Annotated in this window: 50 protein-coding genes, 1 tRNA gene and 4 pseudogenes (2 of these 55 running past the window's edge); 22 read left to right on the top strand and 33 right to left on the bottom strand. The window is 70.4% G+C overall.

What is annotated here, in order from left to right:
• On the top strand, window positions 1–1518 hold the 3' portion of the coding sequence (locus P0R35_RS10855; protein WP_284012488.1) for a long-chain-fatty-acid--CoA ligase. It extends 93 nt beyond the left edge of the window; 1518 of the gene's 1611 nt are visible here — the last part of the coding sequence; the start codon falls outside the window, past its left edge; it ends in the stop codon at window positions 1516–1518.
• A gap of 88 nt (window positions 1519–1606) precedes the next feature.
• On the opposite strand, the gene P0R35_RS10850 is transcribed toward P0R35_RS10855, so the two are convergent.
• The 3 genes from P0R35_RS10850 to P0R35_RS10840 all read right to left on the bottom strand — a co-directional run bounded on the left by P0R35_RS10850 (window position 1607) and on the right by P0R35_RS10840 (window position 4217).
• Window positions 1607–2458, bottom strand: coding sequence for a fructosamine kinase family protein (locus P0R35_RS10850; protein WP_284012487.1), 852 nt, complete (start codon window positions 2456–2458; stop codon window positions 1607–1609).
• A 64-nt stretch (window positions 2459–2522) separates the two neighbouring features.
• Window positions 2523–3377, bottom strand: coding sequence for a P-loop NTPase (locus P0R35_RS10845; RefSeq protein WP_284012486.1), 855 nt, complete (start codon window positions 3375–3377; stop codon window positions 2523–2525).
• An 87-nt stretch (window positions 3378–3464) separates the two neighbouring features.
• Window positions 3465–4217, bottom strand: coding sequence for a GNAT family N-acetyltransferase (locus tag P0R35_RS10840; RefSeq protein ID WP_284012485.1), 753 nt, complete (start codon window positions 4215–4217; stop codon window positions 3465–3467).
• A gap of 143 nt (window positions 4218–4360) precedes the next feature.
• On the opposite strand from P0R35_RS10840, the gene P0R35_RS10835 reads away from it, so the two are divergent.
• From P0R35_RS10835 to P0R35_RS10805, 7 genes are all read left to right on the top strand, one after another.
• On the top strand, window positions 4361–5041 hold the full coding sequence (locus tag P0R35_RS10835) for a haloacid dehalogenase type II (protein ID WP_284012484.1): 681 nt from the start codon (window positions 4361–4363) through the stop codon (window positions 5039–5041).
• Window positions 5042–5235: 194 nt separating this feature from the next.
• Window positions 5236–6585, top strand: a complete 1350-nt coding sequence (locus P0R35_RS10830) for a substrate-binding protein (protein ID WP_284012483.1) — start codon at window positions 5236–5238, stop codon at window positions 6583–6585.
• 123 nt (window positions 6586–6708) lie between these two features.
• The gene (locus tag P0R35_RS10825) at window positions 6709–7662 is read left to right on the top strand and encodes a branched-chain amino acid ABC transporter permease (protein ID WP_345782772.1); all 954 of its coding nucleotides are present in this window, start codon (window positions 6709–6711) and stop codon (window positions 7660–7662) included.
• Window positions 7659–8846, top strand: coding sequence for a branched-chain amino acid ABC transporter permease (locus tag P0R35_RS10820; RefSeq protein ID WP_284012481.1), 1188 nt, complete (start codon window positions 7659–7661; stop codon window positions 8844–8846). Before P0R35_RS10825 ends, P0R35_RS10820 begins: the two co-directional genes overlap by 4 nt.
• A complete protein-coding gene (locus tag P0R35_RS10815) occupies window positions 8843–9601 on the top strand; it encodes an ABC transporter ATP-binding protein (protein WP_284012480.1) in 759 nt (252 codons plus the stop codon). The genes P0R35_RS10820 and P0R35_RS10815 overlap by 4 nt, the downstream gene beginning before the upstream one ends.
• Before the next feature lie 140 nt (window positions 9602–9741).
• Complete coding sequence (locus P0R35_RS10810; RefSeq protein WP_284014612.1) at window positions 9742–10470, top strand: ABC transporter ATP-binding protein; 729 nt, start codon at window positions 9742–9744, stop codon at window positions 10468–10470.
• A 1-nt stretch (window position 10471) separates the two neighbouring features.
• The gene (locus P0R35_RS10805) at window positions 10472–11179 is read left to right on the top strand and encodes a thioredoxin family protein (protein ID WP_284012479.1); all 708 of its coding nucleotides are present in this window, start codon (window positions 10472–10474) and stop codon (window positions 11177–11179) included.
• Between the two features lie 117 nt (window positions 11180–11296).
• On the opposite strand, the gene P0R35_RS10800 is transcribed toward P0R35_RS10805, so the two are convergent.
• The 6 genes from P0R35_RS10800 to P0R35_RS10775 all read right to left on the bottom strand — a co-directional run bounded on the left by P0R35_RS10800 (window position 11297) and on the right by P0R35_RS10775 (window position 15381).
• Window positions 11297–11698 (bottom strand): universal stress protein, encoded by a 402-nt coding sequence (locus P0R35_RS10800; RefSeq protein ID WP_284012478.1) that lies wholly within the window; start codon window positions 11696–11698, stop codon window positions 11297–11299.
• Window positions 11699–11758: 60 nt separating this feature from the next.
• Complete coding sequence (locus P0R35_RS10795) at window positions 11759–11995, bottom strand: DUF7520 family protein (RefSeq protein WP_432765047.1); 237 nt, start codon at window positions 11993–11995, stop codon at window positions 11759–11761.
• Between the two features lie 353 nt (window positions 11996–12348).
• Window positions 12349–14109, bottom strand: coding sequence for a cbb3-type cytochrome c oxidase subunit I (locus P0R35_RS10790; RefSeq protein ID WP_284014611.1), 1761 nt, complete (start codon window positions 14107–14109; stop codon window positions 12349–12351).
• Between the two features lie 126 nt (window positions 14110–14235).
• The gene (locus P0R35_RS10785; RefSeq protein WP_284012476.1) at window positions 14236–14640 is read right to left on the bottom strand and encodes a DUF6684 family protein; all 405 of its coding nucleotides are present in this window, start codon (window positions 14638–14640) and stop codon (window positions 14236–14238) included.
• Between the two features lie 79 nt (window positions 14641–14719).
• On the bottom strand, window positions 14720–15097 hold the full coding sequence (locus P0R35_RS10780; RefSeq protein WP_284012475.1) for a DUF7541 family protein: 378 nt from the start codon (window positions 15095–15097) through the stop codon (window positions 14720–14722).
• 83 nt (window positions 15098–15180) lie between these two features.
• Window positions 15181–15381, bottom strand: coding sequence for a VNG_1110C family protein (locus tag P0R35_RS10775; protein ID WP_284012474.1), 201 nt, complete (start codon window positions 15379–15381; stop codon window positions 15181–15183).
• A 184-nt stretch (window positions 15382–15565) separates the two neighbouring features.
• Between P0R35_RS10775 and P0R35_RS10770 the strand changes: the two genes are divergently transcribed.
• Together P0R35_RS10770 and P0R35_RS10765 are read left to right on the top strand one after the other, a co-directional pair.
• Window positions 15566–16675 (top strand): OBG GTPase family GTP-binding protein, encoded by a 1110-nt coding sequence (locus tag P0R35_RS10770; RefSeq protein ID WP_284012473.1) that lies wholly within the window; start codon window positions 15566–15568, stop codon window positions 16673–16675.
• A gap of 6 nt (window positions 16676–16681) precedes the next feature.
• Window positions 16682–17131, top strand: coding sequence for a DUF8050 family protein (locus P0R35_RS10765; protein WP_284012472.1), 450 nt, complete (start codon window positions 16682–16684; stop codon window positions 17129–17131).
• Between the two features lie 60 nt (window positions 17132–17191).
• On the opposite strand, the gene P0R35_RS10760 is transcribed toward P0R35_RS10765, so the two are convergent.
• A complete protein-coding gene (locus P0R35_RS10760; RefSeq protein ID WP_284012471.1) occupies window positions 17192–17683 on the bottom strand; it encodes a hypothetical protein in 492 nt (163 codons plus the stop codon).
• A 112-nt stretch (window positions 17684–17795) separates the two neighbouring features.
• Here P0R35_RS10760 and P0R35_RS10755 point away from each other — a divergent pair, with 112 nt between their 5' ends.
• Window positions 17796–18878 carry a hypothetical protein gene (locus tag P0R35_RS10755; RefSeq protein WP_284012470.1) on the top strand — a complete coding sequence of 361 codons (1083 nt, stop codon included), beginning with the start codon at window positions 17796–17798 and terminating at the stop codon, window positions 18876–18878.
• A 21-nt stretch (window positions 18879–18899) separates the two neighbouring features.
• Here the strand turns inward: P0R35_RS10755 and P0R35_RS10750 are convergent, their stop codons facing one another.
• Complete coding sequence (locus P0R35_RS10750) at window positions 18900–19868, bottom strand: hypothetical protein (protein ID WP_284012469.1); 969 nt, start codon at window positions 19866–19868, stop codon at window positions 18900–18902.
• Window positions 19869–20268: 400 nt separating this feature from the next.
• On the opposite strand from P0R35_RS10750, the gene P0R35_RS10745 reads away from it, so the two are divergent.
• The 4 genes from P0R35_RS10745 to P0R35_RS10730 all read left to right on the top strand — a co-directional run bounded on the left by P0R35_RS10745 (window position 20269) and on the right by P0R35_RS10730 (window position 24901).
• Window positions 20269–21021: a VOC family protein gene (locus P0R35_RS10745; RefSeq protein ID WP_284012468.1), complete on the top strand. Its 753-nt coding sequence runs from the start codon at window positions 20269–20271 to the stop codon at window positions 21019–21021.
• Between the two features lie 420 nt (window positions 21022–21441).
• Window positions 21442–22839 carry a hypothetical protein gene (locus tag P0R35_RS10740; RefSeq protein ID WP_284012467.1) on the top strand — a complete coding sequence of 466 codons (1398 nt, stop codon included), beginning with the start codon at window positions 21442–21444 and terminating at the stop codon, window positions 22837–22839.
• 329 nt (window positions 22840–23168) lie between these two features.
• The gene (locus P0R35_RS10735) at window positions 23169–24233 is read left to right on the top strand and encodes an N-acetylneuraminate synthase family protein (protein WP_284012466.1); all 1065 of its coding nucleotides are present in this window, start codon (window positions 23169–23171) and stop codon (window positions 24231–24233) included.
• Window positions 24233–24901 (top strand): PIG-L deacetylase family protein, encoded by a 669-nt coding sequence (locus P0R35_RS10730; protein WP_284012465.1) that lies wholly within the window; start codon window positions 24233–24235, stop codon window positions 24899–24901. The genes P0R35_RS10735 and P0R35_RS10730 overlap by 1 nt, the downstream gene beginning before the upstream one ends.
• Before the next feature lie 17 nt (window positions 24902–24918).
• On the opposite strand, the gene P0R35_RS10725 is transcribed toward P0R35_RS10730, so the two are convergent.
• The 7 genes from P0R35_RS10725 to P0R35_RS10695 all read right to left on the bottom strand — a co-directional run bounded on the left by P0R35_RS10725 (window position 24919) and on the right by P0R35_RS10695 (window position 31621).
• The gene (locus tag P0R35_RS10725) at window positions 24919–25545 is read right to left on the bottom strand and encodes a NeuD/PglB/VioB family sugar acetyltransferase (RefSeq protein ID WP_284014610.1); all 627 of its coding nucleotides are present in this window, start codon (window positions 25543–25545) and stop codon (window positions 24919–24921) included.
• Window positions 25546–25550: 5 nt separating this feature from the next.
• Entirely contained in the window at window positions 25551–26495 is a 945-nt protein-coding gene (locus P0R35_RS10720) for a methionyl-tRNA formyltransferase (protein ID WP_284012464.1), read from the bottom strand.
• 41 nt (window positions 26496–26536) lie between these two features.
• A complete protein-coding gene (neuC, locus tag P0R35_RS10715; RefSeq protein ID WP_284012463.1) occupies window positions 26537–27700 on the bottom strand; it encodes a UDP-N-acetylglucosamine 2-epimerase in 1164 nt (387 codons plus the stop codon).
• A 151-nt stretch (window positions 27701–27851) separates the two neighbouring features.
• Window positions 27852–28550, bottom strand: coding sequence for an acylneuraminate cytidylyltransferase family protein (locus tag P0R35_RS10710; protein WP_284012462.1), 699 nt, complete (start codon window positions 28548–28550; stop codon window positions 27852–27854).
• Window position 28551: 1 nt separating this feature from the next.
• Window positions 28552–29571: an SDR family NAD(P)-dependent oxidoreductase gene (locus P0R35_RS10705; RefSeq protein ID WP_284012461.1), complete on the bottom strand. Its 1020-nt coding sequence runs from the start codon at window positions 29569–29571 to the stop codon at window positions 28552–28554.
• A 32-nt stretch (window positions 29572–29603) separates the two neighbouring features.
• Entirely contained in the window at window positions 29604–30743 is a 1140-nt protein-coding gene (locus tag P0R35_RS10700) for a DegT/DnrJ/EryC1/StrS family aminotransferase (protein WP_284012460.1), read from the bottom strand.
• Between the two features lie 347 nt (window positions 30744–31090).
• Window positions 31091–31621 (bottom strand): acyltransferase, encoded by a 531-nt coding sequence (locus tag P0R35_RS10695; RefSeq protein ID WP_284012459.1) that lies wholly within the window; start codon window positions 31619–31621, stop codon window positions 31091–31093.
• Window positions 31622–32167: 546 nt separating this feature from the next.
• Between P0R35_RS10695 and P0R35_RS10690 the strand changes: the two genes are divergently transcribed.
• From P0R35_RS10690 to artA, 5 genes and pseudogenes are all read left to right on the top strand, one after another.
• Window positions 32168–33343, top strand: coding sequence for a sugar phosphate nucleotidyltransferase (locus tag P0R35_RS10690; protein ID WP_284012458.1), 1176 nt, complete (start codon window positions 32168–32170; stop codon window positions 33341–33343).
• Window positions 33343–35148 (top strand): glutamine--fructose-6-phosphate transaminase (isomerizing), encoded by a 1806-nt coding sequence (glmS, locus tag P0R35_RS10685; protein ID WP_284012457.1) that lies wholly within the window; start codon window positions 33343–33345, stop codon window positions 35146–35148. The genes P0R35_RS10690 and glmS overlap by 1 nt, the downstream gene beginning before the upstream one ends.
• Before the next feature lie 85 nt (window positions 35149–35233).
• Window positions 35234–36393: pseudogene (gene glmU / locus P0R35_RS10680) on the top strand (bifunctional sugar-1-phosphate nucleotidylyltransferase/acetyltransferase); the annotation flags it as partial.
• Between the two features lie 328 nt (window positions 36394–36721).
• Window positions 36722–39922, top strand: coding sequence for a BGTF surface domain-containing protein (locus tag P0R35_RS10675; protein ID WP_284012456.1), 3201 nt, complete (start codon window positions 36722–36724; stop codon window positions 39920–39922).
• A 215-nt stretch (window positions 39923–40137) separates the two neighbouring features.
• On the top strand, window positions 40138–41127 hold the full coding sequence (gene artA, locus P0R35_RS10670; RefSeq protein ID WP_284012455.1) for an archaeosortase A: 990 nt from the start codon (window positions 40138–40140) through the stop codon (window positions 41125–41127).
• 24 nt (window positions 41128–41151) lie between these two features.
• Here artA and dph5 read toward each other — a convergent pair whose 3' ends face one another.
• A complete protein-coding gene (gene dph5, locus P0R35_RS10665; protein ID WP_284012454.1) occupies window positions 41152–41964 on the bottom strand; it encodes a diphthine synthase in 813 nt (270 codons plus the stop codon).
• A gap of 314 nt (window positions 41965–42278) precedes the next feature.
• Between dph5 and P0R35_RS10660 the strand changes: the two genes are divergently transcribed.
• Both P0R35_RS10660 and P0R35_RS10655 read left to right on the top strand, forming a co-directional pair.
• Window positions 42279–43043: a mechanosensitive ion channel family protein gene (locus P0R35_RS10660; RefSeq protein WP_284012453.1), complete on the top strand. Its 765-nt coding sequence runs from the start codon at window positions 42279–42281 to the stop codon at window positions 43041–43043.
• Window positions 43044–43244: 201 nt separating this feature from the next.
• Window positions 43245–44534: a carboxylate--amine ligase gene (locus P0R35_RS10655; protein ID WP_284012452.1), complete on the top strand. Its 1290-nt coding sequence runs from the start codon at window positions 43245–43247 to the stop codon at window positions 44532–44534.
• Between the two features lie 55 nt (window positions 44535–44589).
• Here the strand turns inward: P0R35_RS10655 and P0R35_RS10650 are convergent, their stop codons facing one another.
• From P0R35_RS10650 to btuC, 14 genes and pseudogenes are all read right to left on the bottom strand, one after another.
• Window positions 44590–45537, bottom strand: coding sequence for a M48 family metalloprotease (locus tag P0R35_RS10650; RefSeq protein WP_345782771.1), 948 nt, complete (start codon window positions 45535–45537; stop codon window positions 44590–44592).
• 158 nt (window positions 45538–45695) lie between these two features.
• Window positions 45696–45768 (bottom strand) — tRNA-Thr (locus P0R35_RS10645).
• 77 nt (window positions 45769–45845) lie between these two features.
• Complete coding sequence (locus P0R35_RS10640) at window positions 45846–46835, bottom strand: class I SAM-dependent methyltransferase (RefSeq protein WP_284012450.1); 990 nt, start codon at window positions 46833–46835, stop codon at window positions 45846–45848.
• Between the two features lie 30 nt (window positions 46836–46865).
• Window positions 46866–48461: a cobyric acid synthase gene (locus P0R35_RS10635; RefSeq protein ID WP_284012449.1), complete on the bottom strand. Its 1596-nt coding sequence runs from the start codon at window positions 48459–48461 to the stop codon at window positions 46866–46868.
• Window positions 48461–49186, bottom strand: coding sequence for a cob(I)yrinic acid a,c-diamide adenosyltransferase (locus P0R35_RS10630; RefSeq protein WP_284012448.1), 726 nt, complete (start codon window positions 49184–49186; stop codon window positions 48461–48463). The genes P0R35_RS10635 and P0R35_RS10630 overlap by 1 nt, the downstream gene beginning before the upstream one ends.
• 40 nt (window positions 49187–49226) lie before the next feature.
• The gene (locus P0R35_RS10625) at window positions 49227–49976 is read right to left on the bottom strand and encodes an adenosylcobinamide amidohydrolase (RefSeq protein WP_345782770.1); all 750 of its coding nucleotides are present in this window, start codon (window positions 49974–49976) and stop codon (window positions 49227–49229) included.
• Window positions 49977–49995: 19 nt separating this feature from the next.
• Window positions 49996–51007: pseudogene (locus P0R35_RS10620) on the bottom strand (aminotransferase class I/II-fold pyridoxal phosphate-dependent enzyme).
• Entirely contained in the window at window positions 51004–51558 is a 555-nt protein-coding gene (locus tag P0R35_RS10615; protein ID WP_284014608.1) for an NTP transferase domain-containing protein, read from the bottom strand. Before P0R35_RS10615 ends, P0R35_RS10620 begins: the two are co-directional and overlap by 4 nt.
• Window positions 51558–52355: an adenosylcobinamide-GDP ribazoletransferase gene (locus tag P0R35_RS10610; RefSeq protein WP_284012447.1), complete on the bottom strand. Its 798-nt coding sequence runs from the start codon at window positions 52353–52355 to the stop codon at window positions 51558–51560. Before P0R35_RS10610 ends, P0R35_RS10615 begins: the two co-directional genes overlap by 1 nt.
• Window positions 52352–53280: pseudogene (locus P0R35_RS10605) on the bottom strand (CobD/CbiB family cobalamin biosynthesis protein). The gene P0R35_RS10610 and the pseudogene P0R35_RS10605 overlap by 4 nt, the downstream one beginning before the upstream one ends.
• Window positions 53271–53975: an HAD family hydrolase gene (locus tag P0R35_RS10600; RefSeq protein ID WP_284012446.1), complete on the bottom strand. Its 705-nt coding sequence runs from the start codon at window positions 53973–53975 to the stop codon at window positions 53271–53273. The pseudogene P0R35_RS10605 and the gene P0R35_RS10600 overlap by 10 nt, the downstream one beginning before the upstream one ends.
• Window positions 53976–54071: 96 nt before the next feature.
• Window positions 54072–55142, bottom strand: a pseudogene (locus P0R35_RS10595) (nicotinate-nucleotide--dimethylbenzimidazole phosphoribosyltransferase).
• 188 nt (window positions 55143–55330) lie between these two features.
• The gene (locus P0R35_RS10590; RefSeq protein WP_284012445.1) at window positions 55331–56170 is read right to left on the bottom strand and encodes an ABC transporter ATP-binding protein; all 840 of its coding nucleotides are present in this window, start codon (window positions 56168–56170) and stop codon (window positions 55331–55333) included.
• On the bottom strand, window positions 56167–56533 hold the end of the coding sequence (gene btuC, locus P0R35_RS10585) for a vitamin B12 ABC transporter permease BtuC (RefSeq protein ID WP_284014607.1). The gene runs 767 nt beyond the window's last position; only the last 367 of its 1134 coding nucleotides appear in the window; the start codon falls outside the window, past its right edge — the gene reads right to left on this strand; its stop codon occupies window positions 56167–56169. The genes P0R35_RS10590 and btuC overlap by 4 nt, the downstream gene beginning before the upstream one ends.

Genomic DNA, 56533 nt, shown 5'->3' with positions numbered 1-56533 from the left:
TACACGTACGACGAGTTGGGCGAGCGCGCCGACGGGTTCGCCGCCGCCCTGCAGGCCCGGGGGATCGAGAAGGGCGACCGGGTGGCGGTGCTCGACCCGAACACCCACTACCACCTGGAGGCGGCCTACGGGAGCTTCCAGGCCGGCGCGGTCCACACGCCGCTGAACTACCGGCTCGTCGAGTCCGACTTCGAGTACATCCTCAACGACGCGGGCGTCGACGCCGTCTACGCCGACTACGCGTACGCCGACAAGATCGAGGCGATCCGCGACGACGTGCCGACGGAGACGTTCATCACGAACGACGTCGACGCCGTCGAGGGCGACTGGGAGTCGTTCGACGAGATCGTCGCCGAGTCGACCGACTACGACCGGCCGGAGATGCACGAGGACGAGATCGTGACGATCAACTACACCTCCGGCACCACCGGCGACCCGAAGGGCGTGTGCCGCACCCACCGGACGGAGACGGTCCACGCCTACCAGGTCGCGATCCACCAGGAGATCCGCGACGACGACACCTACCTCTGGACGCTGCCGATGTTCCACGTGAACGGCTGGGGCCACATCTACGCCGTCACGGGGCTGGGCGCGCGCCACGTCTGCACCCGCGGCGTCGACCAGGCGTACGTGTTCGACAAACTCCGCACCGAGGACGTGACGTACTTCTGTGCGGCGCCGACCGTCCTGAAGATGCTCGGCGACTACATCGACGAGCACGGCGGCGAGCCGGACGCCGGGCAGGACGTCCGCGTCGCCACCGCGGGCGCCGCGCCGCCGGAGGCGACGATCCGGACCGTCGAGGACGAGTTCGGCTGGTACCTCAAGCACGTGTACGGCGCGACCGAGACCGGGCCGCTCATCACCACCTCCGACGCCCGCCGCTACTTCGACGACGACTCCGACGACCGCTTCGCGGTGAAGAAGACGCAGGGGTTCGGCTACCTCGGCACGGAGATCCGCGTCGTCGACGACGACGGGAACGACGTCGCCCAGGACGGCGAGACCATCGGCGAGGTGGTCGTCCGCGGCAACGCGGTGATGGAGGGGTACTGGGAGAAGCCCGAAGCGACCGAGGAGGCGTTCTCCGAGCGCGTCGAGGGGTACTACCACATGGGCGACCTCGCGGTCGTCGACGACAACGGGATGATCTCCATCCAGGACCGCAAGAAGGACATCATCATCTCCGGCGGGGAGAACATCTCCTCCATCGAGGTGGAGGACACGCTGTTCAGCCACGAGATGGTCGACGACGTGGCGGTCATCCCCTCGCCCCACGATGACTGGGGCGAGACGCCGAAGGCGTACGTCGTGCCGACGAGCGGCGACCCGGACGACCCGGGCGTCACCCCCGAGGAACTGATCGAGTACGCCCGCGAGCAGATGGCCCACTACAAGGCGCCCACCCGGATCGAGTTCGTCAAACAGCTCCCGAAGACCTCCACCGGCAAGGTCCAGAAGTACGAGCTCCGACAGGAGGAGTGGGCCGACGAGGAGCGGATGGTCGGCGAGGGATAACCCGCGCCGGCGCCGTCGACCGCATCGCCCCTCGACCACCCGCGTTCCCCGTCCCTCCACTCGCCGTCGCGCCCTCCGTCTCCGCGCCTCAGTACCCCAGTTCCGTCAGCGTCGCCCGGACCTCGGCGAGGTACTCGTCGCCGAAGTAGCGCAGGTGCGTGAGCAGCGGGTACAGCCGGTACGCCGGCGCGCGCTCGTCGTGGCCGTCGGCGAGGCCGGCGACCGCCGCGTAGCGCTCGCGGAACGCGTCGCCGCCCGTCTCCGTCCACGCGACGTACGCCAGTTCCACCTCCGGGTCGGCGTAGTAGCACGCCGGGTCGACGAACGCCGCGACGCGGTCGTCGTCGACGAGGACGTTCCCCGCCCACACGTCGCCGTGGACCAGCGCGGGGGTCGGGTCGTGGTCCAACAGCGCGGGCAGGTCTTCGACGAGCGCTCGCACCCGCTCGCGGTCCGCCCCGGGCAACACGCCCTCGTCGCGGGCGCGCTCGGCGGCGTGCGCGAGTCGGTGGTCGGCGAAGAACGCGGGCCACGCGTCGGTCCACGGGTTCGGCTGCGCGTACGGGCCGGTGAGCGTGTCGAACGGGAAGCCGAACGCGTCGGCGGTCGTGGCGTGGAGCGCCGCGAGGCGGTCGGCGAGGTCGCGCTCGACCGCGGGCGTCACCTCGGCGTCGTCGTCCCCGTCGACGTACGCCACCACGAGGACGCCGTCGCCCGCGTGCAACACGTCGGGCACCCGGAGCCCGACCTCGTCGGCGAGGTGGCGGAGCATCCCGGCCTCGACCGCCGGCTCGGTCGGCCCCGTCTTGACGACGACCCGGCGGCCGTCCGCGAGGGTCACGCGGTGGACCGTGCCGACCTCGCCGCCGTCGAGGGGTGTCGCGCCCGCGACGGCACGGCCGGCCCACGCCTCGACGGTCGCTCGCGTCGCCTCGTCCATGCGAACGTGGGGCGGTCGCTCGACGGTAGTCGTTGCGGTCGGCCGGACGGCGCGAGCGCGCGCGTCAGCCGAACGGGTTGGTGAAGCCGTCGGCGCCCGCGCCGTCCGCCCCGCGTCCGCTCCCGCCGTCGGCGAACGCGCCGGCGTCGTCGTCGCCGCCGAAGCGGAACCCGCCGGTGTCGGCGGTGACGGTCATCCCGAGCATGTCCGGGCGCTTGCGCAGGGCCGCCGCGACCTCGCGGTACGCGGTCGCGGCGTCGCTGTGCGGGCGGTAGGAGACGGCCGCCTGGCCGGCGTCCTGTGCCTTCGGGATGGCCTCGTCGTGGGGGACGTGCCCCAACAACTCGGTGTCGAGGAACCCCGCGATGCGGTCCGCCGGCGGCGACCGCCCGGTGCCGGACTTCGTGAGGACGACGCCGCCGACGGGGGCGTCGGCGCGGTCGGCGACGGTCATCGTCTTCGAGGCGTCGCGGATGGAGGCGACCCGCGGGGTCGACACCAACACCGAGGCGTCCGCGCCCGACATCGGCACCACCGTCTCGCGGCTGACGCCGGCGGCGGTGTCGACCAGCACGGCGTCGTAGCGTGCCTTCAGCGCCTCCATGGCCGACGGGAAGCGGTCGAGGTCCGACTGCACGAACCCGTCGAGGTCGACGCCGCTGGGCACCACGTCGAAGCCGCCGGGGGCGGGGTAGGTGGCGTCCGAGACGCCCGCGCCGCCGGCCAGCACGTCGTGGAGGGTCCGGCCGCCGTTGACGCGGATGTCGAGGAAGTCCACCGCGTTCGCCATCGCCAGGTCCGCCTCGACGACCGCGACGGCGCGGCCGTCCTCGGCGAGCGCGGCGGCGAGGTTGAGGCTCGTCGTCGTCTTGCCGACGCCCCCCTTCGCGCCGACGACGGCGAGCACGCGTCCGTCCATGTGTGAGTCACGCCGGGCCCCCGACTTAACTGCGGCCCTCGCAGTATCGCGCGTGAGACCGCCCTCGGGCCGACGGCGGCGCCGTCGTTACAGGTACGCCGCGTCCCAGCGGCTCGCCTTCCGCTTGTTGCCGCAGTCGTTGCACTGCACGCGGTCCATCGTGTCGACCGTGACGTGGACGCCCTCGCAGTTGCCGCAGATGTACCCCATGCGCTCGGTGCGCTCGCGGTCGGCGTACGTCGCGTAGAACGGCGCCAGCGAGGCGCGGTCGGCCTCGTCGTAGGCGACGTACACCTGCTCGCCGTCCTCGGTGACGCGTGCCTCGGTCAACACCTGCTCGCCGCCGGTGGGGAAGCGGGCGAACACCTGCTCGACGAACGGCTCGCCGCCGATCTCGACGGTCCGCTCGCCGATCTTCGAGAACCCCTCCCCCTCGTAGAACTCCGCGCCCGACTCGTTGGCCGCGAGCACGCGCCCCTCGATGCGCTCGGCGCCCCGCTCCAACAGCTCCGTCTCGGCGCGGTGGAGCAGGTCGTCGCCGATCCCCTTGCCGCGGTGGTCCGGGTGGACGTGCAGCCAGTCGAGTTCGCCGACCGGCTCGCGGCGCTCGACCAGGTAACTCTGGACGAAGCCGACCACCTCGCCGTCCTCGACGGCGACCACGAACACCGCGTCGTCGCCCGCGAGGTTCTCGGCCACCTCCTCGGCGTCGTACCACGTCTCGACGGCGCCGGCGATGAGGTCCCCCGAGAGGGCGTGCCCGTACGAGGCGGTCAACGACGCCTGCGCGGTCTCCCGGATGCCGTCCACGTCCTCGGTCGTCGCGTCTCGCAGATCCATGTGACAACGTACCGCGGACAGCCACTTAACCACGCTGGCGCTTACCGACGCCCGCGCCGGTTCGTCGGCGCCTAACCGGGCGGTCGCGTCGCCGGCTCGCCGCCTCCCATGGTACTATCAGCCACGCCGTGGATCGGGCGGGCATGTCCGAGACGGAGACGCTGTGTTTCGACATGTACGGGACGCTGTGTGACACGGGCAGCGTGACCGGCACCCTCGCGGCCGAACTGGACGCCAGCGACGCGCTCGTCTCGCGGATCGACGAGACGTGGCGGGCGAAGCAGCTGCAGTACTCCTACCAGTCGGCGCTGATGGAGGCGTACCGGCCGTTCCGGGAGGTGACCGCCGACGCGCTCGACTACGCGCTCGCCCAGTGGGGCGTCGCGGCCGACGACGCGACCCGCGCGCGGATCCGCGACTCGTACAACCACCTCGACCCGTACCCGGACGCCGTCGAGACGCTGACGCGGCTCTCGGACGCGGGTCACACCGTCACCGTCCTCTCGAACGGCAACCCGGAGATGCTGGAGACGCTCGCCGACAACGCGGGGCTCGCGCCGCACCTCGACGACGTGATCAGCGCCGACGAGGTGTCGACGTTCAAGCCGAACCCGGCGGTGTACGAGAACGCGGCCGCCCGCACCGACACCCCCATCGGCGACTGTCGGCTCGTCTCCGGGAACGCGTGGGACGTCGCGGGCGCGGGGTCGGCGGGGATGGCGACCGCGTGGGTCGACCGCGCCAACGACCCGTTCGAACGGATCGGCGTCGAGCCGACCCTCACCGTCGACGGGCTCGCGCGCGTCGCCGACGAACTGGCGTGAGAACCGCGGCGGGACCTGTCGGCGAAACGGAAGCAAACACGTGGCCCGTTTATTCCCGTAATCGGACGACTGAAACGTCCCAAGTATGATAAACATTATCATGGGGTACATGGGGAGAGCATATTACCAATATTAACACGGTCTAAGGGAATATGGGGGGAACGTTCATTAAGGTCGCTTCCACCGGTTGGAGCATGGCACGGGATACCACCGCACTCAGTAGACGTGACGTGCTCAAGACCTCCGGCGCCGCGGGGGTCGCGGGACTGGCAGGACTGGCCGGCTGTACCGGCGGCGGCGGCGGCGGCGACTCCGAGTACCCGGCGCTCGGCAACTACCCGGTCGAGGGCGACGAGGTCGTCTTCGGGTTCAACGTTCCGCAGTCGGGGTCGTACTCCCAGGAGGGCGCCGACGAGCTCCGCGGGTACAACCTCGCGAAGGAGCACCTGAACAACGGCGGCGGTTGGGTCGACAGCTGGGAGGACCTCTCGGGCGACGGTGTGCTCGGCAAGACCGTCGCGTCCGTGGAGGGGGACACCGCGACCGACCCCGACACGGCCCGACAGTCGGCGACGCGGATGATCAACCGCGACAACGCGATCATGATCACCGGCGGGTCGTCGTCGGCGACGGCCATCGCCATGCAGAAGCTGTGTCAGGAGGAGAAGGTCCAGTTCATGGCCTGTCTGACGCACTCGAACGACACCACCGGTCCCGAGTGTGTCCGCTACTCCTTCCGGGAGATGTTCAACGCGTACATGACCGGGCAGGCGCTCGCGCCGGTGCTCGCCGAGGAGTACGGCGAGGACCTGAACTTCTACCAGCTGTACGCCGACTACTCGTGGGGGCAGACGCAGCAGGACTCGATGAACCAGTTCTTCACCGAGGTCGGCGGCTGGAGCCAGATCGAGTCGGTGCCGACGCCGCTGGGTACCTCCGACTACTCGTCGTACCTCTCGGACGTCCCGCGCGACGAGACGGACGTGCTCGTGCTCAACCACTACGGGCTGGACGCGGCGAACTCCCTCCCGCAGGCGATCGAGGCCGGCCTCGACCAGGACATGGAGATCGTCGTCCCGCTGTACAACCGGCTGATGGCCGAGGCGGCCGCCGGCTCCATCGACGGCATCTTCGGCACGGCCGACTGGAGCTGGCAGCTCGAGGACAGCGCCTCCCAGTCGTTCACCGAGGCGTTCCGCAGCGAGTACGACAAGGTGCCCAGCTACGCGGCGCGACTGGCGTACACCCAGGCGCTCCAGTACGCGGCGGCCTGCGAGCGGGCGGAGACGTTCTACCCGCCGGAGGTCATCCGCGCACTGGAGGGGTACGAGTACGACAACGCCGGGCTCGGCGCCGAGACGATGCGCGCCTGCGACCACCAGGCACAGCGCGACGTGCTCGTCGTGCGCGGGCTGCCGTCGAGCGACCAGACGGAGAGCCGACTGCTGGAAGTCGTCAACCAGACGTCACGCGACCAACTCGGCTACGGCTGTAACGAGGGCCCGGCAGCGGAGTGTGAGCTGGGCGAGTACGGCGACGAGTGATCGGCGACTGATCGCCGTCCCGTATCGGCACCTTCTTGCACGTCACCACGGACCACGCCAACGAATGTCACCACCAATAACTACTCCCATGCGGACCACGCCGCACCTACACGAACGATAATGTTGCTCTTACAGTCCGAAATCGCATCGATACTCCTCAACGGGCTCCAGCAGGGCGCGATCTACGCGCTGTTGGGGATCGGTCTCACCATCATCCTGGGCACGATGGAGTTCCTGAACCTCGCGCACGGCGCGCTCTATCTCGTCGGCGCGTACGTCGGGCTCATCGTCTTCCAAGAGACGACCCTCACCAACGGGTTCCTGTACAGCATCGGGATAACGTCGCTCGGCTTCGACGGCGGCTTCCTCGCGGCGATCGTGCTCGTTCCCGTCATCGGGTTCGGGATCGGTCTGCTGATGGAGCGGTTCGTCGCCGAACCGTTCTACGACAGACCCGAGACGGACCAACTGCTCGTGACGTTCGGGCTCGCGCTCATCGTCGAGGAGACGATCAAGAACGTCATCGGCGGGAACACGTTCCAGTCGATCGCGCCGTCGACGCTGTTCGGCGTGAACGTCTCCCAGCCGGTCAGCCTCCCGTTCGTGGGGCTGTTCCCCTCGTGGCGGCTGCTCATCATCGTCATCACGTTCTTCGTCATCGGCGTGACGTACCTGGCGATCGAGCGGACCGACTTCGGGCTCGTCGTGCAGGCGGGCACGCGCGACTCGGAGATGGTCCGGCTGCTCGGGATCAAGATCAACCGCTCGTACAGCCTCGTGTTCGCGCTCGGGGCGGCGCTGGCGGCGTTCGCGGGGCTCATCGGCGCGTCGATCCAGACGATCAGCCCGCAGATCGGCACCACCCAGGCGCTCGTGCCGGCGTTCCTCACCATCGTCGTCGGCGGCGCCGGCTCCGTCCGCGGGGCCATCGCCGGCGGGATGGTGCTGGGACTGATCATCTCCGCGATGACCCAGACGTACAGCCAGTGGGCGCAGATCGTCCTCTACCTGTTCGTCGCGCTGATGCTGGTGTTCCGGCCGCAGGGGCTGTTCGGCACCGCGGAGGTGGGCGAATGACCGACCGCGAGGTCGCCACCGACGGCGGCGCCGTCGCGGAGTCCGGTGAGCCCGCGTCCGCCTCCGGCGGCTCGGCCCTCTCGCGGCTCCGCGAGCGCGACGACTTCGTCGTCGTCGCCTCGGCGGCGGCGCTGATCGTGTTCCCGTTCCTGCTCGTCGACGTGCTCGGTATCGTCGGCGACGTGATCGGGCTGTCGATCGGCGGCTACACCGGCCTCCCGTCGCTGGTGCTCATCTACGGGATCATCGTCATCGGGTTCAACCTCCTGCTCGGCTACACCGGGCTGTTGTCGTTCGGCCACGCCGCCTTCTTCGGGTCGGCGGCGTACTCGGCGGCGCTGTTCAGCCAGGTCGTCCCCAGCCCCCTGCTGATGGTGGTCGTCGGGACGCTCGTGGCGACGCTGCTGGCGTGGCCGATCGGGTTCGTCTCGATCCGGCGCTCCGGCGTGTACTTCGCCGTGTTGACGCTGACGTTCGGGCAGGCGCTGTACTTCTACGCGCTCGGCCCGGGCTCGTGGCTCACCAACGGCGACAACGGCTTCTCCAACATCGAGGCCGACGGGCTGTTCCTCGGCGCGCTCCCGTTCGACGCGCCGCTCACCCCGCTCCCGTTCCTCGACTCGTACACGGTGATGTACGGGTTCGCGGCCGTCTCGATGCTCGTCGCCGTCTGGGTCGGCAACCGGATCATCAACTCGCCGTACGGCCTCATCTTCGAGGCGCTCGGCGAGAACGAGGAGCGCGTCGAGTTCGTCGGGCTGAACGTCTTCCGCTACAAGCTGATGGCGTTCGTCATCTCGGCCGTGTTCGCCGGGGTCGGGGGTGCGCTGTTCGTCATCCACGAGCAGTACATCCACCCGACGACGGGGCTGTACTGGATCCAGTCGGGCGACTTCGTCATCATGACCGTGCTCGGCGGCACGGGCGGCCTCGTCGGCCCCGTGTTCGGCGCGTTCGTGTTCGAGTACGTCGCCAACGTCGTCTCCGGCGTGAGCCTCCCGGCGATCGGGTCGATCGGGTCGCTGTGGCGGTTCGTCCTCGGCGCGGTGTTCGTGACGATCGTCTGGGTGTTCCCCCGGGGGATCTACGGCGCCGGCGAGGACCTGGTCGCGATGCTCACCGACCGCTCGGGCGGCGAAGGCGGCGGCGACACCGCCGCGGCCGACGGGGGTGAGCGCGAGTGACGCTCCTCCGCACCGACGGCCTCACGAAGCAGTTCGGCGGCCTCGTCGCCGTCGACGACGTGTCGTTCCAGGTCGACCGCGGCGAGACGCGCGCGGTGATCGGCCCGAACGGCGCCGGCAAGTCCACTCTGATCAACTGCATCACGGGCGCGCTGGAGCCGACCGCCGGCAGCGTGGAGTTCGACGAGAACGACATCACGAACCTCTCGCCCCACGAGACGGTCCAGACGGGGATCTCGAAGTCGTTCCAGACGGCGTCGATCTTCCCGGGGATGACCGTCCGCGAGAACGTCGAGATCGCCGCGCTGGCGGCCGAGCACGGCTCCTTCGAGTTCAACTTCCTCAAGCGCCTGTCGGGCTTCTCGGCGGTCCACGAGACGGCCGACCAGATGATGAGCGCGGTGGGGCTGCTCGGCGACGACGACACGGAGGCGGGCAGCCTCCCGTACGGCGACAAACGCCGGCTCGAGATCGCGATCGCGCTCGCCTCGGAGCCGGAGCTGCTGTTGATGGACGAACCGACCGCCGGCATGTCGCCGGACGAGACCGCAGACACCGTGGACCTCGTGGAGCGCCTCCAGGAGGAACTCGGCTTGACCATCCTCATCGTGGAACACGACATGGAGATCATCTTCCGCATCGCCGACCGCATCCTCGTGTTGAACCGCGGCCAAGTCATCGCCGACGGGACGCCCGAGGAGGTCCAGGAGAGCGAACGCGTTCAGGAGGCGTACCTGGGCGGGGTGGAGCTGTGAGCTCCGACGCCCCCGAGCAGAGCGCCGACGCCACGGAGACGGAGGCCCAGTCGACCGCCGCGGAGGCGGCCGCCGAGGCCGCCGCCGCCCACGCCGAGGAGGCGGCCGCGGCGGTAGCCGAGGGGGACCACCTCCTCTCGATGGAGGCGGTCGACGCCTACTACGGCCAGAGCCACATCCTGCGCGACCTCTCGATGCACGTCGAGGAGGGCGAGGTGTGCGCGCTGTTGGGCCGCAACGGCGCCGGCAAGACGACGACGCTGCGCTCCATCGCGGGCGCCCGCCCGCCGGACGTGCGCGACGGGACGGTGTCGTTCAAGGGCGAGAACATCACCGAGCGCTCCACCGAGGACATCTCCTCGCTGGGCATCTCGTTGGTGCCGGAGGAGCGGCGCGTCTTCCCGAACCTCACGGTCGAGGAGAACCTCCACCTCTCGGACGTGGCGCGCAACTGGTCGAACACGTTCGGCCGCGACGTCTCGATGGACCACCCCGGGATGACGACCGCGGAGGTGTACGAGGTGTTCCCGCGGCTGGAGGAGCGCGCCTCCCAGAAAGCCGGGACGCTGTCGGGGGGCGAGCAGCAGATGCTCGCCATCGCCCGCGCGCTCAAGCAGGACACGGACCTGTTGATGCTCGACGAGCCCTACGAGGGGCTCGCCCCGCAGATCATCGAGACGGTCGAGGACGCCATCGAACAGATCGCCGAGAAGGGGACGACGATCCTGTTGGTCGAGCAGAACGCCGTGGCGGCGATGAACATCGCCGACCGCGCGTACGTCGTCGACCAGGGGAGCATCGTGTTCGCCGGCGACTCCGAGGAACTGCGCGCCGACGAACGGACGCGCGAGCGCTACCTGGGTGTCTGAGATGGCGGCCGACCCTACCCCCGGCCCGTCGGAGACGCCGGACACGGAGGCGCTGCTCGACCGGCTGATCGAGGTCGGCGCCGTCCGCGAGGACGACGACGGGACGCTGCGGATCTCGGCGGCGCTGCACGACATCGTCGACCTGTACGAACAGAGCTACGGCGACCTCCCCGAACAGGAGTTCACCGAGGCCGTCGCCGACGCGTTCGGGCTGGAGTACAGCGAGGCGGTGCGCCGCATCGACGAACAGGGCGTCACCCGCGAGGAGTTCGTGGCGTACCTCTCCTTGCGCGCGCACTTCGAGGACGAGGACGAGCCCGTCCCCGGCCCCGTCGAGCGGGCGACGATGGCGAGCATCGTCGCCGAGATCGCCCCGGCGACGCCCGTCCCGCCGGAGATGGACGAACTCGAGGACGACGACGTCGAGGCGTTCCTCGCCGAGCACGACCGCGCGGTCGTGTTCGTCTGGCGGCTCCGCTGTGACCCGTGCGAGAGCATGAAAGCCGAGATCGCGGCGACGCTGGAGGCGCTCCCCGACGACGCCGCCGTCGCGGGGATCGACGGCGAGGCGGCGCCGACCTTCCGGCGCCGGTTCGAGGTCGACACGGCGCCGGCGGTCGTCTGTGTCGCCGACGGCGAGGCGGCGGCCGTCGAGACCGGCTACCGGTCGCCCGAGGCGGTCGCGGCGCTGGTCGACGACGCGTTCTGAGGTCCCGTCGCGGGGGCGTCCGTCCCCGCCTCCGTCCGCGGCTTCCCGACCCCGAGCGGCCGCGCCGCTGGCGGTCGAGGCATCGAAAGAACGCGGGTCCCGCCGCCGGGCGGTCGCCTACCGCTTCGCGACGTCGCCGGTCACCATCACCGGCCGGCCGCCGTTGAGGATCACCGTCTGCGTGACCGACCCGAACAGCGCCTTCCCGGCGGGCGAGCGCTTGCGCCCGCCGACGACGATGAGGTCGGCGTCGGCCTCGTCGCCCGTCTCGATGATCGCGTCGGCGGGGTCGCCGCTCGACTCGGTGATGTCGACCGTGATGCCGGCCTCCTCGAGCACCTCCTGTGCCTCGCGGACGGACGCCACCTGCGTCGCGGAGGCGCCGCTGGGGTTGTCCTGGAACACGTGGACGATCGTCACTTCGGTGTCGCTCCCGTCGCCGGGGAGCTTCGCGATCTCCGCGGCCGACGCGCGGGCGCGGTCCTCGTCCTCGTCGACGCCGAGTACTACGTGGTACATACCGCACGCCACTCCCGCACGGGGATTAGTCCTTTCGCCGGGACGACCGTTCGAGCCGCGCTACTCGACGGCGTCGGGGTCGTCGATGCGCCGCGACACGTAGATCACGAGCGCGAGCGGCACGCCCAGCACCGTCGCGATGGTGACGCCGCCGTAGACGGAGAAGCCGAGCGCGGTCGCCGGCAGCTCGATCACGCCGTACAGCGCGGGCGCGCTCAGGCCGTCGACGAACGTCGCGACGAGGACGCCGGCGGCGAACCCGACGCCGGTGAGGAGCACGTACAGCGTGAGGACGATCCGCGGGCCGTCGAGGCGCCGCTGGCGTTCGGCCCCGGTCGCGTCGTCCCCGTCGTCGTTCGGAACGCTCACGCTCCATGCTCGGGGCGGGGCGCGAATATGGGTTCCGCTCGGGGTCGCCGCCCCGGCGTGTCGGCGCCGTCGGCCGCCGGCGCTACTGCAGGACGAGCACGAGGCCGGTCGCGAACATCAGCAGGGCGATGCCGCCGAGCACGAGTCCGAGGAGGTCCTTGTCGCTCATACCACCGCTCCGGGCCGCACGAGTAAAAGCCCCGCCGTCGCGGAGGCGGGAGCCGCGGCCGCGGCTGGCGGACGTGGCGAACGGAGAACCCGAACGGAACGCGGGCGGGGGGTTACTCGTCGTCGGCCGCGTCGTCGGCGGGGGCCCCGTCGACGACCTCGCCCCCGTCGGCCTTCACTTCCTCGCCGCCGTCGGTCGCCGCCAGCGAGGTCTCGCGCTTGGCGTCGAACCAGTCCCACTCGGCGGTGTTGAGGCTCGTCTCGTCGAGGCGCCACGGGTCGCCCGACTGGACGTGCGGCCCCTCGATCCACGAGACGTAGATGTTGTACACCCAGATGACGCCGCCGACGAGGAGCATGAACGCCCCGAGCGTCGCGATCTGGTGGAGCGTGGCGAACTGCGGCAGGAACGTCGCGTACCGCCGCGGCATGCCGCCGTAGCCCAGCAGCACCATCGCGAAGAACGTCACGTTCGTGCCGATCATCCACAGCCAGAAGTGCGCCTTCGCGAGCGTGCGCTGGTACCAGCGCCCGGTGACGAGCGGGAACCAGTAGTAGATGCCCGCCATCCCGGCGAAGGTGATGGCGCCCATGACGATGTAGTGGAAGTGGCCGACGACGTAGTAGGTGTCGTGGAGCACGAGGTCGACGGGGATGGACGCGAGGAACACGCCCGTCACGCCGCCGATGATGAAGTTGCTCACGAAGCCGATACAGAACAGCATCGGCGCCGTGAGGCGGAGTTTCCCGTTCCACATCGTCGTGATCCAGTTGAACGTCTTCACCGCCGACGGTATCGCAATCGCGAGTGACACCGCCATGAAGCTCGCGCGGAGGCGCGGGTCGATCCCCGTCGCGAACATGTGGTGCGCCCAGACGCCGAAGGAGAGCACGCCGATGGCGAGCGTGGAGTAGACGACGAACTTGAACCCGAACAGCTTCCGGCCGGAGAACCGCGGGAGCACGTAGCTCACGATGCCCATCGGGGGCAGGACGAGGATGTACACCTCGGGGTGGCCGAAGAACCAGAACAGGTGTTGCCAGAGGATCGGACCGCCGCCCTCGACGGCGAAGAACGTCGTCGCGAAGTTGCGGTCGAGCAGGAGCATGACGAGCGCCGAGCCCAGCAGCGGGAACGCGAACAGGATGAGGCCCGACTGCGTGAGGATCGTCCACGAGAAGATGTCGAGGTTGGCCCAGGTGACCTCCTCGGCGCGCTCGGTGAAGATGGTCGCGATGAAGTTGATCGCGCCCATCGTCGCCGAGACCCCCGAGAGGTGCAGGCCCAGCAGCATCAGGTCGACCCCGACGTTCATCTGGTTCCCGTTCCCGACGCCCGCAGAGAGGGGCGTGTACATCGTCCACGCCGTCTGGGCGGGGATGACCTCCGGGATCGGGAAGAAGCCCGCCCAGATGAGCAGCGCCGCCGGCGGCAGCAGCCAGAACGCGATGGCGTTGATGCGGGGGAACGCCATGTCGTCGGCGCCGATGATGAGCGGGACGAGGTAGTTCGCGAACGCCGCGATGATCGGCGTCCCGAACAGGAACAGCATGGTGATGCCGTGACTGGTGAGCAGCGAGTTGTAGAACGTCGCCGAGCCGAGCACGTCCGTCGCGGGCGTGGTCAACTCCGCGCGCATCAGCATCACCATCAGGCCGCCGACGACGAAGGCGATGGTCGCGTACAGCCCGTACAGCAGTCCGATGTCCTTGTGGTCGACCGTCGTGAACCAGCGGATGAGCCCGGCGGGCTTCTCCGCGTGCCCGTAGCCGGACTCACCGACTGCGCCGCCGCCGGCGCCCAGTGGCGTGTACGACCGCCAGTCCTCGACCCGCGCGAGGAAGGCCGCCACGCCCAGGAGGAACGCCCCCATGAGCACCGTCAGCAGCAGTTGGCCGGTAGTCTCCATGGACACGCATCAGCGTCGGACGCACAAGAAAGATTCGGGTTCCCCGCCCCGGCGGGTCCCGATTCTGCGGTCGTTCGGAGGTCGGAACGGCTACTCCTCGTCGGTCGTGTCCGGGTCCGCGTCGTCGTCGGTCGCGTCCGCCTCCGCTTCCGCCTCGGCCTCGGCCGTCGCGGCGGCCGCGGCCTCGTCCGCGGCTTCGATATCGGCTTCCGCCTCGTGGCGGGTCTGCGCGCCCTCCATGGTGGCCTGTCCCTGGAAGAAGACGGGCGAGCGCTTCTCGTCGCCGGCGATCGCCTTGCCCGACACGTACGTGAGGATCGCGAGCGCGACGAACGGGAACACGAGCAGCCCCATCTGGAGCACGCGCCCGTAGAAGTCGAGCCCACCGAACGGGTCGACGAGGACGAACGCGACGACGAAGAACAGGATGATGCCCAGCGGGATGACGTTCACCGTCAGATCCAGCAGGGTGTCCCTGTCGAAGATGCGTGCCATGGGCGGATCTTACACAGCGCGACCTAATACCTTGTCCATTTCCGCGGTCGTCACCGGCGGCGTACCGGGCGGACGACCCTCACAGCGTCGGCTCGGCGTCCTGGGCGAACAGCTCGCCGCCGACGCCGGCCAGCAGCATGAGGACGCCCGTGCCGAGGACCGAGTACGCGCGCACGAGCAGGTCCGACTGCGTCGTCCCGTCCCAGTACCAGATCGCGAGTCCCAGCGCGACGACGACCAGCGACAGCGCCGCCAGCCCGCGCCACGTCGAGGAGACGTAGCTGTTCTCCCGGAGGATGCCGGCGATGGAGCCGAAGAACAGGAGCAGTCCGCCGACCGCCAGCGGCACCAGCCCGAACAGGATGCCCAGCTCCGCGATGGGGAGCCCCAGCGCGACGAACAGCGGCCACGGGCTGGCGCGCCGGTACTCCTCGCTCAGTCCCGGGTTCTCGTCCATACCCGCCCAACGGGCTTGGCGGTTCAAAGCCTGTCGGTCCGGTCGGTCCGGTCGGTCGGTTCCGGCGGGGCCGAACGGCTCCGTCAGGGAAGGCTGATGCCGTGGCGGGCGAGGTACTCGGAGACGGCCTTGATCTCGACGGGACTGCCGATGATGCGGCAGTGCCCGTCCTTGGCGAACACGGAGACGGTGAACTCGGACTCGACGGGGGGTTGGACGTCCTCCAGTTCCCCGCAGGGGAGGACGATCTGCGTGCTGTCGCGGAGGCGGGAGGGATCCGGCATGCCGTCCTTGGATCGGTATCCTAGCTACCGGGATATAGTCGTACCGAAGTACGTACACGGGCGGACGGCGCCGATCCGACCGGTTTCGCGCCGGGTCGCCGGACGCACGTCGGATCGCCGCGCCGGGGTGACGCCGTCGGCCGAAGGGAAGCGTTTAGGCGCGCGGACGGTCCACCGTCTAGCGATGGGACTGGAGGAAGAGATCGAGGACCTCCGCGAGGAGATCGCCGAGACGCCGTACAACAAGTCGACCGAGGCGCACATCGGTCGGCTGAAGGCGAAGCTCGCGGAGAAGAAGGAGAAACTGGAGAACCAGTCCTCCTCCGGCGGCGGACAGGGGTACGCCGTCGAGAAGACCGGCGACGCGACGGTCGCGCTCGTCGGCTTCCCCTCGGTCGGCAAGTCCACGCTGATCAACGCCCTCACCAACGCCGAGAGCGAGACCGGCGAGTACGAGTTCACCACGCTGAACGTCAACCCGGGGATGCTGAAGTACCGCGGCGCGAACATCCAGATCCTCGACGTGCCCGGCCTCATCGAGGGCGCCGCGGGCGGCCGCGGCGGGGGGAAGGAGGTGCTGTCGGTCGTCCGCACCGCCGACCTCGTGGTGTTCGTCCTCTCGGTGTTCGAGATCGACCAGTACGAGCGACTCCGCCACGAACTGTACGAGAACAAGGTGCGCCTCGACACCGAGCCGCCGAACATCTCCGTCCGCAAGACGCACAAGGACGGCATCCAGGTGACGATGCGCGACACCGTGTCGCTCGACGAGAGCACGGTCGAGGACGTGCTCCGGACCCACGGCTTCGTCAACGCCGACGTGACGATCCCGCACGACCTCACGATCGACGAGCTCATCGACGGCGTGATGGACAACCGCGAGTACCTCCCCTCTATCGTCGCCGTCAACAAGGCCGACCTCATCGACGAGGACTACCTCCCCACGGTGTACGACGACCTCCGCTCGCACGACATCGACCCCGAGGAGGCGATCTTCATCTCGGCGGTCGAGGAGAAGGGACTCGACGGGCTCAAAGAGCGCGTGTTCGACGCGCTCGGGCTCATCCGCATCTACATGGACAAGCCCGGCCGCGGCGTCGACTACGAGGAGCCGCTCGTGCTCCGCGAGGGCGACACCGTCGGCGACGCCTGCGCGAAACTCGGCGGGAGTTTCGACGAGCGGTTCAAGTTCGCGCGCGTGTCGGGCCCCTCCGCGAAACACGACGAACAGCAGGTCGGCAAGGGCCACGAACTCGCCGACGAGGACGTGCTCCGCATCGTCGCCCGCAAGTGAGGTAGCGTGGCGTCCCCTCTCGACCGGCTGCCGCGGCCGACGCCGCGGCGCCTCCTCCTCGCGGTCCTGCTGTGCGGCGTCGTCCCGTGGTCGGTCCAGACGTTCACCGACAGCAGCGTCCCGTTCCTGCGGTTCGCGTGGGGCGGCCTCTCGTTCGCGCCGGTGGTGTACGCGCGGACGCTCGTCGAGTACCTCTCGCTGTCCGGGTCGCCGCTGGTCGTCCCGTGGGTGATCGCGACCGGCTGTTGGCTCCTCGCGGTCGCCTCGGCCGCCCTCGCGTTCGTCGGCCGCGAGGACCCGCGCGTGACCGCCGGCCTGCTCGTGCTCGCGGGGGCGGTGAACGCGTCCGTCGCGCTCCGCTTCGGCATCCAGCCGCTGCGCACGGGCTACCCGGTCGGGACGCTCGCGCTGTGGGCGGTCGCCGCGTGGCGGTATCGCGACTGGACCCGCGCGTGACCGCCCCGGGACGACCCCACTGCGCCGGCCTCCGGGGACGAGCGACGTGCTTCGTGGGAGTCACGGCCGTCGCGTGCCGTCCGGGGCGCCGAGGCGCCGGACCTGCTCGTGGTACCCCTCCTGGCGCCACACGTCCCAGATCAGGTCCGTGAGAAGGTGAACGTAGAGGACGACCGCCATCGCGACCGCGGCCGCTGCCGGGGTGACGCCCGCCCCCGCGAGGCCGCCGGCTCCCCACGCCGCGAGCACGGCGACGGGCACGAGGACGACGTGGCTGAGGAGCCGCTGGAGCGGCCACAGGTCGCCGGGGTCGAACAGCTCGGACTGGTCGAGGACGGCCGCGCGGGGGTTCGCCAGCGCGCGCCGGGCGTTCGCCCAGTCGCCGCGGACGACCCGCGCCATCACGAAGTGGTCGAGGTCGATCAACACGCCGGCGGCGGTGAGCACGGCCCACCAGCCCGCCGCGACGGCGAGGCGGTCGCCCAGCGGGAGCGCCCACACGAGGCCGGCGGCGACGACCGCCGAGACGGCGGCGTGGTGTCGGGAGTACACGGGAGCCGACCACGGAGGCCGGGGTCAAAACCCCACGGCCGCGCCGGCCGAGAATCACGCGTGACATTCAGCGCCGAAGCGTTATGCCCGGGCGGCCGGCTCGATGGGATCGATGGACTCGGACGCGCTCGTGTGTTTCCAACAGACCCGCCGCGGCACCGGGGAGCGGTGGTACAAGGTGTACCGTGTGGGGGTCGACTCGCCCGACCGGTTCGTCGACCGGCTGGACGAGTACGTCCGGCGGACCCACTTCGACGGCCCCGTGACGCCGCCGCACTGGTTCGACACCGCCGACGGCCCCGTGCTGAAGTGCCGCCTCGCCGAACTGGGGGAGAAGCTGGTGCCGTTCTCGACGGCCGAAGTGTTCGTCGTCGCCCACAAGTCGGTGGAGTCGTTCCTCGCCGTGCCGATGGCGGTCGACCTCGTCCCCGTGTTGGCGGACGCGGTTCGCACCCGCGAGTACCGCGGCGCCGACTGTGACCTCGCGGGCGAGGAGCCGACGCTCGCGCCCGCGCCGGACGCGACGCCCACCCGCGTCCTCGACGGGGACGCGTTCGCCGCGCCGCTGTCCGGGGAGGCGGCGACGGGCGGCCGCGTCGAGTGGTTCCACCTGTTCGCGCTCCGCGCGGCGTACCGCCTCGCGGCGGGCCCCCGGACGGGCGTCGTCGACACCGACGGCGACCACCCGACGATGCGCGTCCGCGACGGCGACGGCGTCCTCTGTGTCGACCTGCTCGACACGGGCGCGCTCAAACGGATCCACCGTGACCTCGTGTTCCTCGACTTCGCGCCCGGCGAGGAGTCGGCCCGGTCGGTCGACGAGGCGCTGACGCTCGCGCTGCGCGACACCGCGCGGCTCCGGTGGCGCTACGCGAGCCACCTGTGGCACGTGCGCCACGGCGAGACGGACCGCCGGTTCGCGGCGGTCGCACGCAACAAGTCGGAGCCGCAGTACGCCGACGAGCGTGCGGCCACCCGCGGCGAGTTCCTCGAGGCGCTGTGTGCGGAGTACGGCGCGTCGCTGGCCCCGTTCTCCGGCGGCGTCTCCGGGGCGGCGCTCCGCTGGGAGACGGGCACGCGCGCGGACACCTTCCTGTTGAACGAGGAGCCCGCCTTCGCGCACGACTCGGCGGCCGACGTCATGGACCGCGTCGACCCGAGCTACGTCCCCGAGAAGCGCAAGAAGCGGTTCTGAACGCGGCGGCTCCCCGCCCGGTCACCGCCAGCCGACCCACGACGTCGGTGCCGAGGTGTCCGAGTCGTCGGACCCGGTTCGGCCGTGACAGACGAGCCGCCCGTCGACGACGCTGGCGAGCGCCTGCAGGCGCTCGTCCGCACGGAATCGGTGGTAGCCCGCCCACCGGACGGCGCCGTCGGGGTCGGTCGCGCCCAGCCAGACGCGCTCGCGGGTGTGGCCGGCCAGCCGCGCGCCGCCGTCGTCGACGACGGCGGCGGGGAACAGGTCGCCCGGCTTCCGCCCGTCGGCGTTCGGGTCGAACACGCGCGTCCACTCGACGGCGCCCTCGCGCCCCGGGTCGAGCGACAACAGCAGGACGTGGTTGTCGCCGGTCGCGTACTGTTCGGTCCTCGCGGCGGCGTACGTTCCGGTGTCGCCGACGGCGAGTCCCTCGACGATGTACGACTCGGTGCCGCGGCGGACCCGCCGCTCCCACCGCCGCTCACCCTCGGGGTCGACGGCGACGACCCACACGTCGTCGTTCCGGGACCCGCCCGCGAGGTAGCCGTCCGCGGTGGGTGTGACGGCCCAGAACCGCTCGTCGGCGTCCGGCGTGTCGAACGCGACCCGACGGGCGACGGTACCGTCGGCCTCGACCCACAGGAGGACGGCCGCGCGGTCCCCGTCGGAGTCGTCCGAGGCCTGCGCCACCCCGGCCGCCACGAGCGTGTCGTCGACGACAGCGACGTCGGAGACGACCGTGTGCTCGCCGAGGTCCGTCTCGAAGACGCGCGCCCCGGCTTCGATCCCGCGGAGCCACGTGCGGAACGTGCCCTCGTCGCGCCGGTACCCCCCGACAACCGTGGTGTCGCCGAGATGCCGGTGGAACAGGATCTCGCCGGTGGGCAGGTCCTCGACGACGACGCGCTCGACGGGCCGCCCGCCGGCGGTCACGTCGACGAGCGTGGCGGTCGTCGTGTCTCCGCCCCACCGGCCCGTGAGCAACACGGAGGCGCCGTCGCCGCGGGGCGCGACGCCGGTCGCGTTCGAGCGCGGGTCGTCGAAGGTGCGCTCGTCGGCGAACGCCGGCGGCGACGCCGCCCCTCGGGGACGGCGTCGCGACCCAGCGGCGGCGGGCCGTCGAACGGCTCCGCGGTCGCCTCGCTGTCGGTCGTCGGGCTGGTCGGCCCGGCCGTGGCGGTCGTCTCGCTCTCGGTCGCGGTGCCGCCGCCGAGACAGCCGCCCAGGAGGGTCGCGCCGGCCGCCGCCAGCACGGAGCGTCTGCTGCGGGGACGCATACGCCGGCGGTACGACGGGCCGCGAGGAAAACCCTGTGCAGGAGGCGTCGTCGCCGCGGGCCGGCTCCCCGTTCGGTACGCTTTTCGACGCCGCGGGAGTTGTCACACGTATGGCGTACACGCTCGACCACGTGATGATGCGGGTGGAAGACGACGAGGCGGCGCTCGACTGGTACACGACGCACCTCGACTACGAGGTGAAAGGCGAGATGGACGGCGGCGACTTCACGAACTACTTCCTCGGCCCGGAGGACATGCACGAGGACGGCGCCATCCTCGAACTCACGTACAACCACGGCGACCACAGCTACGACATGGGCGACGCGTGGGGGCACATCGCCGTCCGCGTCGAGGACGTCGAGGCGGCGTACGCGGAGCTGATGGACGAGGGCGTCGAGGACTACCGCCCGCCCGAGGAGAACCCCGGCTACGCGTTCGTCAAGGACCCCGACGGCCACGAGATCGAGATCGTCGAGCGCGACCACGGCGCGCGCTGGTCAATCGACCACACGATGATCCGCGTCGAGGACGCCACCGAGGCGCTCGGCTACTGGACGCGCACGTTCGAGTACGAGCACACCGGTCGCTGGGAGGCCGACTCCTTCGCGAACTACTTCATGAAGCCCGAGGGTGCCGCCGACGAGGAGATGGCGGTCGAACTCACGTACAACTACGACGGCCGCACCTACGACATGGGCGACGCGTGGGGCCACCTCTGCGTGCGCGTGGACGACCTCGACGACGCGTGGGACGACGTCATGACCCGCGAGTCCGAGGACTACCGCGACCCCGAGTCGTGCGACCACAACTACGCGTTCACGAAGGACCAGGACGGCCACGAGATCGAACTGATCGAGCGATAGCGTCGGTCGTTCGGCTGGCCGGACAGGAACGGTCCGCAACTTCGGAGTCGTCGCGTCGGTGACCGTTTCGTCCGTTGCGGGTTCGCTGGCGGCGGCTGGAACGGTTCGCAACCGTCGGCGGGAGTTATGTGGAACGTATTCTGTGTCCTCGATGGGGATGAATACGACCGTCTCATCTGGGGGGGAAGGGATCGACCACTACGAGTGTCGCCACTGCGGGTTGACTGTCACCGCGCGCGTGCACGGGTGCCCGATGTGCGGGCGGTCGATCGTGCACTACTCGTTGTAAGGCCCGAACCGTACACGGGTCAGTTCTGCGCGGTTCCCGCCCGTCTCGTGATTCACACACGGGTCGGAGTACGCCGAACCCGTGTGCAAGGGGTATATGTGACTGGGCGTGACTCTCCCTGCCGATAGAGAATGAGTTCGCTGGCATCGGAGTTCGAATCGTTCGAACTACAACACGATCTCTTCGATATCGTCATTGACGATGTCCCCATCTGGGAGCGCCTTCGATTCAACGTGTTTCGAAAGATCGAGCAGGAGCACGGGTCGGGCCAGGCGCACACCGGCATCGAGAGGACTCCCCGGAACTATCTCCGTGTCGGAGAACTCCTGGTGAAAAACGTCTTCCGGAGGAATCCGTTTCTTAGCGACGAGGCCGACGTGCTGTACTTGGGCCATCAGCGACGAAAGAAGCGAGCGGATGGGCTGTGGTGGGACATCTACTGCGATCCGATACACCGAGCCTGTGACCACGAGTACATCCACTTGGAACGACCACATCTCCTCACCCACTTCGGGCCAACACCCACATCGGGTCTCAAATACCTCGATCTGATCGAGTTCGGGGGGGCGCTTCAACGATCACTCGGTGTCCGTGAACCGAGGATCGAGGCAGCCGAACGAGCGAAACTCGAGGCAGCCGGGAGCGACCTTCATGACCAGTTCGGCGCGACTGTCGATCTGGTTTCGATGGCGAACGAAGCGCTACACACACGTCGAACGACACTCGGGCTCTACCGCAGATTGCTCCGACGGATCGAACCTGAACTGGTTGTCGTCGTGGTTAGCTACTTCCGAGACACGTTCATCGAGGCGTGCCAGCGAGAGTCGATCCCGGTGGCTGAACTCCAACACGGTCTCATCTTCGACCATCACTTCGGGTACTCGTACAGGGGTTCCCGAACGAAACGCGTCTTCCCAGACTACGTTCTCACGTTCGGCGACTACTGGAGTCAGGGGATCGAGTACCCGATCCCGGACGACCACGTGATATCGGTCGGCTATCCGTATCTGGAGGAGGCAATACGGGAGTACGAGACGGGTGCGTCGACGAACCAGATCCTATTCATCTCACAGGGGACGATCGGCGAAGACCTCTCCAGGCTCGCGGTCGAGGTCGCGTCCCATCCCGACATGGGCTACGACGTCGTGTACAAACTCCACCCGGGAGAGTACGAGCGGTGGACCGAAGAGTACCCATGGTTGGCCGACGCCGATCTGGAGGTGATCGACAGCTCCGAGCCGCAACTATACTCGTTGTTCGCCGAGTCGGCCGCCCAGGTCGGGGTCGGATCGACGGCTGTGTTCGAGGGACTGGCGTTCGATCTCGAGACCTATATCTACGACCGTCCTGGGTCCGAGGCGCTGGCGCCGCTCGCACAGAACGGCGCCGCTCGGATGGTCTCCTCCGCCGACGAACTGGTGTCCTCGCTGGGTGAGGAAACCGAACCGTTCGACCGGGAGTACTATTTCGAGCCGGGAGCGGCCGAAAACGTGTGTGCGGTCATCGATCGGCTCCGAACGGGAGAGTAGGCACCCACCGTGTGAGCGCCCGGCTCGGGACTGCTATCGGTGCTCCCGACGATGGACAGGCCCCACTGACCTCGCGTGGTGAATCCCGGCACACCAGATCGAGTGGAAACTGACCGGTTGCTCTCCCCTTCGGGATCCGGGATCGCTCGACAGGTCGACCGACGGACGACCTTCGGACTCGGTCTGTTCAGCTGGAATCGTCGGACGCGACGTCTGACCCAACCGCGTTTCGTCCGGTGCCGATCGTCTCGGTGGAGGGAAACGGTATCAGGCTCCTGCCGGCCCCAGTGAAGGTCAGACATATATCGGGGCCGATCCAATCGAGTCGCATGCAGATCAACGGTCGCGACATCGGTCCCTCCCACCCGCCGTACTTCATCGCGGAGGCAGGGGTCAACCACAACGGCGACCTGTCTCGAGCAAAATCGCTTGTCGAGGCGGCCGCGGATGCTGGCGCCGACGCTGTGAAGTTTCAGACTTTCAGCGCTGACCGGCTGGTGACTAAGCAAGCGGCCAAGCCATCATACCAGACAGAAACCACGGGTGAGGGGACCCAGTACGACCTCCTCCGTCGGTACGAACTCGATGAGGGGGCCCATGAGCAGTTGATGGACCACTGTGCCGCCAACGACATCACGTTCCTCTCGACACCGTTCGACGCGGAGAGCGCGTCGATGCTGGTCGACCTGGGCGTCCCGGCGATCAAACTCGGCTCCGGCGAACTCGACAACTACCCGCTAATCGAGCACGTCGCCACTCTTGGTGTTCCGATGATCGTGAGCACGGGGATGGGAACGATGGACGAGGTCCACGCGGCGCGGGAGACGATCCGGTCCGTGTCGACCGATCTCGACTTGGCGTTCCTCCACTGCACGTCGTCGTACCCTTGCTCCATCGACGACGTGAACCTCCGCGCGATGGCGACGATGGACGCCGAACTCCCGGACCTGGTCGGCTACTCCGACCACACGACACTGGTAGAGACGCCCGCGTTCGCCGTCGCGGCGGGAGCGACGATTCTCGAGAAACACTTCACGCTCGACCGGTCGCTGCCCGGTCCCGACCACGAGGCGTCGCTCGAACCCGACGAACTCGCCTCGGCGGTCGAGTTGGCGGAGACCGCGTGGCGGACCCGTGGGACCGACGAGAAACGGCCAACCGACGCAGAGCGAGACACGCTCGTCTCGTCCAGAAAGAGCCTCCACGCCGCGACCGACATCCCCGCCGGGACCACCCTCGAAGCCGACCACATCCGGATCCTCCGGCCGTCTGAGGGACTCTCGCCGCGGTGGTTCGACGCGGTGGTCGGCACCGAGACGACGAGAGCCATCGCTTCGGACGACCCGATCTCGGCGGCAGATCTGGCAGTCGATCCGACCACGGGGGACCGCTGATGTTCGACGGAGACGACGTCGTACTCGTCGTCGGCGCGCACCCAGACGACGAGGTCCTCGGTGCTGGCGGCGCGATAGCGAAACACGCCGCCGCCGGCGACGACGTCCACGCGCTCATCGTCACTGAGGGGACGACGCACCAGTACGACGACCGAGACCTGATCGAGCAGAAGCGCGAACACGCTCGGACGTGCGCCGACCGCCTCGGGGCCGAGCGAGTCCACTTCGGGGACCTCCCCGACATGCGACTCGATGACGTCGCGCACGTGGAGGTCAACGCGGTGATAGAGGGCGTCTGCGAGGAGGTCTCACCCGACGTCGTGTACACCCACGCTCGTCGCGAGGTGAACCGGGATCACGTCGCAGTCCACGACTCGACGCTCGTCGCGACACGACCCGGGTCGGGCGTGTCGACGGTGTTGGCGTACGAGACGCCGTCCTCGACGAACTGGACGCCCGGCGGCGACGGCTTCGCACCGTCGCTGTTCGTGGACATCACGGGGCACGTCGAGACGAAGATTGAGGCGTTCCAGGCGTACGAGTCGGAGACGCGCGCGTACCCACACCCTCGATCGGCGGAGGCGCTCGAATCGATCGCCCGATCACGCGGGACCGACTGCGGTGCGGCGGCTGCGGAGGCGTTCGAGGTGCTCCGCATGTACCGGTAGTCTCCGCTCCGCCAGCGCTACCGGTCGATCGGCTCCGCCGGGACGCCGACCACGGTCCTCCCCGGTTCGACGTCGTCGGTCACGACCGCCCCAGCGCCGACGACGGCCCCAGCACCGACCGTCGCGTCCTCCACGACCGTCGACCCCGGCCCGACGTACGCGTCCGACTCGACGGTGACGCCGCCTGCGAGGGTACACCCAGGGGTGAGCGTCGCCCCCATTCCGATCACCGAGTCGTGGGACACGTTCACGGAACTGTCCACGAGTGCGTGGTCGCCGACCTCGACTCCGACGCCGAGGTACGAGTTGGCGTTCACGGTCACCCCGTCGCTTAGCGAGACCGCCGTCGAGATGGTCGCATCGGGGTGGATGGCAGAGAAGAAGCCGACGCCGACGTCCGCGACTCGTTCTGCGATCGTCAGGCGAACGCGCTGGCTGTCGCCGAACGCGACCAGACTCCGCACATCGTCGTCTGCACGGTCTGCCAGGGCGTCGAATCCACCGATCACCTCGACACCGTCGACGTCCGTCCCGTGTCGGGACTCGTCGTCGTCGACGAACACGACGTCGCCGGCGTCGCCGCCCGCACGGAGGATGTCGAGGACGACTCGTCCCTGCTCGCCAGCGCAGTAGATGGCTCGCATCCGTGTCACCCGAGCAGGTCCCGTGCGTTCTCGAACGTGTCCCCTAGGTCGACACCGTAGCGGTCGACGAGTGCGCCGGCGGGGATCGGTTCGTCGTCGGCCACCTGGACCTCGGTGAGTTCGACGACCCCCTCCCAAGCGCCGACGCCGAGCGCGTCGCCGTCGCGGTAGACGACTTCACCGGGCTTTACGAACGCCGTCGTCTCCGCCGGCGGGTTCGCCGCCCACACGGTCACCCGTCGACCGTCCAGTCGAGAGTAGGCACCGGGGTACGGGCGGGTCTGCCCGCGAATCCAGTCGTACACCTCACGCGGCGGCCGGGTCCAGTCGATCAGGCCGTGGTGTGGTTCGCGCTTGGGCCACCACGTCGCTTCCGCGTCTTCTTGTGGTGTTCGGGGGACGTCTCCGGCTTCGAACATCGGGTAGTAGCGGCGGATCAGGCGTCGGGCGGCGTCGACGACCTTCTCGTACAGCGACGTCGCGTCGTCGGCGTCGTCGATCGGGATCGGCCGTTGTCCGACGAGATCTCCGGCGTCGGCTTCCTCGACGAGGTGGAACATGCTCAGTGCAGTCTCGTCGAGTCCCTTGATGATCGACCAGGCGAGCGGCGCCCGGCCACGACCACGAGGCAGGGGTGCGGGGTGCATCCCGAGCGCCGCGGTGTCCGCGAGGTCGACGACCTCCCTGTCGACGAGCCTCGACCAGCCGACGGCGAACAACAGATCCGGCTGTTGCGCAGCGATCTGCGCCTTCACTTCGTCGGTGTTCACCGTGTCCACCCGTTCGAGCGGGATCCCGTGCTGTTCGGCGAAGCCGTCGAGATCCACTTGGTCCACGATCCCCGTCCGCTCGGGTCTGGTGTACACACCGCGGACGTCGGCGCCCAACTCGACGAGTTCCTCGAGGCACGCCTGGCCGACCTCGTTGTGGGTGATAAATACGACGCGCATTGTCGGTGGGAGAGCGACCCCGCTGATAGCAGTTGTGGTCGTCAGTACGTGAGTCGCTTCCTGATCAGCGACTCGCCGAGTTCGACCTCGAGGAGTCGCTCGCGGATCCGTACACCGGCGCCCCCGTAGTCGTACGGATTCTCGCACGACTCGGCCCGCTCCCGGAAGGCCTCGTCGTCGAGGCACCGCCCGAGCGCGTCGGCGATGGCGTCGGTGTCGTGCGGCACCGAGACGGTGTTGTCGGCGCGTTCGCGCCCCTCTTGGCGCGGGCCGACGTCGACGACCGGGAGACCGAAGGACGGCGACTCGATGATCCCGCTGGACGAGTTCCCCACCATCGCGTCCGCGGCCGCCATGAGTCCGAGGTACTCCCCCCGCGGGAGACTCCGGAACGTCCACCGGCCCTCGCCGCTGGTTCGCGACTCGATCTCGTCGATCATCTGGTCCCCACCGGCGTCGGAGTTGGGGTAGATGACGACCGTCTGCGCCTCGACCGACTCGACGGCGTCCAACGTCTGTGCCATCTGCTCGCCGGCACGCGCTTGCTGTGTCGTCACGGGGTGTTGGACGACCAGCACGAGCGGTTCCGCCGGGTCGATCCCGTGGCGGTCTACCACGCGTTCTGGTGGCTCGTACTCCTCCGCGAGGACGTCGTCGAGACCGGGTGCCCCAACCGTGGTGATCCGCCACGGCTCCTCGCCGAGTCGCTCGATCCGTCCTGCACTCCGTCCCGAGGCGGAGAAGTGGATGTGCGCGAACTTGGTGATCGCGTGGCGGATGCTGTCGTCGATGACGGCCCCGTGCATCGAGTCGCCACCGTGAACGTGGGCGACTGGGACGTTCATGTGCGCGGCGGCGAGCGCCCCGGCGAGCGCCTCGTCGCGGTCGCCGAGGAGCAACACGACGTCCGGGTCGAGGCTGTCGAACGCCTCCGCGAGACCCGTGGTTCCGACCCCCAGCGAGGTCGCCATGGACTTGCCGGTGTCGCCGTCCATCTGCATCAACACCTCCCGGTCGACGGTGAAGCCGTCGTCTCTGATGTCCTCGACGGTCATGCCGTGTCGGGGAGAGAGGTGCATCCCGGTCGCGACGACCTGCAGTTCAAGCCCCTCGGCCGCCCGAATCTCCTCCATCGAGGACTTCAACAGCCCGTACTCGGCTCTGGTGCCGGTCAGCACGAGGATCCGACGTGCGTCGCCGTTCATGCAGACCGACTCGAGCGGCGGCGTATCAACGTACTGGAGATCGCCGGACTGCAGCGCCCGTGAGCGCCGATATCAGGCCACCGTCGCCGACGCCGACTGGGGCAGCGTTCACCGTGAAGGTCTGGTCGTTCGGCCTGTGACGCGCTGCCCGTCACAGGAGGGCACGCACGAATTCGAGTTCCCACGGCTCGTCCACGTCGAAAGACCGCTCGGGGGGCATCTCGAAGCCGACCGTTCGGTCCGTGTAGAACCCCTCGTACTCGTGCCACGCGTCGATGGTCGCTGCGAACACGGCTCCGTTCGGGTGGAGTTGCTCGGGCAGGTCTTGGCTTCGCTCGGGGGACCCGCTCCAGAGCGCGCCGGTGTCGAACGTCTCCGAGAGGAATCCGTCTTCGTCGGCGGTGACTGCCCACTGGGGTGGAGTCACGTACTTCGAGACCGAGACGACCGACTCCGCGCCCGAGTCGGCGAGCCGCTCGAGCGCACCATCGACATCTGCGGCCGCTCGAAGTGGGGACGTGGGCTGGACGAGACAGACCACGTCGTACTGTTCGCCGGCTTCGTCGGCCAACCACTCGAGGGCGTGTGTGATCGTGTCGGCGATCGACGCCGTGTCCGAGGCCAACTCGGCGGGCCGTGTGAACGGCACGTCGCCGCCGTGTTCACGGGCCACATCGGCGATCTCGGCGTCGTCCGTGGAGACGATGCACCTATGGACGCGGGCGGCCTCACGTGCGTCTTCGATGGCGTGCGCGATCATCGGACGCCCCCCCACGTCCTGGAGGTTCTTTCGCGGGACGCGTTTCGACCCCCCGCGTGCGGGGACGACGGCGAGCGTCCGCTCACTCATCCTACGCGAACCTCTCGTCGGACTCGATGAGGTCGATCAGTTCTTCCTCGTCGAGGAGGGTCGCGTCGGCAGAGGTGTACTCGCCGTCGACGGGGTCGGCGTCGTCGTAGTTGACGGCGCGGTAGCCGGGGGAGTCGATCTCCGGGAGGATCGCGTACATGTTGTCCAACTCACGGGCTTGAGCGCTCTCGTCGACGGAGATGAGCTTCTCGTGGACGCGCTCTCCCGGGCGGGCACCGATGATCTCCTGGTCGATCTCTTCGGGGTCGTAGCCGGCGTCCGCGGCGTACGCGTCGATCATCGCGTCCGCGAGCGTCCCCACGCGAAACGCGGGCATCTTCAGCACGAACACCTCCCCGCTGGTGAGTCGGCGGTGCGCCTCGAGCATCAGGTGGACGGCCTCGGTGATCGGCATGATGAACCGAGTCATCTCGGGGTCGGTGACCGTCACCGGACCGCCGTCGCGGATCTGCTCTTTAAACAGCGGGACGACGGAACCGCTGGACGCGAGGACGTTGCCGAACCGGACACAGCCGAACCGGGTGTCGCGGTCCCCTTTGTACGTGTTCGCCGCCGTCACCAGTCGCTCGGATAGCAGTTTCGTCGCACCCATGACGGACGTAGGGTTCGACGCCTTGTCGGTACTGACGGCGACAAACGACTCGACTTCTTCCTCAAGCGCCGCCTGAATCGCGTTCTGCGTCCCGATCACATTCGTCTGGACCGTCTCGAACGGGTTGTACTCGTTGAGCGTGACGTGTTTGAGCGCCGCGACGTGGAACACGACGTCGACGTTCTCCATCGCTAATTGCAGTCGAGACTTGTCGCGTACGTTCCCGAGCAGGTAGCGGACGTTGTCGCGGTCGCTGTACTTCTCCTGCAACTCGAACAACGCTTCCTCGTTGGCATCGAAGATACGAACGACGGCGGGGTCCCGGGCGACGATCTCGTCGACAAGGGCCGATCCGATCGACCCGGCACCTCCCGTGACGAGAACCTGCTTGCCCTCCAAAGAGGTCATGCAATCTGATTGCCGCAGTAGTATGTAAACCGTTACGGACCCGTCTCCCACGCCTCGCCGACGGTGGCCGCCACCGCGTCGACGATACGTGTCGTCTCCTCGCTCGAGAGGTCGGGGTGGATCGGCAACGAGAGCACTCGCCCGGCCACGTCCTCCGTCACCGGGAGGTCAGGCGTGCTGTCGCCGTCGTACACCTCGGTCCGGTGGACGGCGGGGTCCCAGTAGACCTTCGATGCGACCTTCCGGTCAGCCAACCCCTCGACGACGGCCGAGCGGTCTATAAGGGGGTCCAAAGTCACGGTGAACAGTTGGTACACGTGGGTGTTGTCAACTGCTGGCTTGTGCGGCTCCACTCCTTCAACGTCCGCAAACGCCTCCGACATCCGTGTCGCTGCTGCGCGACGCCTCTCGATGATATCGTCTATCCGATCAAGTTGCGCACAGCCGAGGGCAGCGTTGATGTCGGCCATTCGAATGTTCGTCCCGACGGAGACGTACTCTCCGCTGTCGGCGCTGTCGAAGTAGTTCGCGGAGGCTCGGCCGTGCGACCGATACAGCCGGACAGTTTCCGCGATATCGTCGTCGTCGGTGACGACCGCGCCGCCCTCGCCCGTGCTGATGATCTTGTTCTGACAGAAACTCAGCGCGCCGACATCGCCGAGCGTTCCGAGATGCTGACCGCGGTGGGTGGCGCCGAGTGCCTCCGCGGCGTCCTCGATCACCACGAGGTCGTGCTCGTCGGCGACGTCGTTGAGCGCCGAGATTCGGCAACTCGTCCCGTAGCAGTGGACGGGCAAGACCGCCGCCGTGTCCTCGCTGATCCGATTGCGCACGTCGTCGGGGTCCAGTCCGTACGTCTCGGTCTCTATGTCCGCGAACACCGGCTCGGCGCCGACCAGTCGGACGGCGTTCGCGGTCGCGATGAACGTGAACGCGGGGACGATGACCTCGTCACCCTCGCCGATGCCGGCGCCCTCGAGCGCAGCGACCAGCGCGGTCGTCCCCGAGTTGACTACCAAGGCGTGTTCCACTCCGAGGTACGATTCGAGTCGGGACTCGAACTCGTCGACGTACGGCCCCTTCGCCCAGTGGCTCCCTCGGCCGACCGAGTCAACTACATTGAGGATATCCTCCCGATCCCAATTGATTTCGAAGAGCGGTATATCGGTCATCCGTACACCCGTCGATTATGGGTACGGACTAATAGTGGTACCGCGAAGGGCCCGCTCCCGGCTTGTAGCTCGCAGCCGTCGTACGGAGCGGTGTGTGGATCGGGCCCGCCGACACGCCGAGCCCCCGCATCGGCTCCGCGACTCCCGGCGACCCGGGGGCGGTCTCGATATCGCCCGACTACGTCCGGTCGGCCGCACACGTTCGACTTGCTCGGCTCCGCCCCGAAGAAGGGCTGGACACGGAGCGCACGCCGTTCGAGGTGTGCCCGGAAGCGGCCGGACTCGCCCCGGGCGGACCGACGCCCGGGAGTGGGCGTCGCGGAGACGCAAGACGAGTTTGTCGGGAGTCAGTGGAACCGGCCCTGTTCTTTCAGCCGGTTGTAGTGGTCCATGTCGCGCTCGGCGAACTGCTCGGCGGGATGCCCGCCGACGATGGCTCCGGATGGAACGTCGTCGACAACTGTCGACCCAGCCTGGACGATCGCACCCTCCCCGATCTCGACGCCGGGAAGCACGGTCGTGTCTACACCCAACCAGACGTTGTCGCCGGTCCGAACCGGGTTCCGAACGTAAGTATCGTCGTACGGGATCGCGGTCCCCGCATCGTGGTTGTGGTTCCGGGTGAGTATCCTAACACCCGGGCCGGAGTGGGAGTTGTCGCCGATCGTGAGTCGCCCATCGCACATGACCTGCAGTCCGTTGAAGTTGACGTTGTCATCGAGAACCGTGTTCGAGTTCACCCTGCTGGGCCCGTTCACTCGTAACGGCTCGCCGGTCTCCTCCGCCACCTCCCTCACTTTGAGGGTAAACCATCGCCGCTCGATGGCGTTCTTCCTCCGCATGACCGAGACGTACAGGGCTTTCAACAGACGGCTCATGGCGCTTCCAGATGCGATGTCCGATCTTAATTTCGGTGGTCGTGTCCCCCCTCGGTGGCGTGTCGCTCCGGGGATGCTCGCCTCCGCCGTCGTCGACAGGGGCCGCCAGTACTCCCTCGGTGCCGGCGCCCGGACGATCATCTCGGGAGAGTGGCCCACGCGACCGGTCGTGGCGTCTGGATAGAAGCGACCGCCCCGACAGTCGTTCTCTCCATCCGACACATCCGCTCCGACGGTCCCGCTGAGCGACACCCTCTCTCGGCGGAACGCACCCTCTACCGCGCGAGAACGGTGTCACTCGGTGGGACAGTGTGGGGGTTTGGCGCCCATCGTCGTTCACGCAGGGGAGGTCATCGGTGGCTTCGGAGCCTTAGGACGGGTCGTCGTAGCGGCATCGAAGCTCAATCCCGTCCACTGCACGACCCCAACTAGCCCACCCGTCGATATCGAAGCTCCCTGCCGTCGCTGTCCGATCTTAGAACGGGAGGCTGTCACCGGACGCACAGCATCCGACAGACACAGTAGGCACCCCGTATACCACTACCCATGCCGCTCGACTCCGCCGTCGTCCTCGCGGCCGGAGAGGGACGACGCCTCCGCCCACTCACGAGATACCGCCCGAAGCCGATGCTACCGGCTGCCAACCGCCCGATCCTCGAACACGTCCTCGACGCGCTGGTCGACGCCGGTATCGACGACATCCACGTGGTCGTCGGCTACAGGGGCGACCGGGTGCGCGACCACTTCGGACCCACGTACCGCGACCGCCCGCTCACGTACCACACCCAAAAGAAACAGCTCGGGAGCGGACACGCCCTGCTCCGTGCCCGAGACGCACTCAAGGGTGACTTCCTCGTGGTCAACGGGGACGAAATCGTCGGCAGCGACACCGTCCGCGCGGTCGTCGACGTGCACTCCCCGGCGGACACGTGCACGCTCGCGGTGGCCGAGTCCGACGACGCGCCGCTGTACGGTGCCGTTCGGCTCGAAGACTCGACCGTGACGGAACTAATCGAGAAGCCAGGGAGTGGTTCGTACCGTCTACTTAACGTAGGCGCGTACGCCTTCAGCCCCACCTTCCTTGCCACGATCGACGACGTTGAGCGTGAGGAGGGAGAACTGGCGCTTACCGACGGAATCTCGCGGGTGATGGAGCGCGGGGGCCACGTTCGGGGCGTCCGTACCGACGGAATGCACTCGGAGGTGACCTACCCGTGGGACCTGCTCGAACTCGCTGCAACACTGTTGTCGGTCGACGCGTCCAACGGCGTTGAGGTCTCTGACTCGGCGTCAGTTGCAGAGGGGGCCGCCCTCTATCCGCCGGTCGTGATCGGCGCCGACGCGGTCGTCGAACCCGGCGCTATCGTCGGGCCGGGAACCGCAGTTGGCCGGAACGCCACGATCGAGGCAGGGGCAGTCGTCCGTCGGTCGGTTGTCGACACCGATACGCGTGTGGGCATGAACGCGACGGTCGTCGACTCGATCACCGGTCAGTCGGTCCAGATCGGCGTTGGGGCAACCGCGCCGGGTGCTCCCGCGGATGTCCGGATCGGAAACCGGGTCCACGAGGGCGTGAATCTCGGCTGCGTGCTGGCCGACCGAGTTCGAATCGGCGGCGGGGCGACGGTCGCGCCCGGCGTCCTCGTTGGCCCGGGGGCCGACGTCGGTGCAGGAGTTACCCTCCGTGATAACGTCGACGAGGACGCGGAGGTTCGCGGCTGATGTGCGGGATCGTCGGTTGTGTCGGACACGGCGACGATACCCTCGACGTGCTGCTCGACGGACTGGAAACGTTGGAGTACCGCGGCTACGACTCTGCGGGCGTCGCGCTCGTCGGGGACAGTCTCATTGTGAAGAAGCGCGAGGGCCGGCTTGAGCGGCTCCGTGAGGCGATCGAAACCAGTGATCGTCCGGGCGGTACCCTCGGTATCGGCCACACGCGGTGGAGCACGCACGGCCCCCCCACGGACGCGAACGCACACCCACACACGGACGAGTCCGGACGGGTCGCGGTCGTCCACAACGGGATCATCGAGAACTACCAACCACTGCGTGACAAACTCGAGGCCGACGGCGTCACGTTCACCAGCGACACCGACACGGAGGTCGTGCCACACCTTATTGCCGCGTTCCTCCAAGACGGGCTCGACCCGGAGGCGGCGTTCCGACGCGCGCTCGACCGGATCGAGGGGAGCTACGCGATCGCTGCGGTCGTCGCCGGTGACGACCGGATCTACGCCGCGCGCAACGACTCACCGCTCGTGGTCGGTGTCGGTGACGGCAGGTTCTACCTCGGGAGCGACGTGCCGGCGTTCCTTGAGCACACTCGCGACGTCGTCTTCCTCGACGACGGGGACCTGGTCGTCGTCGACGCCGACGGCTGGCAGGTGACCGACGCGGACGGCGCACCCGCGGAGAAGGAGGTCACGACGGTGACGTGGAGCGCCGAACAGACCGGCAAGAGCGGGTACGACCACTATATGCTCAAGGAGATCCATGAGCAGCCGACGGCGCTCCGACAGGGGCTCAGCGGCCGGCTGGACGAACTCGCCGGCACAGTCTCCGTTGAGGAGTTGTCGGGGATCGAGGCCCCCGGAGCGGTCCAACTCGTCGCGTGCGGCACTTCCTATCACGCCGCGCTGTACGGCGTGGAACTGTTCCGCCAGGCCGGGATCCCCGCGCAGGCGTTCCTCGCGAGCGAGTATGCGACCGGACCCGCTCCGGTACTCGAGGACGGAATCGTCGTCGGAGTCACGCAGAGCGGCGAGACCGCGGACACGCTCTCGGCGTTGCGTGAGGCGCAGGCGCGAGGGATCGAGACGCTCGCGGTGACGAACGGCGTCGGGAGCACGGCCGCCCGCGAGTGCGACCACGCGCTGTTCATCCGGTCCGGCCCGGAGATCGGTGTCGCCGCGACGAAGACATTCTCCTCTCAGCTCATCGCGCTCAATCTCCTCGTCGAGACGCTCGCACCCGGGGACCGAGGAGACACCCGGACCCTCGTGAGCGCACTGCGCGACCTCCCGGGTGACATCCAAGAGGTACTCGACGAGACGGCCGCAGAGACGGTCGTCGAAGAGAACGCCGGCCGAGACGCCTTCTTCTTCATCGGAAGGGGGGAGAACTTCCCGGTTGCACTAGAGGGGGCACTGAAGTTCAAGGAGATCACTTATGAACACGCCGAGGGGTTCGCGGCGGGCGAGTTGAAACACGGACCGCTCGCGCTCGTCACCGACCGAACGCCCGTGTTCGCGGTCGTGACGGGCAACGACGAGCGCGCCCGCAAGACCATCGGGAACGTGAAGGAAGTCGAGGCTCGCGACGCGCCCGTGGTCGCGGTTACGGACGGCGCGTCCGACGTTGAGCGCTACGCCGACCACGTGTTGTCGATCCCCGAGACGCATCCACGGACCGCGCCGGTGCTCGCAAACGTCCAACTCCAGTTGGTCGCGTACCACATGGCCAACCAACTCGGTCGCGAAATCGACAAACCGCGGAACCTCGCGAAGAGCGTCACCGTGGAGTAGCCGACCAGGATCCACGTTCGGCGTCGTCGCTCCGGTTTCGTACTGCGTTACGACCGCCCGCGCTCGCACGTGCCTGTGAACGTACATACAGACGGTGCTTCTCGCCGCGGGCCAAGGAACCCAAATCCGGCCGCTGACCGACGGACGGCCGAAGCCGATACTCCCAGTCGCCGGCAAGCCGGTGGTCGCGCACACGGCCGTTGCGTCGGGTGTGTCCCAACTGGTGATCGTATTCGGGTACGAGGCGAGCGCGGTGCGGGAGTACTTCGGCGACCACTACCAGGGCGTCCCGGTCGAGTTCGCAGCGCAGACCGCCCAGCACGGGACCGCTGACGCGGTGCGGGCGGCCACTCTAGCGCTCGACGAAGGGCCGTTCGCCGTGCTCAATGGCGACGCGGTGTACGACCACGACTCGCTGTCGACGCTGTACGACACCGTACCGGCGGTCGGGTCGTTCGAGGTTGACAATCCTTGCGCGTGTGGCGTCCTCCACACCGACACGACAGGGTCCGGCACGTGGACCACGGGCGTCACCGAGAAGCCCGTCGACCCACCGTCGAACCTGATCTACGCGGGCGCGTACGCCTTCTCGGCTGCCACACAGGAGTGGCTCGCGGTCGAGGAGAGCGAACGCGGGGAGCTGGAGCTCACGGACGTCTTCTCGTGGCCGTGTCGCGAGCCGATGGTGCGCATGATTCCATCCGAGCGGTGGCTCGACGTGGGTCGCCCGTAGGAACTCCTCGCCGCCAACGAGTGGAAACTGGCCGACCTCAGCGCGCGCGTGGACGGCGAGGTGCACGAGGACGCCGACCTCCGCGGCACCGTCGTCGTCGAGGAGGGAGCGACGGTCGACGCCGGCGTCGTGATCGAGGGGCCGGTACTCGTCAGTTCGGGGGCCACCGTCGGACCGAACGCGTACGTGCGCGGCGCGACACTGATCGGACCCGGCGCCTCGGTCGGCCACGCCGTCGAGGTGAAGAACAGCGTCCTCATGGCCGACGCGACCGTCGGTCACCTCCCCTACGTCGGCGACAGCGTGCTCGATCGCGACGTGAACTCCGGCGCGGGGACGACTGTCGCGACCCTCCGACACGACGACGAGCCCGTTCGGACGCTCGTGGAGGGCGAGGCCGTCTCGACGGGCCGGCGGAAGTACGGTGTCGTCTGCGGGGACGGCGGCAAGACGGGGATCCAGACGAGCCTGAACGCCGGGGTAAACTCCCGACGGGCGTTCGAATCGCTCCCCCGAGTGGATCCTGCACGAGAGCCCAAGCCGCGGCGACAACTGACGCGCACGGTCGGGAATCACGACTCGCCGCGACTCCGACTCCCACAAAGTACTTATTCTCGATTTCGATGAGCGGCCCCCTACCCCCCGATATCGGGTGCGTCAAGCGTTCACACGCCCGACGAGTTACCACAAGACATTTATAAGCACCGCTGTTGGTACCCGTTGTACCCCTACCCATGGTGACAGCAGCAAGTACCCCTCGCCGAGTCCGCCTCGCGGGCGTTCTGGAGCAGGCTCGGGAGAACGGTGTCGTCGCCGCTTGCAGTGCGACTCAGACAAACCATGACAGACTATAACGACAAGATCCGCGCCCTGATCCTGGCGGCGCTGATGGTGTTCTCCGTCTTCGCGGGCACCGTCGCGTTCACCGGGACAGCGGCTGCGGCTGTTTCAGGCGTTACCGGCAATAGTGCCGATGACGTCGTCGTCGGGCAAGGCTCGGCGACACAGACAGTATCGTTCAACGTGACTGTAGACGGAAGTACTGCTTCGGAGTCGGTCACGATTGACCTCTCCAGCGCTGCTAGCGCTGGTGTGACTCCGTCCGTCTCGTCGGTCAGCGTGGCTGACGACGGCGGCTCCGGTATCACCGCCTCTGACGGCGGGATTTCCTCCGGAACTCACACTGTCAACCTTGCGGGCGCCGACACCGGCAGCTCGACTGAGGTTGAGGTTGAGGTTGTCTACAGTCACGACACGACTGGTGTCACCGCATCGTCGGGCGTTTCCTTCCCGATCGCGGCGGGTGGCACTGGTAGTGGCAGTGGCTCCGTGTCGTTCGACCTGGTCAACCCGACCGACGGGACGGCCATCAGCGTGGACGACATCAACCGGACGGACGGCCAGACGCAGCTGCTCGGTAGCAGCAACGACCTGGAAGTCCGGACCGGTGGCAACGACCAGGCCTTCGTCTACTTCAACGTCACCTCGCTCACCGACGAGGGTGTCGACGAGGGCGGTCTGAGCGCCGGTACGGTCTCCGTTACCGACACTGCGGACTCGGCCGGCTCCACGAGCACCTTCTCGTCCAACAGTGGCGTGACGGTGTTCTACTTCAGCGTTACCGACGGTGACGACGACGGTATCGTCACTGTCGACACCGCGAGCATCACCGGCGTCAACGCTGGTAGTGCGAGCGAGGCGTCCAGCCTCACCTACGACTACGCTGCGACGGTCGGTTCCTCGCCCAGCAGCGACTTCGACTCCTCGAACGGCAACGCGCCGGGTTCGAGCGACCAGCAGACCGGCTCCTTCGCGATCGCGTCGGACGCCGGCTCCCCGAACCCCTCGGGTGACGACACGAACTTCGACAACGGCGGCATCGTCTTCGTTGGCCAAACGGCCTCCTACGACGCTGCCGACGCTGACGATAACTCCGCCGACGGCGGATACCAGCTCTTCGAGCGCGAAGACTCGGATACGGGTACGCCGGTTCGCTCCCTGAGCGTTGATAGCAACGGGTTCGTCAACGTCAGTACGTCCGGCCTCGACACTGGCACGACGTACTACATCTCGAACAACAACGAACCGACTACCCCGTCCAACGCGGACATCCGGTTCACGCTCCGCGCGATGGACTTCTCGGCTGACTTCGCCGAGGACACCGTCGACAACACGGGCGAGACCGAGGTCGACCTCGAACTCGCCTCCACGAACCGCCAGAGCGACTTCAACGTCACCGTTGAGTCCGACGACCTCGACGACGAGGAACTCGTCCAGATCTTCTCCGAGTTCGGCGCCTTCGACGCTGACGTCGACGCCGACGGCGAGACCGACGACGAGGACGGTGTCGAGCTCACCGTCGACAACGGTGAGCAGGAGCTCCTGACCGACTTCGCCGACATCGATGGTGGCGAGTACAACTTCACCTTCTCGGTGACCGACACCGACGCCGAGGCTGACGCGTCGATCACGGTCAACGACGTTGGTGAGGGTGAACTCGACCTCCAGAACAGCACCACGACCGTCACCCAGGGTGGCGTCGCGCTCATCACGGTTGAGCTGAGCGACGCTGCGACCTCGGGCACGCTCGTCATCGGTGACGAGGCTGAGGACGGTTACCAGGCGAACGTCTCCATCGTCGACGACGACGACGACGGTGAGGTCACCGTCGCCTTCAACACCTACCGCGCCGGTAACGGCTCGCTGGGTTCGCCTGTCGCGCTCGCTGGCGACAGTGCGGGCGAGGACAGCCTCACCTTCGACGAGCAGGACGACCAGACCAACCTGACCAACCTGCTCGACTCCGGTGACTACATCGTCTCCGTGAGTACCTCGAACGCTTCGAACACCCTCGACAGCCCGGACAACGTCGGCACGCTCGTGCTGACGGAGCCCGAGGCGCCCAACCAGGTTCTCTGGCGCACGAGTGGCGCCGTCCTGGAGGACGTCGAGGACGCTGACGACGAGGACCGCGCTGCGGCCATCGTCAGCGCCGTCGAGAACGAGCAGGTCACGCAGACCGACACGCTCGCTGTCGACCCCGACGGGACCAACAGCGACGTGCTGGTTCACCAGCTCTCCGCCGCGTCCGTGACCGGCATCCTCGGCAACAACGCCGAGTCCGGTGACGTGACGGCTGAGTTCGCTGCCGCGGTGCAGGAGAACAACACGTTCGGTGACGCCAAGATCAACGCCGTGTTCACCGAGCAGGATCCGGGTGCGAACCAGGATCCCGCCACGCTCGACCTTGCTGACGCGCTTAACAGCAACACGGGCGTTGAGAACGCGCTGACCGTCATCTACGACGGCCAGGGCACGTACTACATCTTCGTCGAGTACGACCAGATCCCGAGCGCGGCCGTGACGGACGGTCCGTTCGAGGCTGGTGACGACATCGACGTCGACATCTCCGCGCAGGACGACCGTCTGCTGGGCCTCGATGACGACCTCACCGAGGACGAGCAGGACGAGGCGTACCTGACGACGTCGGCGAACTTCTCGGTCGAGGAGGCCGAGGGTAGCTTCGACCTGAACGACGACGACCTCGTGGCCACGACGGCCTCCGAGGACGCGCAGATCACGGGTACGACGAACGTCGCGCCCGGGACCGAGTTCACCGTGCGTGTGCAGTCGACCGGCGACACGCAGCCGCGGTTCTTCAACTCCCAGACCGTGACCGTCCAGGCGGACGGCACGTTCAACGCTTCGTTCGACCTGAGCGAGCAGTCGACCGGTGACGAGTTCACCGCGAGTGTTCGCCAGGCCGCCTTCACGCTGAGTGAGGACGGCGTCATTGTCGACTCCACTGGCACGACGACGGAGCCGCCGGAGACGACGGAGCCGCCGGAGGAGACGACGGAGCCGCCGGAGACGACGGAGCCGCCGGAGGAGACGACCGAGCCGCCGGCTGAGACGACGGAGCCCATGGAAACCACCGAGGAGCCCACGGAGACCTCCACGTCGACGCCCGGCTTCGGCGCTGTCCTCGCAGTCATCGCCCTGATCGGCGCTGCGCTGCTGGCAGTCCGTCGCGACAACTAAGCACCACGACTGACCGGGCGTAACCCGGTCGCTTTCCGCTTCACGCGGACCCTTTCTTTCGACGCGCCACACCCGCCAGCGGCGGCGCCGTCGCCCGGACGGCAGCGCACGCGTTCGCTGCACACATCGCCCACCGCCCGTTCTCGCGGTCTCGCCCCGTTCGAGGACGCACGAGACGACAAGGGCTTTACCCGCCAGCGCCGTTTCCCGAACGAATGGCGAGCATCTACACCGACCTGCTGGGGTGGGTGGTGATCGCGACGTTCCTCGCGGCCGCCGGCGTCGAGTACCTCCACCGGCGCCGCGGCGCCGACGGGCGCCTCGCGGCGGTCGGTCGTCGGCTGGACGGGCCGGCGGTCGCGCCCGAGCGCGTCCTCGCGGTCGCCGGCTGGGGGCTGTTCGCGCTGTTCTGGCTCCTCCTGTTCCCGCACTTCGCGTTCACCCAGCAGAGCTACGTCGAGGGGGTGCTCTCGCTGGCGGCGGTGCCGGCGTGTCTGTACGCCGGCTGGCTGCTGTGGGGCGGGCGCGACTCGCTGTACGTCCTCTCGCGGGCGGTCGCCGCGATGGGTGTCGTCTACTTCCCGTTCGAGACGGTCGAGCCGCTCAAGCGCACCCTCATCCTCGTCGTCACCGGGCAGACCGGCTGGCTGATGGCGCGGTTCGGCTACGAGCCGGCGCTGACCGAGGGGCCGATCCTCGGCTACCAGAACGCGTACGTGTTCACGACGCCGGAGGGACACCGGCTCCTGTTCGAGATCGTCCTCGCGTGCACCGGCCTCGGCAGCATGGCGATCTTCGTCGGGCTGATCGCCGCGGTCCGGGCGCCCTTGGGGCGGAAGCTCCGCGGGCTCGCGGTCTCCATCCCGATCATCTGGCTGTTGAACGTGCTGCGTACGACGTTCATCGGGATCACCTTCGGCAACCAGTACCTCCAGCTGTTCGTCGACGAGGTGCTGTTCCTGTTCGGGTCGTCGGACCCGTACATGGTGTCGTTCTTCCTCTCGGACCGGGTGATCTCACAGGTGCTGGCGGTCGTCGCGCTCGTCGGCATCACCTACCTCGTAGTGCGCCAACTCCCCGAACTCGTCACCGTCATCGAGGACGTCCTCTACATGGTCACGAAGGAGGAGTACGACCTGCTGGAGTCGCTGGACCTGCCGCGCGACCCCGTCCACACCGACGGCGGGCGCCCCGGCAGCGAGTAAGCCGCCCCTGACGCGGGCGCTCGGTCAGTCGACGGCGGGCAGAACCGCCCGCGGACAGCCCGCCAACTCGGCGAGCGCCTCCGCCTCGAGGTGGTGCAACTCGCCCGGGACCACGAGCATGTGGAGCGGGTCGCCGAAGTCGCGCTCGCCCAGCGCCGCGAGCGTGTCGGCGGCGACGACCGGGTCGGGACTGCCGGCGCGGGCGACCGCGACGCCGACGGCCTCGGGATCCCAGTCGCGTGCCAGCGCGGCGGCGGCGTGGTCGGCGGTCATGTACTCGTCGGGCTCCCCAGCCGCGGGCCCGGCGGGGGAGGAGCCGGCGACCTTGATGTCGAGGTACACGAGCGTGTGGAGGCCGCGCTCGCGGTTCGCCTCGATCCCGTCGATCACGCTCCGCGGCGTGCCGTCGGCGCCGTGGGCGTACTCGAACGGGAGCGTGACGGCCTTGCCGAAGCGGTAGTTCTGCAGCCCCGTCAGCGAGGAGGCGGCCGACTGGGCGGTGACGCCGTGGATCACCCGGGTGTCGATGCCGCGCTCGGCGGCGCGCACCCGGAGGTCGACGTGGGTGGTCGAGATCATCGTGTCCCCCGCGGTGCAGAAGGCCACGTCGCCCTCGGCGGCGGCCTCGAGGACCGGCTCGGGGTCACGCTCGACGCCCGCGCGGTCGCGGACCTCGACGTCGACGCCGTGGTGGGTTTCGAGCGCCTCGACGGTGGTGCCGGCGAGGCGGCTGGTGTAGAACTCCGCGAACACCCGGTCGGCCGCCCGGAGCGCGTCGCGCCCCTCGACGGTGACCGACCGTTCGTCCCACAGGCCGAGGCCGACGAATGTGAGCATGGGCGCGTCGTCGCGGCGGGCGTGCTTCGGGGTTTCGTTCCGCGTCGGCCGACGACACGCCCGACCCCCCGGCCCGCTCGTCCCCGACACGGTCCCGCCCGGCGCGCGGCGTGCTCGCCGGCGGAGCCGACACTCCGACGGCCGGACGGCGGCGACACGCTCGCCTTACCGATCGACGGGCGCGCCCGGGCGTGGTCCGGTCGCCCCGGACGGGGCGATTTCGCGTCGCTCCGGTAAGGACGGATTTGGGCCGGCCCCGCCGTGACGGGTGGTGTCGCTAACTAAACAGGTACGCGGCGTCGGTTCGAACCGCAATGATCGTCGAAACCGGACAGACAGTCGTCCTGCAGACCGGAATCGCGGAGTTCTTCAACCAGACGGTCGGGGGCCTGATCACGTTCCTGCCGCGCCTCGCGGGCGCCGTCGTGATCCTCCTGATCGGGTGGCTCGTGGGCATCGGCGTCGCGCGCGTCGTCAGGGTGCTCGCCGACCGAGTCCAGGTGGACCGGGCGGTGTTGGCGACGCCGCTCGGGAGCATCCTCGGCGGGACCGAAGCGGCGGTGTCGAAGGCGTTCGGCACCATCGGCAAGTGGTTCGTGTACGCCGTCGCGATCCTCGCGGCCGCGGACGTCCTCGCCATCCCGCTGTTGTCGGAGTGGATCCAGACCGCCGTGTCGTACCTGCCGGCGTTCGTCGCGGGCCTGCTGGTGATCGTGCTCGGCTTCGTCGTCGCGGACTTCATCGGCGACGCGATCACCCGGACGGAGGCGGCGACCGAGAACGCCTACACCTCGTGGTTCGCCACCGGCGTCCGCCTGTTCCTCTACTTCACCGTCGTCGTGATCGGCCTCTCGACGATGGGCGTCGACACGGGCATCCTCACGGTGTTCGCGCAGGCCATCGCGTGGGGCCTCGCGGCCGCCATCGCCATCGGCGTCGGCGTCGCGGTCGGGTGGGGCGGCCACACCTACGTGCAGGACAACATCGCCCGCTGGGCGCGCCGCGCGTCCTCGGCCACCCCGCGCCCGCGCAACGAGCGCATGGAGGGCGAAGGGACGCCCGCGGCCGACGACGACTGAGACCGCTCGCCGCGTTCCCGCGGCCGCGAGTCGGCGGTCGCCGTCGCGACCGTCTGGCGACGCCCCCGACACTCGGGGTTCGGTCCCGCGCCCGGGCCCCCGCCGCGAGGTTATCCCCGGCGTCGGGCGACGAACGGTCGCCCTACGCGCCGCGGCGACTCGTATAACAATACCCGCGGAGGCCCTCGGAGGGACCTACCGATGACTCTCGACGACGGCTCCGCGCTCGTGCTCGACGCCGGCGGCCAGGCCGGCCTCTCGCTCGTCCGGTCGCTCGGCCGCAAAGGCGTCGCCGTCACCGCCGGCAGCACCGAGCGGTTCTCGCTCGGACGCCTGTCGCGCCACAGCACCGGCGGCTATCGGTACCCCGAGCCGGAGGCCGACGGCCGGCGGTTCCTCGACCACCTCGTCGAGTACCTGGAGACGCACGACCGCTCGGTGGTGTTCCCGACCCGCGACTCCACCTCCGCGCTGTGTGCGCGACACAAGCCCGAACTGGAGGCGACGGGGACGACGGTCGCCGTCGAGGACTGGGACACCTTCGAGCGGGCCTACGACAAGGGGGCGCTGTTCGAGCTCGCGGCGACGCTCCCGGTCGACACACCGACGACGGTCGCGCCCACGTCGCCCGCGGCGGTGGCCGACCTCGCCGACGAGGTGCCGTACCCGGCGGTGGTGAAACCCCGGAGCAAGACGCTGTGGGACGACGACGGCCGCTGTCACGTCACGCTGGTCGACGACGCCCACTACGTCGCGTCGCCCGAGGAGCTCGTCCCCGCCTACGAGGCGCTGCTGGCGCGCAACCCGGCGCTGGAGCGGGAGGCGCACTACCCGCTGGTCCAGGAGTACGTCCCGGGGACGACCACGACGACGGTGGTGTTGGCCGACGCCGGCGAGGTGCTGCTCCACTTCCAGGAGGAGCGCGTCCGCACGTACCCGGACTCCGGCGGCTCCTCGACGCTCCTGCGGCCGCTGCGCGACGACGACATGCTGGCGGCCGCCGAGACGGTGATCGGGGCCCTGGAGTGGACCGGCCCGGCGATGGTCGAGTTCATGCGCCGCCCCGACGGCTCACACGCGCTCATCGAGGTGAACGGCCGCTACTGGGGGTCGGTGCCGTTCGCCATCCAGAGCGGCGTCGACGTGCCGTGGCAACACTACCGGCTGCTGCGCGGGCTCGACGTCGACGCGACCGACTACACCCGGCCCGTGCCGCTGTTCCATCGCCTGCTGTACGGCGACCTCAAGTGGCTCGCCGAGCAGGTGCGCGCGGGCAACCCCGCCGCCGTCGCGACGGTCGCGTGGACCTGCCTCGTCGCGAAGCAGGCGTTCGTCTCCACGGAGGACCCCGTGCCGACGCTGGCGGCGGTCGCGGAGGGGCAGGATGGCGCGCGCGCGGCCGCACGGGTCGGGCGCCGGGTGGCCGGCGACACGTCGGCGTCGGTGAGCACGCGGCTGTTCGGCGAGTCCATCGGCGCGCGGACGCGGTGAACCGGGCCGGCACCACGCCCACAGCGTCGGCGGCGACGCGGCCGCCGTGGCGGCCTCACCGACGGTCGCGCTCGAGGGCCCTCAGCGACGCGATCCGCTCGGCCGTCGGCGGATGCGTCCGGAAGAGCCACCGCTCCAGCGCGTGCAGTCGCTTCCGCAGCCACCAGTAGGACGGCTCCCTGTCGCCGTCGGGGCCGAGCATCACCTTCCGTAGCTCCGCGGGTTCCAGCGGCAGGATCGACAGCGACGACACGCCCGACGCCGCCCGCAGGTCGCGCCCCGGCGTCGCCGCGATGTCCCGGTCCAGCCGTTCGAGCGCGCTCGCGAGCGCCGCCGGCGATCCGGTCACCTCGGCCGCGACGCGGTCGGCGGCGCGTTCCCGCACGCGCGACAGGCGGGCGGTGATCGCCCGCCCGACGGTCCACACGACCGTCGAGACCACCCCGAGCAGGAACGGGACGACGAGGGTCGTGTCCGACCCCTCGGCGGCCGCGACGCGCGACCGGAGCCCCTCGGCGAGGACGACGGGGAGCGAGACGACCGTCATCACCATCGCGTCCCGGTTCGCCACGTGGGCGAGTTCGTGTGCGACCACGGCCTCCACCTCCGCGGGGTCGTCGAGCGCGTCGAGCGTCCCGCGCGACACGACGAGGTGGACGGTGCTCGGTCGGAACCCGACCGCGAGCGCCTCGGGGGCTCGCCGTTCGGAGACCGCGACCGTCGGGACCGGGACGTCGAGTTGCGTCGCCACGCGCGTCACGAGGCCGTACAGCTCCGGTTCGGTCTCCCGACGCACGCGCTCGGCGTCGGCGACGCGTTCGATCGTCTCGATCTGTCGGTACTCGAGGTACCCGACGAGCAGGAGGGTCACGGCGGCGGCCACCGCCGCGACGGACGCCGCGTGGCCGACGCCGACGACCGACAACACCCCGTAGAACACGAGCCAGACCCCGGCGAGCAGCCCGACGGTGGCGACCGCCAGCCCGAGTAGGGCCGCGGCCATCCCGACGAGGAGCGAGGCGTCTTTGGAGGGCACGTCGTGTCGGTTCGGAGACGGCTGTATAAGGGTTGCCGCTGCGGCTCACGGCCGCGCGACCGACGGTGTGGCGACGCCGCGACTACCGGTGTGACCGTATTCCCGCGAGAACGGAGGGCGGAGAGAGCCGGTGGAGGGATTTGAACCCTCGGCCTATTCCTTACGAAGGAATCGCTCTGCCAGCTGAGCTACACCGGCGCGTGCGATCAGTCGTACTGCCATGACGGGAATAAGGGTTGCGAATGACCGCGGCCGTGCGGCCGACTCGCACGCGCCTACGGCCGGGTGAGCCGCACGTCCAGACAGACGTTCAGTTCGTGGGGCGCGTACGACCGCACCTCCCGGCGCGTCACCACCTCGACGGCGTAGCCGGCGGGCTCGGCGGCCGCGCGGACCGCGCGCTCGCTCGGGCCGAACGGGTCGTCCTCGTGGGCCATGTCGTACAGGTGGAGCACGCAGTCGTCGCCCGCGAGCCGGACCGCCGTCTCGAGGAACTCGTCGGCGCTGTGCGGGAGGTTCATCACGACGCGGTCGGCCCAGCCGTCGTACTCGCCGGTGGTCTCGCGCACGTCCCCCTCCACGGCGGTGATCCGGTCGGTGACCCCGTTGCGGGCGGCGTTCTCCCGGAGGTAGCGGATCGCGGCGGGGTTGACGTCGCACGCGAGCACGTCGGCGCCGCGGGCGGCCATCGGCACCGCGAACGGGCCGACGCCCGCGAACATGTCGACGACGCGCTCGCCCTCGCGGACCTGCTCGACGACGCGGTGGCGCTCGGTCGCGAGCCGCGGCGAGAAGTACACCGCGGCGATGTCGAGGGCGAACTCGTGGCCGTACTCCCGGTGGACGGTCTCGGTGTCGTCGCCGTGGAGCACGTCCCACTCGCGGACGCGGTACTCGCCGGCCACCTTCGAGGCGCGGTTCACCACCGTCTCGCAGGGGACGTCCGACTCGACGACGGCGTCGGCGACCTCGCGGGCGCGCTCTGGGTCGTCCTCGTCGAGGATCACGACGTCGCCGAGGCGCTCGTAGGAGGGCTCGACCCCCAGCAGGTCGGCGGGCGAGACGGTCCCCTCGCGGGCGCTCGTCTCGCGGAGGACCACCTCGTAGCCGGCCGCGCGGGCGGCGTCGCCGTCGACCACGGGGAGGAAGATGTCGCCGTCGGCCACGTCGATCTCGCGGTCGCCGTCGAGGAGGTCGCGCTCGGCGAGCGCCTGTCTCGTCGTCTCGCCCTCCGTGACGGGGGCGCGGACGCACGGCGTGGACATACCCGGGGTCGGCCGGCCGCGCGAAAAGGGCTACCGGTCCGGGGCGACGCCCCGGTCGAGCAGCGCCGCGGGGTCCAGCTCCGACACCAGCGCCGCCGCCGCGTCGTACGGGTCGTGCGCGTCGGCGTCGGCACCGGCGTCCGCGGCGGTCGGCCGTTCGCGCCCCGCCCGGTCGTACACGGCGTCGACGAACGCCGCCCGGACGGCGTCGTTCTCGAACAGCCCGTGGAGGTACGTGCCGGCGACGTCGCCGACGGCGACGCTCCCGGCCTCCAGCGGGGTCGCGAGCGGCGTCGCGTCGTCCGTCGGCTCGGTCCGGCCCATGTGGATCTCGTACCCCGAGACGGTGCCCGCGACGCCCGCGAACGGCCCCGCGCCGTCGACGTCGACGGTCACCGCCTCGACGCGCTTCGCCTCGTCGAACCGCGTCTCGACGGGCAACAGCCCGACGCCCGCCACCTCGTCGGCGTCGCCGGTGCCCTCGACGGCGGCGTTCGTGATCCGCTCGCCGAGCAGCTGGTAGCCGCCACAGATCCCGACGACCGGCCCGTCGAACGCCCGCAGCGCCGCGTCGAAGCCGGCCTCGCGGAGCGCGAGCAGGTCGTCGACGGTGTTCTTCGTCCCCGGGATCACGACCGCGTCGACGCCCGCGAGGTCGGCCTCCGGCGGGAGGTACGCCACCCGGACGCCCGGCGTGCGCGCGAGCGGCTCCAGGTCCGTGGCGTTCGAGACGCGCGGGAGCCGCGGCACCCCGACGGTGACCGCGGCCGCGACGCCGTCGTCGTCGCCGACGACGCCCCGCTCGCCGACGGGCGGGAGCGACACGCTGTCCTCCGCGGGGAGGCCGGGGTCGTCGTACGGGAGCACCGCGGCGACCGGGACGCCCGTGCGCCGTTCGAGGTCGGCGACCCCCGGCTCCAGCAGGCTCGCGTCGCCGCGGAACTTCGTGATCGCCGTCGCCGCGACGCGCTCGCGGAGGTCGTCGGGCACGAGTTCGAGCGTGCCGTAGAGGCTGGCGAACACGCCGCCGCGCTCGATGTCGCCCAGCAGGAGGATCGTCGCGTCGGCGAACCGCGCCGTCTCGACGTTCGCGAGGTCGCGGTCGTGGAGATTGATCTCGGCGATCGAGCCGGCGCCCTCGGCGACGACGACGTCGTGCTCGGCCGCGAGCCGACGGTACGCCCGTTCGGCGGCGTCGCGGGCCCGCTCCCAGTGGTCGTCGTAGTAGCTACCCGCCTCGAAGTGGCCGACAGCTTGGCCGTCGATCACCAGTTGGCTCTCGCCGTCGCCGCGCGGCTTCAACAGGACGGGGTTGCAGTCGGTGGTCGGGGGGACCCGCGCGGCCCGCGCCTGCACGTACTGCGAGACGCCGATCTCGCCCCACTCGCCGTCGGGCGTGGCCACGGCGCGGGCGTTGTTGCTCATGTTCTGTGCCTTGAACGGCGCGACCGACACGCCGGCGTCCGCGAGGCGCCTGCACAGCCCCGCGACGACGGTGCTCTTGCCGACGTGGCTCGCGGTGCCCGCGACGAGCAGGGTCGCCGCCGAGTCGGACGCCCCGCCTCCGGCCGGCCGCTCGTCCGTCGCCCCGTCCGTCGCCCCGTCCGCGCCGGTGTCGTCGCCCATCAGAACTCGGTGCCCTTGCGGGCGCGGTGGCCCTCGTCGAACGGGTGTTTCACCTTCCGGACGTTCGTGATCAGGTCCGACACCTCGTCGAGGTAGGCGGGTTCCTCGTGGCCCCCCGTGAGCACGAGTTCGAGCGCGTCGGGCTTGGCCGCCGCGAGCGCGACGAGGTCGTCGGGGTCGACGAGCCCGCGGTTGGCGGCGTACACCACCTCGTCGAGGACGAGCATGTGGGCGCCGGCCGCGGGGTCGCCGTCGAGCGCCAGCGGCGCCGTCAGGTCGGCGTCGGCCCAGCCGTCGACCAGCTCGCGGGCGCGCTCGAAGCCGTCGGCCGCGCGGGCGGCGTGGTCGACCTCGTCGGTGCCGTCGGCCATCCCGTGCCAGCCGTAGTGGCCCGAGTGCTCGTAGCTGATCCCCGGCACCGCCGCGATGGCGTTGTACTCGCCGCGGACGTCCTCGACGCTGGCGGCGCCGCCCTTCATGAACTGGAGCAGGTGGACGCGGTAGCCGTGGCCGGCGGCGCGAAACGCCATCCCCAGCGCCGCGGTCGTCTTCCCCTTCCCGTCGCCCCACCACGTCTGCACGAGGCCGAACTCGTCGGGGGCGCTCGGTTCGATCGTGCGCGCCGCGGGAGCGACGCCCTTGCCGGGCGTGTTCGCGTGGCGGTCGGCCGGCGCGTCGTCGTCGGGAGCGGTGCCGTCGGTCGTGTCGGCTGTGTCGTCGGTCATGGTCGTGTCTCGTGGGTGTGGGTGGCCGTCTCGGTCGCGCTCACGGGCGGAACACCTCGGTGTCGCGGTCGGTGACGACGCCGTACTCGGCGTCGGCGACGCTGTCCGGCAGGGGGCGGTCGCCGGCGGCGTAGCGGGCGTCGAGGCTCGCGCGCACGGCGTCGCGGACGCACGCGCGGGCCGCCCCGCCCACCGCGGTCGCGCTCCCCGAGAACGGCGCCGGGTCGCCGTCGCGCGCGCTCCCGACGACCACCGCGTCGCTCGTCGTTCCGGGGAAGCCCGTCGCCGCGAGCAGGGTCGCCGCCTTCGCCTCGGCGGCGACGGCGACGAGGTTCGCGAGCGCGCCGTCGTCGAGGCGGCGCTCGGTCCACGCGAGGACGTTCACCGTCCCGCGGCCGGCCGACTCCGTCCCGTCGCGCGCGGGCGGGTCGGCGACGGCTTCCGGGACGTCCGGGTCGCCGTCCGCGACCGCGTCGGCCTCGACGCCGACCGGCCGCTCGGTCCCCGTGGGGAGTGCCGCGGGGTTGGAGACGCCGGCGGTCGCGACGACCGTCACCGGGCCGGCGCGCGCGGCCCGCGCGTGGCGCATGTCGACGCCGGTGAGCAGCGCCGGCCCCGTCGGCGGCGCCTCGAAGCCGGCGCCCCCGACGCGCTCGGCGACGTACGCGTCGAGGTCGGTGCGCGCGAACCCCTCGGGCACCGAGACGTTGTACGCGGCGGCCGCGTCGGCGAACCCGCCGGCCCACCCCGTCGACAGCCAGCGCGTCCCCGGCCGCCGGAGTTCGAGCACGCCGTCGGCGACCCGCAGGTCAGGCGTCACGCAGCACCTCCAGCAGGCGGTCGTTCTCCGCCGGCAGGCGGACGGCGACGCGGACGTGGCTGTCCAGCCCGCGGAACGTCGTCGCGTCGCGCACCGCGATCCCCGGGCGGCCGCGTGGGCGACGACGGCGTCGGCGCCGCGCTCGCCGACGTCGAGCAGGAGGAACGGCGCCTCCGAGGGGGCCACGCCGTAGCCGGCGTCGGCGAGCCCGGCCCGCAGTCGCTCGCGCTCGCTCGCCACCCGGGCGCGCGTCTCGCGGACGAACGCCTCCCGTCGCATACAGTGGGCGCCCGTCGCCAGCGCGGGCGCGCCGAGGTTCCACGTCCGCCGGGCGTTCGCCAGCGCCTCGCCCCACGCGCCGGTCGCGACGGCGAACCCCGCCCGGATCCCCGGCAGCCCGAACAGCTTCGTCAGCGAGCGCGCGACGACCACCCCCTCCTCGCCCGCCAGCGACGGACGGTCGGTGAAGCCGAGGAACGCCTCGTCGGCGAGCAGCGGGGTGTCGGCCTCGCGACACCGCGCCGCCAGCGCCTCCAGCGCCGTGCGGTCGTACCCCGTCCCGGTCGGGTTGTTCGGGGTGCAGACGACGACGAGCGCGTGGGCCGCGGGGTCGACGTCGACCACCGCGTCGTGGGGGACGAACACCGGCTCGCCGCCCTGCAGGCGCACCTCGCGGGCGTACTCGCCGAAGCTCGGCGCCGGCACCGCGACCGTGTCGCCGGGGTCGACCGCCAGCGCGACGGTCAGTCGGATCGCCGCCAGCCCGCCCGGCGTCGGCACCACGTCGGCCGGCTCGCAGCCGACGTAGTCGGCGGCCGCCCGGCGGTAGTCGGCCGGGGCTCCGCGGGGTACGTCCGCGCGGCGTCGAACGCCTCGCGGTACACCCGCCCGACGCCGTCGGGGATCAGCGGGTTGCAGTTCGCGCTGAAGTCCAGCACGTCGGGGTCGTCGCTGCTCCCGTGGGGCGTACGCGGCTCGTCGCGCGCGGCGTCGAGGTTCACGGCGCCCCCGCCAGCGCCGCGGCGACCCGGTGGTCGCGCGGTCGGTTCACGTTCACGGCCAGCCGGTCGTCCGCGCAGACGATAGGCTCGTCGGCGGCGTCGGCGACGACGTTCAGCCCCGTCGGCGCGACCGCGCGGCCGTCGACGGTCGCCGTCGCGTCGACGCTGACGCCCAGCCGTCGCTTCCGGTCGACGGAGACGTACGCCGCCAGCGACGCCCCCGCGAACCGGTCGAGGACGCGGTCGACGCAGTCGCCCGCGAGCAGCGGGAGGTCGCTCGCGACGGTGACGACGGGGCGCTCGACCCGCGCCAGCGCGTGGCCGAGGTCCGCCACGTAGCCGTCGCCGGGCGCGTCGATTACGGCGACGCCGTCGCGCTCGCGGAGGCGCTCGCGGGTCGCCGGCGTGTGCGGGGAGACCACCGCGTGGACGTCGTCGACCCGGCTCTCGGCGAGCGCGCGGACGACCCGCTCCACCATCGGCGTGCCGGCGACCGGCACGAGCGGCTTCTCGACGTCGCCGCCGAGGCGGGTGCCGCGCCCGCCGCACATCACGAGAGCGTCCACGCGACCACCCCCGCGTGCAGTCCGGCCACCCGGGCCAGTTCGTTCGTCGCGCCGAGCACGTCGCCGCTGACGCCGCCGAGGCGTGCGGTCGACCACCACAGCGCCGCGCCGGCGACGGCGCCGGCGGCGCCGAGGACGGCGAGGCCGGGCGCGAGCGCGGGCCACCCGAGGAGCGCGACGGGCGCGGCGACGGCGGCGACCCCGAGCAGCGAGCGCGGGCCGGACTCGGCGGTCAGCGCGGAGCCGAGCCCCTCGTGGGCGGCGTCCCCGAGACACACGACGGTCGCCGTCGCCGCCTTCGCGGCCACCTCGGCGGCGACCACGAGGCCGACGGCGGCGACCGGGAGCACGGGGGCGAGCCGCGCCAGGTCGACCACCAGCAGGGCCGCCGCGGCGTGTCCGAGGACGACCAGCCCGAGCGCCAGCGCGCCGCCGACGCCGAGGGCGCTGTCCGCCAGCACCTCGCGGCGCCGGTCGGCGTCGCCGTGGACGACCGCCGCGTCGCCCAGGTCGGCCACGCCGTCGAGGTGGGTGATCCCGGTGACCGCGTACAGCCACGCGACGACCGCCACCGCGGCCGTCTCGGGCGGAACGGCGACGCCGCGGCCGGCGGCGACGGCGACCGCCGCCACCGGGAGCGCGACGAGCGCGCCGACGAGGTAGCCGGCGGCCGGCATCGCCGCCGGCGTGCGGCGGAACGCCTCCCAGCCCGCCTCCGTGTTGCCGACCGGGATCCGAGAGAGGAACCCCACGGCGCCGCGAACCGCCGCCAGCGCCCTCACAGCCACGCCACCACCCCCGCACAGCAGAACGACAGCCACCCGGCGACGGCGACGGTCCGCACGCCGGCCCGGGCGCGCTCGACCGACGGGAGCGGCGCGTCGGGGTTGAGGTCGTAGTGGCCCCGCTTGGCGAGGCGACTGCCAACCACCGCGGCGGTCGTCGCCATCGGCCACCCGGAGTTGGGCGAGGACGGCAGCCGCGCCCACCGGCGAGCCGTCGCGAGCGCGGCGGGCGAGCGCCCGGCGACGGCGAGTGCGACCGCCGACACGCGCGCGGGGAGCCACATCACGGCGTCGTCGAGGCGCGCGCTCGCTGTGCCGTGGGGCTTCCCCGGATAGCCGAGCATCGAGTCGAGCGTGTTGACGCCCTTCACCCAGCAAGCGGCGGCGACGCCGACGGCGACCGACGCCTGCGCGCCGACGGCGAACGCCAGCAGGGGGCCACGAGGCCGTCGGCGAGGTTCTCGGCGGCGCTCTCGACGGCGGCGCTGCGGAGTTCGGCCGGCGACAGCGACGCCGTGTCGCGGCCGACGAGCGCGAGCGCCGCCGTCCGCGCGGCCGCGGGGTCCGCCTCGCTGTGGGCGACCACGTCGCGGGCGGCCCCCACGAGCATCCGCAGGCTCGTCGTCGCGAACAGCGCGAGCCCCGCGACGGCCGCGACGAGCACCGACGCGTCGACGGGGACGCCGCCGGCCGCGACGACGCGCGGGACGGCGGCGACCGTCGCCCAGCCGACGGCCCCGGCGGCGAGCGGGAGCGCGACCGCGACCGCGACGCCGGCGGCCCGCGGGCGCGCCCACTCCCGGTCGGCGCGGGCGACGACGCGGCCGAACAGCGCGACCGGGTGGACCCGGCCGGGGAACTCCTCGACGGTCGCGTCGAGCGCGGCCGCCACGGCGACCGCCGCGAGCGCGGTCAGCCCCATCGCGCCTCCGCGTGGGCGGGAAGGTCGGCCAGCGGGACGTCGTCGACGGCGACGAAGCGACCGCCGTAGCGCTCGACCCCGCCGTCGGTCGCGGGGTCGTCGCCGACGTGCACCAGCCGGTCGACCGGCACCCCGAGCCCCGCGGCGACGTCCGCGAACGCGCCGCGGGCGGGCTTGCGGCGCCCGCAGCCGACGCTCGTCGTGACGGCGTCGAACGCCGCGCGGTCCAGCGCCGAGCGGTCGAGGCTGCGCGCGACGAGTCCCGGGACGCTGCAGTTCGAGCAGACGCCGACGGGCCCCCGCTCGGCGAGCGCGGCGACCGCGGCGACGGCGCCCGGGCGGGTCCGGACCGGCCGGTCGAACGCCGCGCGGACGGCGGCGACGGCGTCGTCGACGAACGCGCGGGCGGGGCGGTCGGCGCGGCTCGCGAGCGCCGCGGCGACGTGGTGGTGGAGCGGCCGCTCGACGCCGGGCGCGTACTCGAACTGCGGCTCGGCGTACGCGGCGGCCCAGTCGTCCGGGACGGCGACCCCGCGCTCGGCGAGCGCCGCCGCGACGGCCGCGGCCGGGTCGTCGGGGCGGTCGACGCCGACGAGCGTGCCGAACAGGTCGAACGAGACCGCGGCGACGCCGCGGTCGCCGGCGCCGCCGTCGCTCGCGGCCGCCCCGCCCGGGTGTCCGTCGGCGCCCGCCATCTCAGATCCCCTCCACGAACCCGCCGAAGGCGAAGCGGGCGTCGCCGACGACGGTCTCGCCGACACCGGAGGCGGTGCCGCCGAGGACGACCCCCTTCATCGGTCGGCCCCCGCGCGGTCGGCTCCTCCGGGTTCGGGTCCGGCCCCATCCACGGTCTCGGTGTCGGTGTCCGGAGCGTCCTCGTCGGCGAGCAGGCGGTCGTACACCGTCACGACCCGCTCGCGCAGGGCGGCCATCCCGACGTCGGCGTCGTCGACGAGCGCGAGCGCGCCGCCCATCCCGACGCCCTCCTTCGCCTCGCCGGCGACGTAGGCGTCGGCCGCCGGGTGGTCGAGGCGGTCGAACCCCGGGTCGGTCGCGCGGAACGCGAGCCGAGGTCGGCGGCGAGCGCGGCGACACCCGCGGTGTCGTCGTCGGCGACGAACGAGGTGGTCGCGAGCGTCAGGGGGTCGTGGACGCCCGCGTGGCGGACGAGCGCCGCGGCGGCGGCCAACTGCGTCCCGCCCGCGAGGGTCACCGCGGTGCCGCTCCCGACGGCGCCGACGGTCAGCCCCGCGACCGCGGCGAGCACCGGGTCGCCGACGGCCGCGACCGCCCGGTGCGGGTCGCCGGCCGCGTCGCCCGGGGCGAGGCCGCTGGCGTCCAGCCCCTCGGCGACGACCCGCCGCTTCAACTCCAGCGGGTTCGCCGGCAGCGACGAGGAGACGGTCGGCGACTCCCCGAGCGCGGTCAACACGCCGAGGGCGGTCGTCGTACCCCCGGGATCGTCTCGCCGACGACGAGCCGGTCGTCGGGGAGCGCCGCCCCGAGTTCGCGGGCGGCGGCGAACGTCTCCTCGGCGCGCGGGACGGCGACGGCCTCGCGCACGTCGTTCCCCGGCCCGGCGCCCACGTCGACCGTCGGCGCGCCGGTGGTGCCGCCGACGCCGGCGTCGACGGCGAGCACGTCGACCCCCAACAGCTCGCGGGCCGCGCGCGTCACGACGGCGGGGTGGGACAGCCCGTCGGGCTGACGGGGACGACCGGCGCGAGCGTCGGCTCGCCGTGCACCACCACGTCGAGATCCGCGCCCGGCGTGTGCGGGAGCAGGTCCGGGGCGGCCCCGGCGGCGCTGATCCCGTCGATCCGCGCGGTCGCGGTCGACCCGGCGACGACGACGAGTCTCACGGTCCGGTCACCGCCGGCGGCTGGGCCCGTTGCATGCGCCTACACCCCCGCCGGCCGAGCATAACAATTGTGGATGCGTTAGGACAAATCCGATTGTCCACGGGCGGGCCGGGTCGGCGGGACCGCCTCGGTCCGGCCCGGCGCGCGTCACTCCGAGCGCGGCCGCGGGTCGCCGTCGCGCAGCGCCGTCACCATCGGCGACCCCACCGTGGGGTCGTCCTCGACGGCCGTCTCGACGCCGAAGGCGGCGTCGAGCGCGTCGGCGGCCAGCACCTCCCGCGGCGTCCCGGCGGCGCGCACCCGGCCGCCGGCGAGGAGCACCAGCCGGTCGCACACGCGCGCGGCGAGGTTGAGGTCGTGGATGGCCGCCAGCGCGGCCTTCCCGTCGTCGACGACGCCGCGCACGAGGTCGAGCGTCCCGGCTGGTGGTTGATGTCGAGGTTGGCGGTCGGCTCGTCGAGCAGGAGCGCGGGCGTCTCGGCGGCCAGCGCCCGCGCGAACAGGACGCGCTGGCGCTCCCCGCCCGACAGCGTCGTCACCGGGCGGTCGGCGAACGCGGCGACGTCCGCCCGCTCCATCGCCCGCTCGACGGCCGCGCGGTCGGCCGCCGTCGTCGTCCCGAACCGCGAGACGTACGCGGTGCGGCCCATCTCGACGACCGTCTCGACGGGGAACTCGAACGCCGTGTTCGTCTCCTGTGGCACCGTCGCGACGAGGCGGGCGACCTCCCGCTGGGAGAGGCCGGCGCGGTCGCGCCCGTCGAGTTCGACGGTGCCGTCGTCGGGGGCGAGCGTCCCGTTGACCGCCGCGACGAGCGTCGTCTTCCCCGCGCCGTTCGGGCCGACGAGGCCGACGAGCTCGCCGCGCCCGACCGTCAGGGAGACGCCGTTGAGGACGCGCTCGCCGCCCCGGTCGACGACGAGGTCCCGGACGGCGATCAACGGGGACCCGTCCCTGTCGTCGGCGGCGGCGTCGCCGTCTTCGTCGCCGCCGTCGGCCGCGGCGGACCCGTCGCGGTCGCGGCTCACAGGTCGTACACCTCCCGCGTCCGCAGCAGGTACAGGAAGAACGGCGCGCCGGCGGCGGCGGTGACGATGCCGACCGGGAGTTCGGCGACGCCCGAGCGCGCGACGGTGTCGGCGACGACGAGGAAGCTCCCGCCCGCGAGCGCGCTCGTCGGGAGGAGGATCCGGTGGTCCGGGCCGACGACGAGGCGGACGGCGTGGGGGACGATGAGGCCGACGAAGCCGATGACGCCGGAGACGGCGACGGCCGTCCCCGTCAACACCGACGAGATGGCCAACAGGGCGCGTTTGCTCCGCTCGGCCTCGACGCCGAGCGCGCGGGCATCCGTCTCGCCCAGCAGCAGGACGTTGAGGTCGCGGGCGTAC

This window comes from Halobaculum litoreum (genome assembly GCF_030127125.1).
Lineage (GTDB): Archaea > Halobacteriota > Halobacteria > Halobacteriales > Haloferacaceae > Halobaculum > Halobaculum litoreum.
The sequence above is the reverse complement of the archived record's forward strand: the minus strand, read 5'-3'. Positions and strand labels throughout refer to the sequence as shown.

Excerpts from the sequence above, each read along its gene's own strand:
- P0R35_RS10850 (WP_284012487.1), bottom strand. The coding sequence starts at position 2,458 with ATGGACGAGGCGACGCGAGCGACCGTCGAGGCGTGGGCCGGCCGTGCC.
- P0R35_RS10845 (WP_284012486.1), bottom strand. The coding sequence starts at position 3,377 with ATGGACGGACGCGTGCTCGCCGTCGTCGGCGCGAAGGGGGGCGTCGGC.
- P0R35_RS10840 (WP_284012485.1), bottom strand. The coding sequence starts at position 4,217 with ATGGATCTGCGAGACGCGACGACCGAGGACGTGGACGGCATCCGGGAG.
- P0R35_RS10835 (WP_284012484.1), top strand. The coding sequence starts at position 4,361 with ATGTCCGAGACGGAGACGCTGTGTTTCGACATGTACGGGACGCTGTGT.
- P0R35_RS10830 (WP_284012483.1), top strand. The coding sequence starts at position 5,236 with ATGGCACGGGATACCACCGCACTCAGTAGACGTGACGTGCTCAAGACC.
- P0R35_RS10820 (WP_284012481.1), top strand. The coding sequence starts at position 7,659 with ATGACCGACCGCGAGGTCGCCACCGACGGCGGCGCCGTCGCGGAGTCC.
- P0R35_RS10810 (WP_284014612.1), top strand. The coding sequence starts at position 9,742 with ATGGAGGCGGTCGACGCCTACTACGGCCAGAGCCACATCCTGCGCGAC.
- P0R35_RS10805 (WP_284012479.1), top strand. The coding sequence starts at position 10,472 with ATGGCGGCCGACCCTACCCCCGGCCCGTCGGAGACGCCGGACACGGAG.
- P0R35_RS10800 (WP_284012478.1), bottom strand. The coding sequence starts at position 11,698 with ATGTACCACGTAGTACTCGGCGTCGACGAGGACGAGGACCGCGCCCGC.
- P0R35_RS10790 (WP_284014611.1), bottom strand. The coding sequence starts at position 14,109 with ATGGGGGCGTTCCTCCTGGGCGTGGCGGCCTTCCTCGCGCGGGTCGAG.
- P0R35_RS10785 (WP_284012476.1), bottom strand. The coding sequence starts at position 14,640 with ATGGCACGCATCTTCGACAGGGACACCCTGCTGGATCTGACGGTGAAC.
- P0R35_RS10780 (WP_284012475.1), bottom strand. The coding sequence starts at position 15,097 with ATGGACGAGAACCCGGGACTGAGCGAGGAGTACCGGCGCGCCAGCCCG.
- P0R35_RS10775 (WP_284012474.1), bottom strand. The coding sequence starts at position 15,381 with ATGCCGGATCCCTCCCGCCTCCGCGACAGCACGCAGATCGTCCTCCCC.
- P0R35_RS10770 (WP_284012473.1), top strand. The coding sequence starts at position 15,566 with ATGGGACTGGAGGAAGAGATCGAGGACCTCCGCGAGGAGATCGCCGAG.
- P0R35_RS10755 (WP_284012470.1), top strand. The coding sequence starts at position 17,796 with ATGGACTCGGACGCGCTCGTGTGTTTCCAACAGACCCGCCGCGGCACC.
- P0R35_RS10745 (WP_284012468.1), top strand. The coding sequence starts at position 20,269 with ATGGCGTACACGCTCGACCACGTGATGATGCGGGTGGAAGACGACGAG.
- P0R35_RS10740 (WP_284012467.1), top strand. The coding sequence starts at position 21,442 with ATGAGTTCGCTGGCATCGGAGTTCGAATCGTTCGAACTACAACACGAT.
- P0R35_RS10735 (WP_284012466.1), top strand. The coding sequence starts at position 23,169 with ATGCAGATCAACGGTCGCGACATCGGTCCCTCCCACCCGCCGTACTTC.
- P0R35_RS10730 (WP_284012465.1), top strand. The coding sequence starts at position 24,233 with ATGTTCGACGGAGACGACGTCGTACTCGTCGTCGGCGCGCACCCAGAC.
- P0R35_RS10725 (WP_284014610.1), bottom strand. The coding sequence starts at position 25,545 with ATGCGAGCCATCTACTGCGCTGGCGAGCAGGGACGAGTCGTCCTCGAC.
- P0R35_RS10720 (WP_284012464.1), bottom strand. The coding sequence starts at position 26,495 with ATGCGCGTCGTATTTATCACCCACAACGAGGTCGGCCAGGCGTGCCTC.
- neuC (WP_284012463.1), bottom strand. The coding sequence starts at position 27,700 with ATGAACGGCGACGCACGTCGGATCCTCGTGCTGACCGGCACCAGAGCC.
- P0R35_RS10710 (WP_284012462.1), bottom strand. The coding sequence starts at position 28,550 with ATGAGTGAGCGGACGCTCGCCGTCGTCCCCGCACGCGGGGGGTCGAAA.
- P0R35_RS10705 (WP_284012461.1), bottom strand. The coding sequence starts at position 29,571 with ATGACCTCTTTGGAGGGCAAGCAGGTTCTCGTCACGGGAGGTGCCGGG.
- P0R35_RS10700 (WP_284012460.1), bottom strand. The coding sequence starts at position 30,743 with ATGACCGATATACCGCTCTTCGAAATCAATTGGGATCGGGAGGATATC.
- P0R35_RS10695 (WP_284012459.1), bottom strand. The coding sequence starts at position 31,621 with ATGAGCCGTCTGTTGAAAGCCCTGTACGTCTCGGTCATGCGGAGGAAG.
- P0R35_RS10690 (WP_284012458.1), top strand. The coding sequence starts at position 32,168 with ATGCCGCTCGACTCCGCCGTCGTCCTCGCGGCCGGAGAGGGACGACGC.
- glmS (WP_284012457.1), top strand. The coding sequence starts at position 33,343 with ATGTGCGGGATCGTCGGTTGTGTCGGACACGGCGACGATACCCTCGAC.
- P0R35_RS10675 (WP_284012456.1), top strand. The coding sequence starts at position 36,722 with ATGACAGACTATAACGACAAGATCCGCGCCCTGATCCTGGCGGCGCTG.
- artA (WP_284012455.1), top strand. The coding sequence starts at position 40,138 with ATGGCGAGCATCTACACCGACCTGCTGGGGTGGGTGGTGATCGCGACG.
- dph5 (WP_284012454.1), bottom strand. The coding sequence starts at position 41,964 with ATGCTCACATTCGTCGGCCTCGGCCTGTGGGACGAACGGTCGGTCACC.
- P0R35_RS10660 (WP_284012453.1), top strand. The coding sequence starts at position 42,279 with ATGATCGTCGAAACCGGACAGACAGTCGTCCTGCAGACCGGAATCGCG.
- P0R35_RS10655 (WP_284012452.1), top strand. The coding sequence starts at position 43,245 with ATGACTCTCGACGACGGCTCCGCGCTCGTGCTCGACGCCGGCGGCCAG.
- P0R35_RS10650 (WP_345782771.1), bottom strand. The coding sequence starts at position 45,537 with ATGGCCGCGGCCCTACTCGGGCTGGCGGTCGCCACCGTCGGGCTGCTC.
- P0R35_RS10640 (WP_284012450.1), bottom strand. The coding sequence starts at position 46,835 with ATGTCCACGCCGTGCGTCCGCGCCCCCGTCACGGAGGGCGAGACGACG.
- P0R35_RS10635 (WP_284012449.1), bottom strand. The coding sequence starts at position 48,461 with ATGGGCGACGACACCGGCGCGGACGGGGCGACGGACGGGGCGACGGAC.
- P0R35_RS10630 (WP_284012448.1), bottom strand. The coding sequence starts at position 49,186 with ATGACCGACGACACAGCCGACACGACCGACGGCACCGCTCCCGACGAC.
- P0R35_RS10615 (WP_284014608.1), bottom strand. The coding sequence starts at position 51,558 with ATGTGCGGCGGGCGCGGCACCCGCCTCGGCGGCGACGTCGAGAAGCCG.
- P0R35_RS10600 (WP_284012446.1), bottom strand. The coding sequence starts at position 53,975 with ATGGCGGGCGCCGACGGACACCCGGGCGGGGCGGCCGCGAGCGACGGC.